General features: G+C 37.3%; 44 protein-coding genes and 1 tRNA gene (2 of these 45 running past the window's edge). 19 read left to right on the top strand and 26 right to left on the bottom strand.

The genetic code is table 11. The features are described from left to right. Positions 1-78, bottom strand: partial view of an Lrp/AsnC family transcriptional regulator gene (locus BUA76_RS02950; protein ID WP_072883313.1) — the 5' end (the start) only. Its footprint begins 384 nt before the window's first position; only the first 78 of its 462 coding nucleotides appear in the window; the start codon lies at positions 76-78; its stop codon lies off the left edge, out of view. Between the two features lie 246 nt (positions 79-324). On the opposite strand from BUA76_RS02950, the gene BUA76_RS02945 reads away from it, so the two are divergent. The 4 genes from BUA76_RS02945 (at position 325) to carB (ending at position 6,460) form a co-directional block, all read left to right on the top strand. Beyond that, positions 325-1,215 (top strand): aspartate carbamoyltransferase catalytic subunit, encoded by an 891-nt coding sequence (locus BUA76_RS02945; RefSeq protein ID WP_072883312.1) that lies wholly within the window; start codon positions 325-327, stop codon positions 1,213-1,215. 355 nt (positions 1,216-1,570) lie between these two features. Further along, on the top strand, positions 1,571-2,647 hold the full coding sequence (locus BUA76_RS02940) for a carbamoyl phosphate synthase small subunit (RefSeq protein ID WP_072883311.1): 1,077 nt from the start codon (positions 1,571-1,573) through the stop codon (positions 2,645-2,647). Between the two features lie 4 nt (positions 2,648-2,651). Then, positions 2,652-3,098, top strand: a complete 447-nt coding sequence (gene tnpA / locus BUA76_RS02935; protein WP_072883310.1) for an IS200/IS605 family transposase — start codon at positions 2,652-2,654, stop codon at positions 3,096-3,098. A gap of 182 nt (positions 3,099-3,280) precedes the next feature. Next, the gene (gene carB / locus BUA76_RS02930; protein WP_072883309.1) at positions 3,281-6,460 is read left to right on the top strand and encodes a carbamoyl-phosphate synthase large subunit; all 3,180 of its coding nucleotides are present in this window, start codon (positions 3,281-3,283) and stop codon (positions 6,458-6,460) included. A gap of 344 nt (positions 6,461-6,804) precedes the next feature. On the opposite strand, the gene BUA76_RS02920 is transcribed toward carB, so the two are convergent. Then, entirely contained in the window at positions 6,805-7,035 is a 231-nt protein-coding gene (locus tag BUA76_RS02920; RefSeq protein ID WP_072883308.1) for a hypothetical protein, read from the bottom strand. A 157-nt stretch (positions 7,036-7,192) separates the two neighbouring features. Between BUA76_RS02920 and BUA76_RS02915 the strand changes: the two genes are divergently transcribed. From BUA76_RS02915 to BUA76_RS02900, 4 genes are all read left to right on the top strand, one after another. Beyond that, positions 7,193-7,798 carry a DUF2911 domain-containing protein gene (locus BUA76_RS02915; RefSeq protein WP_072883307.1) on the top strand — a complete coding sequence of 202 codons (606 nt, stop codon included), beginning with the start codon at positions 7,193-7,195 and terminating at the stop codon, positions 7,796-7,798. A 31-nt stretch (positions 7,799-7,829) separates the two neighbouring features. Further along, positions 7,830-8,363, top strand: a complete 534-nt coding sequence (locus tag BUA76_RS02910) for a GNAT family N-acetyltransferase (RefSeq protein WP_072883306.1) — start codon at positions 7,830-7,832, stop codon at positions 8,361-8,363. Next, complete coding sequence (locus BUA76_RS02905) at positions 8,350-8,721, top strand: cupin domain-containing protein (protein WP_072883305.1); 372 nt, start codon at positions 8,350-8,352, stop codon at positions 8,719-8,721. The genes BUA76_RS02910 and BUA76_RS02905 overlap by 14 nt, the downstream gene beginning before the upstream one ends. A 157-nt stretch (positions 8,722-8,878) precedes the next feature. Beyond that, positions 8,879-9,259: a PEGA domain-containing protein gene (locus tag BUA76_RS02900; RefSeq protein ID WP_072883304.1), complete on the top strand. Its 381-nt coding sequence runs from the start codon at positions 8,879-8,881 to the stop codon at positions 9,257-9,259. A 59-nt stretch (positions 9,260-9,318) separates the two neighbouring features. Here the strand turns inward: BUA76_RS02900 and BUA76_RS02895 are convergent, their stop codons facing one another. Continuing rightward, a complete protein-coding gene (locus BUA76_RS02895) occupies positions 9,319-10,062 on the bottom strand; it encodes a dienelactone hydrolase family protein (RefSeq protein ID WP_072883385.1) in 744 nt (247 codons plus the stop codon). 319 nt (positions 10,063-10,381) lie between these two features. Continuing rightward, positions 10,382-10,813 carry a type I restriction enzyme HsdR N-terminal domain-containing protein gene (locus tag BUA76_RS02890; RefSeq protein ID WP_072883303.1) on the bottom strand — a complete coding sequence of 144 codons (432 nt, stop codon included), beginning with the start codon at positions 10,811-10,813 and terminating at the stop codon, positions 10,382-10,384. Between the two features lie 7 nt (positions 10,814-10,820). On the opposite strand from BUA76_RS02890, the gene holA reads away from it, so the two are divergent. The 3 genes from holA (at position 10,821) to BUA76_RS02875 (ending at position 13,301) form a co-directional block, all read left to right on the top strand. Beyond that, positions 10,821-11,858: a DNA polymerase III subunit delta gene (gene holA / locus BUA76_RS02885; RefSeq protein ID WP_072883302.1), complete on the top strand. Its 1,038-nt coding sequence runs from the start codon at positions 10,821-10,823 to the stop codon at positions 11,856-11,858. A gap of 189 nt (positions 11,859-12,047) precedes the next feature. After that, complete coding sequence (trxB, locus tag BUA76_RS02880; RefSeq protein ID WP_072883301.1) at positions 12,048-12,989, top strand: thioredoxin-disulfide reductase; 942 nt, start codon at positions 12,048-12,050, stop codon at positions 12,987-12,989. A gap of 224 nt (positions 12,990-13,213) precedes the next feature. Continuing rightward, positions 13,214-13,301, top strand: a tRNA-Ser gene (locus tag BUA76_RS02875). A 275-nt stretch (positions 13,302-13,576) separates the two neighbouring features. On the opposite strand, the gene BUA76_RS02870 is transcribed toward BUA76_RS02875, so the two are convergent. The 12 genes from BUA76_RS02870 to BUA76_RS02815 all read right to left on the bottom strand — a co-directional run bounded on the left by BUA76_RS02870 (position 13,577) and on the right by BUA76_RS02815 (position 34,032). Then, positions 13,577-18,412 carry a RecQ family ATP-dependent DNA helicase gene (locus tag BUA76_RS02870; protein WP_228408449.1) on the bottom strand — a complete coding sequence of 1,612 codons (4,836 nt, stop codon included), beginning with the start codon at positions 18,410-18,412 and terminating at the stop codon, positions 13,577-13,579. A 450-nt stretch (positions 18,413-18,862) separates the two neighbouring features. After that, positions 18,863-19,624, bottom strand: a complete 762-nt coding sequence (locus tag BUA76_RS02865; RefSeq protein ID WP_072883300.1) for a hypothetical protein — start codon at positions 19,622-19,624, stop codon at positions 18,863-18,865. Positions 19,625-19,678: 54 nt separating this feature from the next. Further along, entirely contained in the window at positions 19,679-22,249 is a 2,571-nt protein-coding gene (locus BUA76_RS02860) for a methyl-accepting chemotaxis protein (RefSeq protein WP_072883299.1), read from the bottom strand. Positions 22,250-22,266: 17 nt separating this feature from the next. Continuing rightward, positions 22,267-23,304, bottom strand: coding sequence for a hypothetical protein (locus BUA76_RS02855; RefSeq protein WP_072883298.1), 1,038 nt, complete (start codon positions 23,302-23,304; stop codon positions 22,267-22,269). 85 nt (positions 23,305-23,389) lie between these two features. Beyond that, positions 23,390-25,045, bottom strand: coding sequence for a hypothetical protein (locus tag BUA76_RS02850; RefSeq protein ID WP_072883297.1), 1,656 nt, complete (start codon positions 25,043-25,045; stop codon positions 23,390-23,392). A gap of 670 nt (positions 25,046-25,715) precedes the next feature. Beyond that, entirely contained in the window at positions 25,716-26,363 is a 648-nt protein-coding gene (locus tag BUA76_RS02845) for a response regulator (RefSeq protein ID WP_072883296.1), read from the bottom strand. Positions 26,364-26,653: 290 nt separating this feature from the next. Beyond that, positions 26,654-28,087: a hypothetical protein gene (locus BUA76_RS02840; protein ID WP_072883295.1), complete on the bottom strand. Its 1,434-nt coding sequence runs from the start codon at positions 28,085-28,087 to the stop codon at positions 26,654-26,656. A gap of 10 nt (positions 28,088-28,097) precedes the next feature. After that, complete coding sequence (locus BUA76_RS02835) at positions 28,098-30,878, bottom strand: COG1361 family protein (protein WP_228408448.1); 2,781 nt, start codon at positions 30,876-30,878, stop codon at positions 28,098-28,100. A gap of 32 nt (positions 30,879-30,910) precedes the next feature. Further along, positions 30,911-31,711, bottom strand: coding sequence for a fimbrial biogenesis chaperone (locus BUA76_RS02830; RefSeq protein WP_228408447.1), 801 nt, complete (start codon positions 31,709-31,711; stop codon positions 30,911-30,913). Between the two features lie 76 nt (positions 31,712-31,787). After that, on the bottom strand, positions 31,788-32,333 hold the full coding sequence (locus BUA76_RS02825; RefSeq protein WP_072883294.1) for a peptidoglycan-binding protein LysM: 546 nt from the start codon (positions 32,331-32,333) through the stop codon (positions 31,788-31,790). A 405-nt stretch (positions 32,334-32,738) separates the two neighbouring features. Next, positions 32,739-33,272 (bottom strand): peptidoglycan-binding protein LysM, encoded by a 534-nt coding sequence (locus BUA76_RS02820; RefSeq protein WP_072883293.1) that lies wholly within the window; start codon positions 33,270-33,272, stop codon positions 32,739-32,741. Positions 33,273-33,489: 217 nt separating this feature from the next. Beyond that, a complete protein-coding gene (locus BUA76_RS02815; protein ID WP_072883292.1) occupies positions 33,490-34,032 on the bottom strand; it encodes a peptidoglycan-binding protein LysM in 543 nt (180 codons plus the stop codon). Positions 34,033-34,672: 640 nt separating this feature from the next. Here BUA76_RS02815 and BUA76_RS02810 point away from each other — a divergent pair. Next, entirely contained in the window at positions 34,673-36,880 is a 2,208-nt protein-coding gene (locus tag BUA76_RS02810) for an ATP-binding protein (RefSeq protein WP_072883291.1), read from the top strand. A gap of 389 nt (positions 36,881-37,269) precedes the next feature. On the opposite strand, the gene BUA76_RS02805 is transcribed toward BUA76_RS02810, so the two are convergent. Beyond that, positions 37,270-37,857, bottom strand: a complete 588-nt coding sequence (locus tag BUA76_RS02805; protein WP_072883290.1) for a dual specificity protein phosphatase family protein — start codon at positions 37,855-37,857, stop codon at positions 37,270-37,272. Positions 37,858-38,150: 293 nt separating this feature from the next. On the opposite strand from BUA76_RS02805, the gene BUA76_RS02800 reads away from it, so the two are divergent. The 4 genes from BUA76_RS02800 to BUA76_RS02785 all read left to right on the top strand — a co-directional run bounded on the left by BUA76_RS02800 (position 38,151) and on the right by BUA76_RS02785 (position 44,653). Beyond that, positions 38,151-40,649 (top strand): PAS domain S-box protein, encoded by a 2,499-nt coding sequence (locus tag BUA76_RS02800; protein ID WP_072883289.1) that lies wholly within the window; start codon positions 38,151-38,153, stop codon positions 40,647-40,649. A 252-nt stretch (positions 40,650-40,901) separates the two neighbouring features. Beyond that, complete coding sequence (locus BUA76_RS02795; RefSeq protein WP_072883288.1) at positions 40,902-42,662, top strand: T9SS type A sorting domain-containing protein; 1,761 nt, start codon at positions 40,902-40,904, stop codon at positions 42,660-42,662. Between the two features lie 233 nt (positions 42,663-42,895). Continuing rightward, positions 42,896-43,672 (top strand): SDR family NAD(P)-dependent oxidoreductase, encoded by a 777-nt coding sequence (locus BUA76_RS02790; RefSeq protein ID WP_072883287.1) that lies wholly within the window; start codon positions 42,896-42,898, stop codon positions 43,670-43,672. Between the two features lie 60 nt (positions 43,673-43,732). After that, positions 43,733-44,653, top strand: coding sequence for a helix-turn-helix domain-containing protein (locus tag BUA76_RS02785; RefSeq protein WP_072883286.1), 921 nt, complete (start codon positions 43,733-43,735; stop codon positions 44,651-44,653). A 2-nt stretch (positions 44,654-44,655) separates the two neighbouring features. Here the strand turns inward: BUA76_RS02785 and BUA76_RS02780 are convergent, their stop codons facing one another. From BUA76_RS02780 to BUA76_RS02740, 9 genes are all read right to left on the bottom strand, one after another. Further along, positions 44,656-45,462 (bottom strand): lipopolysaccharide kinase InaA family protein, encoded by an 807-nt coding sequence (locus BUA76_RS02780; RefSeq protein ID WP_072883285.1) that lies wholly within the window; start codon positions 45,460-45,462, stop codon positions 44,656-44,658. A 26-nt stretch (positions 45,463-45,488) separates the two neighbouring features. Next, positions 45,489-46,487, bottom strand: coding sequence for a glycosyltransferase family 9 protein (locus BUA76_RS02775; protein WP_228408446.1), 999 nt, complete (start codon positions 46,485-46,487; stop codon positions 45,489-45,491). A 216-nt stretch (positions 46,488-46,703) separates the two neighbouring features. Next, the gene (locus BUA76_RS02770; protein WP_072883283.1) at positions 46,704-47,069 is read right to left on the bottom strand and encodes a rhodanese-like domain-containing protein; all 366 of its coding nucleotides are present in this window, start codon (positions 47,067-47,069) and stop codon (positions 46,704-46,706) included. Further along, entirely contained in the window at positions 47,066-47,368 is a 303-nt protein-coding gene (locus BUA76_RS02765) for a DUF3817 domain-containing protein (protein ID WP_072883282.1), read from the bottom strand. The genes BUA76_RS02770 and BUA76_RS02765 overlap by 4 nt, the downstream gene beginning before the upstream one ends. 1 nt (position 47,369) lies before the next feature. After that, positions 47,370-47,828, bottom strand: coding sequence for a hypothetical protein (locus BUA76_RS02760; protein ID WP_072883281.1), 459 nt, complete (start codon positions 47,826-47,828; stop codon positions 47,370-47,372). A 65-nt stretch (positions 47,829-47,893) separates the two neighbouring features. Next, positions 47,894-48,484, bottom strand: coding sequence for a TetR/AcrR family transcriptional regulator (locus BUA76_RS02755; protein WP_072883280.1), 591 nt, complete (start codon positions 48,482-48,484; stop codon positions 47,894-47,896). Between the two features lie 145 nt (positions 48,485-48,629). Continuing rightward, positions 48,630-49,826 (bottom strand): amine oxidase, encoded by a 1,197-nt coding sequence (locus tag BUA76_RS02750; RefSeq protein WP_072883279.1) that lies wholly within the window; start codon positions 49,824-49,826, stop codon positions 48,630-48,632. Continuing rightward, positions 49,813-50,919, bottom strand: a complete 1,107-nt coding sequence (glf, locus tag BUA76_RS02745; protein ID WP_072883278.1) for a UDP-galactopyranose mutase — start codon at positions 50,917-50,919, stop codon at positions 49,813-49,815. Before glf ends, BUA76_RS02750 begins: the two co-directional genes overlap by 14 nt. Further along, the gene (locus BUA76_RS02740; RefSeq protein WP_072883277.1) at positions 50,912-52,009 is read right to left on the bottom strand and encodes a glycosyltransferase family 1 protein; all 1,098 of its coding nucleotides are present in this window, start codon (positions 52,007-52,009) and stop codon (positions 50,912-50,914) included. Before BUA76_RS02740 ends, glf begins: the two co-directional genes overlap by 8 nt. A gap of 359 nt (positions 52,010-52,368) precedes the next feature. Between BUA76_RS02740 and BUA76_RS02735 the strand changes: the two genes are divergently transcribed. The 3 genes in view from BUA76_RS02735 to BUA76_RS02725 are tightly spaced (each overlapping or abutting the next) and all read left to right on the top strand, a layout consistent with a single transcriptional unit that may run on beyond the window. Beyond that, entirely contained in the window at positions 52,369-53,745 is a 1,377-nt protein-coding gene (locus tag BUA76_RS02735; RefSeq protein ID WP_072883381.1) for a rhamnogalacturonidase, read from the top strand. Beyond that, a complete protein-coding gene (locus tag BUA76_RS02730) occupies positions 53,742-56,597 on the top strand; it encodes a glycoside hydrolase family 2 protein (protein ID WP_072883276.1) in 2,856 nt (951 codons plus the stop codon). The genes BUA76_RS02735 and BUA76_RS02730 overlap by 4 nt, the downstream gene beginning before the upstream one ends. Beyond that, positions 56,597-57,671: the 5' portion of a rhamnogalacturonan acetylesterase gene (locus BUA76_RS02725; RefSeq protein ID WP_228408445.1), read on the top strand. The gene runs 251 nt beyond the window's last position; 1,075 of the gene's 1,326 nt are visible here — the first part of the coding sequence; the start codon lies at positions 56,597-56,599; its stop codon lies off the right edge, out of view. Before BUA76_RS02730 ends, BUA76_RS02725 begins: the two co-directional genes overlap by 1 nt.

Genomic DNA, 57,671 nt, shown 5'->3' with positions numbered 1-57,671 from the left:
TTTTTCCGAAATTTCTTTTACGGAATAGGTTGAGTCTTCCTGAATAATACTGAGAATCATTTTATCTTTTAAGTCCATATCTTATAAACGTTGTAGGGTAACAAAAATAGTAATTTATAAATGAAAAATATTTTACAAATCGTGGTATTTTAAGATTTTCAAATTTTATTTTGCCAATTTATAAAAATATTGTACCTTTGCACCTAATGAATAACACAGTATTTATATCATTGGAATTACCGGGCGATAGCGCCCTTTACAATATTTATTTATTTTGAGCGAAGATATTTTCTTCGCTTTTTTTTTGTAAAAAATTGAAATATTATGTTTACGATTACAGAACTAAGCACCGAGAGAATCAACAGTATAGTAACAGAAGCCTTAGCTTTTGCCAATGGAAAAACCGCTAAAATTGAAGGGGAAGTTTTCTGCTCGAATCTTTTTTTTGAAGACAGTACCAGAACAAAAACAAGTTTTGATATTGCAGAAAGAAAATTAGGCTTGCAGGTAGTACCTTTTGATGCTTCAAACAGTTCGGTAAACAAAGGAGAAAGTTTGTATGATACAGTGAAAACAATTGAAAGTTTGGGCGTAAATCTCGTGGTTATCAGAGATAAAAAAGACAGATATTTTGATGAATTAAAAAATATAAAAATTCCTGTAATCAACGGAGGAGACGGAACAGGAAACCATCCTTCTCAATGTATGCTTGATTTAATGACGATCTATCAGGAATTCGGAAAATTTGAAGGCTTGAAAGTGGGAATTGTAGGAGACGTAAAACACAGCAGAGTGGCTAACTCAAACGCTGAAGCATTGAGAAAACTTGGCGCAAAGGTCTACTTCTCGGGACCTGAACAATGGTTTGATGAAGGGGCCTTAATCAACGGAACTTACTTAAATGTTGATGAATTAATTAAAGAGGTGGATGTTTTAATGTTATTAAGAATCCAACACGAAAGACATGATGCCAAAATGAGCTTCTCCGCATCTGAATACCATAGAAAATACGGTTTGACGAAGGAAAGGGAAAGAGCCATGAAAAAAGAAGCCATTATCATGCATCCGGCTCCGATCAACAGAGGTGTTGAAATTGATACCGACCTTGTAGAATGTGAACGTTCAAGGGTTTTCAAGCAAATGCAGAATGGTGTCTTCGCCAGAATGGCCATTTTAAAAGAAGCTCTGGAAAAACAAGGGTATACCTTTAAATAAGAGCTAGGTAACAGTAAGAAGTAAGAAGTAAGAAGTTTAGTAGGCCCCGAAAGGGCTACATGTTAGTAACCACGGGTAAAGCCCGTGGAATAAAAAAAGGAATAATAATCCGAGCTCCGAAGGGGCGACCTATAATAGCCATGGGTGAAACCCATGTAAATATAAAAACAGGATAACCAGGGCCGCGTGCAACCCGTGGAATAAAAAAAGGAATAACAATCCGAGCCCTGAAAGGGCGACCTATTAATAGCCATGTTAAATTCCCCTCCTCTGGAGGGGTGGCAAAAATTCAAAGAATTTTTGACGGGGTGGCCAAATAGAGTAGAAATAAAATAATAAGAGATAAAAGTTTAAAATGAAGAAAAAATTAATACTGGAGTCCGGTGAAGTGTTTCATGGAGAAGGTTTCGGAGCAGAATTGGAAACGGCAGGAGAAGTGGTTTTCAATACCGGAATGACAGGGTATCAGGAACTGATCTCTGACCCGTCTTATTGCGGTCAGATTGTGTGTATGACCTATCCATTAATCGGAAACTATGGGATTAATAGAGATGATTATGAGAGTATAGAACCGGCGATCAAAGGGCTTATTGTAAAGGAACTTTGTGATCTGCCATCTAACTTTCGTACTCAGATTACTTTAGATGAATTATTTAAAAAGAAAAATCTTTCCGGGATCTCAGGAATCGACACCAGAAGACTGACAAGAATTCTTCGTAATCATGGTGTGGTGAAAGGAAAAATCGTAAGCGCTGATGCCGATGAAAGCACAGTGGTTTCAGAATTAAAATCAACCAGCTTTCCAACCAATCAGGTAGAGCAGGTTTCTACAAAAACACCGTATGCAAATCCCGGAAGAGGTTTCAAAGTGGTGTTGGTAGATTTTGGTTCTAAATTAGGAATTATCAGAGAATTATCTCAAAGAAACTGTGACATCACGGTAGTTTCACAAGATGTAACGGCAGAAGAAATTTTACTGATGAATCCGGATGGCGTTATGTTATCCAACGGTCCCGGAGATCCTGAGGATAACCAACAGGCTTTAGAAATGATCAGAGGAATATTAGGAAAAGTTCCGATTTTCGGAATCTGCTTAGGACACCAGTTGATCGGTCTGGCTTGCGGTGCAAAAACATTCAAACTAAAATTCGGACACAGAGGAGGAAACCATCCGGTGCTGGATTTGGAGAAAAACAAAGTGGCCATTACTTCCCAAAATCACGGTTACGCGGTAGATCAGGAAAGTTTGAAAAATACAGATTTAATTGAAACACACATCGCATTGAACGACAGAACCAACGAAGGCCTGAAACACAAAATTCACCCTTGTTTTTCTGTACAATATCACCCGGAAGCTAGTCCGGGTCCTGAAGACGCGAATTATTTATTCGATGATTTTATCCAGTTAATGGAAGATTTTAAGAATAAATAAAACAATGTCAACATTTCGCCAGATATATTATCAGATTGTATTTAGCACAAAACACAGAAAACCTGTGTTAAATATTGAGCATGAGGATGAATTATATAAATACATTTGGGGAATTGTTAAAAATAAGAACTGTAAACTTTATAGAATTAATGGAATGCCGGATCATATTCATTTATTTACAGATCTGCATCCATCAGTTTCATTAAGCAGTTTTGTAAAAGATATAAAGGTTTCAAGCAATTTATGGATAAAGCAAAGCGGATTATTTCCCGACTTTGAAGAATGGCAAAGTGGTTACGGAGCTTTCACTTACTCTGAAATAGAAAAAGATATGATTATCAATTATATTAAAAATCAAAAAGAGCATCATAAAACTGAATCTTTTGAGGATGAATATAAAAACTTGCTAAAATTTCATGGAGTTGAATTTGATGAAAAATATCTTTGGTGAATTATGTTCAACCCATTTCATGGGTTGTCCGAATGGAATAAAAAATTTTCAATCCATAGGTTTCACCTACGGCTATTAAGATTCAGCCACTTCGTGGCTGCCCCAAAACAATAAAGAACCATGAAATGGTTCAACAACAATAGCCACGGATGAAATCCGTGGAATAATATAAAAGAATAAAAATGAAAAGAAACGACATAAAAACAATTTTAGTAATCGGTTCAGGTCCCATTATTATCGGTCAGGCGGCAGAATTTGATTACGCAGGAACGCAGGCTTGTCTCTCTTTAAAAGAAGAAGGCTACAAGGTAATTTTGATTAACTCGAACCCTGCAACGATTATGACGGATGTTGAAATCGCAGATAAAGTATACATCGAGCCGATTTCACTTCAGTTTGTAAGCCACATTATCAGAAAAGAACGTCCGGATGCACTTTTACCGACACTGGGCGGACAAACCGGACTGAATATGGCGGTAGAATTGGAAAAATCAGGAATTCTTGAAGAATGTAAAGTGGAAGTGTTGGGAACAAAACTTTCAGCTATCAACAGAGCAGAAGATAGAGATTTGTTTCGTGAATTGATGAGAGAACTGAACGAACCCGTTCCGGAATCTGATATCGTAAACACGGTAGAAGGAGCTTTAAAATTTGCTGATGAAATCGGGTATCCTGTAATTGTTCGTCCCGCTTTCACAATGGGTGGAACAGGAGGTGGTATCGCTTCCAACGAAACTGAATTGAAGGAAATTGCAGAATTAGGATTAAAACACAGTCCGGTTACACAATGTCTGATTGAAAGATCAATCGCAGGTTTCAAAGAAATTGAATATGAAGTAATGCGTGATGCCAACGACAATGCAATTGTTGTTTGTAACATGGAAAATATAGATCCGGTGGGAGTTCACACAGGAGATTCAATCGTTGTGGCACCTTCTCAGACGCTTTCCGACAGAGAGTACCAGATGCTGAGAAACGCTTCATTAAAAATTATCAGAGCATTAGGAATTGAAGGGGGATGTAACGTACAGTTAGCTTTAGACCCGCATTCATTCAATTATTATATTATCGAAGTAAACCCGAGAGTTTCCCGTTCATCAGCTTTAGCATCAAAAGCAACAGGATATCCGATTGCAAAAATTGCAGCGAAAATCGCGGTAGGATTAACGCTTGATGAAATCATGAATCCGGTAACAGGAAAAACATATGCTTGTTTTGAGCCGGCGTTGGATTATGTGGTAACGAAATTCCCAAGATTCCCGTTCGATAAATTTGAAACAGCTGACAGAAGATTATCAACGCAGATGAAAGCAACGGGTGAAGTAATGGCGATCGGAAGAAATTTCGAAGAATCTTTACAGAAAGCTATTCGCTCTCTTGAAACGGGAATCAGACATATCGGCTTAAAAACCAAACAGGCAGAAGCTTTAACAGCAGAGGATATCGAAAGAAGAATCAGAGTTTGTGACGATGAGAGATTATTCATCATTGGAGATGCATTAAGAAAAGGGTACGACTGGCAACAAATTGTAGAATGGAGCAAAATAGATAAATTCTTCATCTGGAAAATCAAAAAATTAATTGATTTCGAAAAAACGATTGCTGAAAATAAATTCAACAAAGAAATTCTGCTGGAAGCTAAAAGACTGGGCTTTGCAGATTTAAATATCGCTCATCTTTGGGAAGTTTCTCAGAGAGAAGTATTCAATTTCAGAAAAGAGAACGGAGTGATGCCGGTTTACAAAATGGTAGACACCTGCGCTGCAGAATTCGAATCTGAAACACCCTATTTCTACGGAACTTATGAAGAGGAAAATGAAAGTGTTGTTTCAGATAAAGAAAAAATCATTGTTCTGGGTTCAGGACCTATCAGAATCGGGCAGGGTGTGGAGTTTGACTATGCGACAGTTCACTCGGTTTGGGCGATCAAAGAAATGGGCTACGAAGCAATCATCATCAACAATAACCCGGAAACGGTTTCCACAGACTTTTCCATTTCAGATAAATTATATTTTGAGCCTTTAACGGAGGAAGATGTAATGAATATCATTGAGCTTGAAAAGCCAAAAGGGGTTGTGGTACAGTTCGGAGGTCAAACAGCCATCAACTTAGCAGATAAACTGGCCGCTCACGGCGTTCAGATTTTAGGAACTTCCCTGGAAGATCTAGACAGAGCCGAAAACAGAGATAAGTTTGAAAAAGCGCTTCAGGAAATGCAGATTCCGCAGCCTTTAGGAAAAACTTCGACTTCTAAGGAAGAAGCGATTAAAATTGCCAACGAAATCGGTTATCCGGTTTTGGTCCGTCCGAGCTACGTTTTGGGAGGTAGAGCCATGGAGATTGTATACACCGAAACAGAACTGGCGCACTACATGGAAAATGCAGTGGAAGCAAGCCCTGAACACCCGGTTTTGGTGGACAAATACATGGTGGGAAAAGAGGTGGAAATCGATGCCATCTGCGACGGTGAAACGGTAATCATTCCGGGAATTATGGAGCACATCGAAAGAGCGGGAGTTCACTCCGGAGACTCCATTGCAGTGTATCCCCCACAGAATATTTCACAAAGCGAGATAGAAACTTTAGTTGATTACACAAAAAGATTAGCGAAAGGATTAAACGTGATCGGATTAATGAATATCCAGTACGTTCTTTTTGAAGGAAATGTTTATGTAATCGAGGTGAATCCAAGATCATCGAGAACAGTTCCTTTCTTGTCGAAAATCACAGAAGTTCCGATGGCGAATTTGGCTACAAAAGCTATTTTAGGTCAAAAACTGAAAGATTTAGGTTATGAAAGCGGACTGGTTCCGAACAAGGAAGGAGTTTTCGTAAAAGTTCCGGTATTCTCTTTCTCAAAATTAACGAAAGTGGATATTTCTTTAGGCCCTGAAATGAAGTCTACCGGAGAAGTGATGGGAAAAGATACCACACTCGAAAAAGCACTTTATAAAGGATTAGTTGCTGCAGGAAGAAAAGTTCCGATGCACGGTTCCATTTTGTTCACGGTAGCAGATAAGCACAAGCAGGAAGCGGCTGATCTGGCAGCGAGATTTCACGAAGTTGGTTTCAGAATCTGGGCTACGGAAGGAACGGCAAAATTCTTTGAAGAAAAAGGAATTCCATGCAAAATAGGATATAAAATCGGGGAGGAGAGTGTTAACCTTATTGATCTTATTCAGAAAGGAAAAGTTCAGTATGTGGTGAACACTATGACGAAAGGAAAACAGTCGGAAAGAGACGGTTTCCAGATCAGAAGAATGAGTGTGGAAAACGGGGTGCCTTGTTTAACGTCGATGGATACGGTGGAAGCGATCTTGAAAGTAATCGAAAGCATGAGCTTCAAAATGGAGACGATGTAGTTTAATATTATTAATGATTATATAATCAACCTCACGGGTTTTAAAAACCTGTGAGGTTTTTTATGGATATTTTTCCGGATTCTGAGAAGTGTGAAAAACTCTGGCTATAATAATTGTACGCAGATCTTTATCAATCATGTAAAAGATTAGAAAAGGATATTTTTTCATTGGTTTACAATGAAAACCTTCATACCAAATTTTAAAAAATGGGTTCTTAGAAATAATATTTAATGAAGATTTAAAATCTTTGAAAAAATGATCCGCAACTTTTTTACTTACTTTTCTTTGGTAATAAAAGATAAGAATGTTCTATATCAATTTTTGCTTCATCGGAAATAATGATCTTAAATATCATACTTCGATTTCATTTCATTAAGAAAAGTATCAATTTCCGTATGCTGTTCGTATGCTCTTTTTTTTATTTTTTGAAGGCTTACTTTTTGTTCTTCAGAAAGTGTAAAAGTATTGCTTTCATCTTTAAGAATTGCTTCAATATAGCCTAAAACTTTTTCCAGAACGCTTTCCGGAGCATCTTTTAGTAACTGCTGAATATTTTTTAATGTAACAGATTCCATCTCTTTGTTTTTAACAAATATATAAAATTTTTATTGCACGAATCATATACTAATTTCCAAAAGACAAGTGAGAAACGACAATCTTTAACAAAATTTTAGCATCCCGAACAAATACTTTTCTGATCCTGATTTTGTATTTTTAAACAAAATTTTAAAAGTGAAAAAATTACTATTTGCCATTTGTATATCAGCTTCGGCTTTCAGTTTTGCACAGGATTATTCGGTACCGGCGGCAAGTCCGCGTCAGAAAGTAGAGCAGCAGTTCTCAATGTCTAAAATTACGGTTGACTACGGAAGACCGGGCGTGAAAGGGCGTAAGATCTTTGGAGAATTAGTTCCTTACGGACAGGTTTGGAGAGCGGGAGCCAATTCATCAACAAAAATTACTTTCGGACAATCGGTAAACTTCGGAGGTAAGATTGTTCAGGCGGGAACCTACGGTTTATTCATTGTACCTACAGAAAAAGAATGGAAAGTAATACTCAATAAAGATTTCCAGCAGTGGGGCGCATATACTTATGATCCGAAACAGGATGTAGTAGATGTTACCGTTCCGGTGAACAAGCTGGCTGATAAGCAGGAGTGGTTTGAAATTACCCTGAATCCTACCGATGAAAATGCTGCTAATCTTGTGCTAAAATGGGATGATCTGCAGGCTGAAGTTCCGGTAAAACCTTCCAAACCCGATGCTGTAAATAAAATTGCCGATAAGCTTAGAGAAATCAAGAAGATCGAGGCAGACGCTGCCAAAACAAAAAGCTAATTGCAGCTTGGCATCAATAAAAAAATAAGCAATGAAATTTTCTATTCAACCCATTTTAGAAAATGAAAAATATCAGTTAATCCCCTTACAGCAAGGGGATTTTGAATCTTTATACGAAGTGGCTTCAGATCCGGAAGTCTGGAAGCAGCATCCGAATAAAGACCGGTATCGTAAAGAGGTTTTCAGTATCTTCTTTGAAGGCGCTATGAAAAGCGGCGGAGCCTTTAAAATCACCGAAAAATCTTCCGGCGAAATATTGGGAAGCACCCGTTTTTATGATTATAACCAAAGTGATAACAGTATTTTCATAGGTTATACTTTTTATGGAACAAAATCTTGGGGAAAGGGAATCAATCCACAGGTAAAAAAGATGATGCTTCAGTACATCTTCCAGTTTGTAGATACGGTTTATTTCCATGTCGGAAAAGATAATATCCGTTCCAGGACAGCTATGGAAAGATTGGGTGCAGAAAAAATTGGAGAAGAAGAAATTGCTTATTTCGGAGAACCTTCAAGAATCAACATTATATACCAAATCAAAAAGGAAAAATATGAAAAAATTTAAAATCCAACAGACACCATTCGTGGTTCCGACGACCGATGGAAAACTGATTGAAGAGCATTGGGGAAATTCAACCGGAAATTCAGGTATTTCCATTGCCCACATGGTCGCACCGCCGGGATGGAGCGAGCCGCACCAGACACCCGAGTTTGATGAATTTACTTTAATTGTTTCAGGTAAAAAACAGTTTGAGATTGACGGCGAAACAGTCATCCTTGAAAAAGGACAAAGCATTATGATCGAAAAAGGCGCCAGAATCCGCTACAGCAATCCTTTTGAACAGGAATGCGAATATATTTCAATTTGTCTCCCTGCATTTTCTATGGAATCGGTACATAGGGAAGAAGAAGGTGTAGATTAAAATTGCATAATGTACCAATTTAATAATGTAACAGTGTAACAATCAAAAAAATAACTTATAATGATACCAAACTGACCCGATATATAGTTTATTTCTTTTGACCGGTGACAGATTATTCGTAAGTTCGCGCAAATTTTTTACAAAAGATAAACTAACTATGAAAAACAAACTGTCAGTAGTCCTTTTAGCGGGAATCGCCCTTTCTGTAACTTCATGCGCAAGTATTCTTACAGGAACAAAAGATAAGATCACTTTTAATTCGACGCCGGAAGGCGCCAAAGTATTCCATAAAGGAATTGAAAAATGTACCACTCCATGTACTGCTGAAATTCCGAGATCTTTAAGCAAACAAATGGTAACATTTGAAAAAGAAGGATTCACTACTAAGGAAGTTAAGCTTACCAAAACCTTTAATCCGGTGACATTGGTCAATATTCTTTTAGGTGGTGCTATCGGTGTCGGAATTGATGCGGCTACAGGCTCTCTTACCAAATATTCTCCAAAAGAATACAAAGTAGAGCTCGATCAAAAAAATTAATTGAAATGTAACAGTGTAGATCCGGAATTGATACACTGTTACATTATTTCATTCTTGCATTATTTTAAAATTTCTTTCAAAAACATTAGAGTATGATTCCAAGCTCTTTTTGCCATTACAGGATTGTAATCCGGTGACTTTGGATCGGTGAAGGTGTGTTTGGAATGCGCATAAGTGATGATCTGCCAGTCGGCATTTCCTTCATTCATTTCCTTGATAAGATTGTTATAATCTTCCGGAGTAACGCTTTTATCATCCGCAGGGTTTTCAACAAGGATTTTTGTAGAAATAGGTCCGTTTGTTCTTGACTGGTCCTTTCCGATGCTTCCATGAATCGAAACAACGCCCACCACAGGAAGGCTTCCCCTTGCAGACTCCAGAGCACCCGTTCCGCCGAAACAATACCCGATCACTGCAATCTTTTCAGGAACCGCCCCGTTTTTCTTTAGCTCTTCCAGGGCTAATGAAATCCTTTTCTGGTACGCCTCATAATTTTTCTTGTAATATCCTGACGTTTTTGCTGCCGATTCATTATCCTTCGGAATATTTCCCTCACCGTAAATGTCTGCTACAAAAGCAATATACCCCTGTTTTTCAAGTTCCGTAGCGGCTGTCCTTGCTTCATCATCAATTCCCTTCCAGGCGGGCAGAATCAAGACTCCCGGAAGTTTTTTTCCGGCGTTGGATGTTATCAAACCGTTTAGTTTTTGTGAACCATCCTTATAGGATACAGGTTTTAAATTCTGGCTGAAAAAAGTCCCCGAACTCATCAGGAATGCCGATAATAAAAGTGTGCGTATCATATTTTGTAATTTAATTTGTTTATAATTTAACAACTTCAAAAAGTGATAATTTTTAAAGTTTTTTGGTTCCGGCGAATTGCTTACATGATTTTTAGGAGCTTTTCCGGCTTTCGCTACTCGCTTTTTCCTGATTTGGGTTGCGGCGGCGAAGCCGCCGCAACCCAAATCAGGAAAAGAGCTCAGACATGCCGCTCAATCCGGGCTAGGAAAGCCTACATCATACTTCTGTTTCCACTCCATACCATCACAGACATCCATCTAAATTACTAAAAATACTTAAAAATACTCTTAAATTCAATCTTAGCCTTAACCTAAGACCTCAATCCGGCTTGTAAAACTGATACTCGCCATTCTCAAAAAATGCATGAATATGCTGCAGGCCGTTTGTTAAAACAATTTCTTTTGCCCCGATAATCGAATTGTATCTCGCTGTCTGCTCAAAAGTTTTCTCCGTTAATTTTATATGCGGAGCCTTGCATTCCACCAGGATTTTAGGCTGTGTTTTTTCAGTAACCAGTAAGTCGACCCTTTTCGTTAAACCGTTTAATACAATTTTTTTCTCAGTGATCAAAGCAGAAACAGAGTAAGACTTTACCGAGAGATAATAATGGATCCAGTGTTGGCGCACCCATTCTTCAGGAGTAAGCAAAAGGTAAGTTTTACGAACCAGATCATAAATAAAAAACTTATCTTTGTCTTTCTTGAATTTAAAATCAAAAGTTTCCTGAAAATTCAGTTTTGGAAGTTCCATTTATAAGATGAAAGAATTAGATTTAATCCTCAAAAATATTAAAAATAAAGAAGTTCTGCCGATTTATTTTTTCCATGGAGATGAGCCGTACTTTATAGATCTTGCCGTAAAAGCATTTGAGCACGACTTTCTGGAGGAAGATGAAAAAGCATTCAACCAGACCGTTGTCTACGGAAAAGATACCTCTTACCAGGAAATTCTTTCCCTTGCCAGGCAGTTCCCTATGATGGGTGATAAGCAGGTAATCATAGTAAAAGAAGCACAGGACTTAAAATTCAATGAAGAAGAAAACAGAATACTGGAAGCTTATGTTGCCAATCCGGTTCCTTCCACAGTATTAGTTTTTGCGCATAAACATAAAAAACTGGACAGCCGTAAAAAAGCGACCAAAGCCCTTGACAAAGCCAATGCATTAATCTTGAGCGAATCGGTAAAGGAAAACAACCTTCCGAAATGGATCTCCGACGAGTGCATCAGGCTGAACATCAAAACCGCCCCCAATATCTCTCATCTTCTAGCCGAATATCTGGGTAATGACCTCTCCAGAATCGCCAATGAGCTGAATAAATTGAAGATTATCCTTAAGCCTGGTGAAATTCTTGATGGTAAAATTGTGGAAGACCATATCGGGATCAGTAAAGAATATAATGTTTTTGAACTGCAGAAGGCCTTAGGAACCAAAAATGCCAATGCAGCATTTAAAATTGCTCATTTCATGGGAAAAAATCCTAAAAACAATCCTTTCGTAATAATGTTGGCAAGCTTGTACAATTATTTTTCGAATGTCATTATCTACAATACAATGGCCGGACAGCCGCCGCAGACAATCGCTGCACAGATGGGTGTGAATCCTTATTTTATTAAAGATTATGCCGAATCGGCAAGATTATATCCTTTAAAACATGCAACCCGCGTCATCTCTATTTTAAGGGAATTCGATATGAAAGGAAAAGGTCTTGGAGCGGTCAATATGAGTGAGGCAGAACTCATTAAAGAGCTGGTTTACAAGATCATTAATGTTGATAAGATTAAGATGAAATTGTGACTGGTCGATTGTTAGTTGTTGTTGGTTGATTGACCTAATTTTACCATCAACTGACAACCAATATCGAATAACTAATATCGAAATTCAACATATTAGATATTGACAAGTATCATTAAAATAACTTTAAATAAATATTAAAAATTACGAACTTAGCGGACGTAAATTTTAAAATCTTTTGAAAAGCAAATTATGGAGCAAAACATTTTAGATTGTGTGATCGTTGGATCCGGACCTTCAGGCTTTACAGCGGCAATTTATGCCGCAAGAGCAGATTTGAAACCAGAATTGTACACAGGTCTGGAACCGGGCGGACAATTAACCACAACTACGGAGGTTGATAACTTTCCGGGGTATCCGGCGGGAATTACAGGTCCTGAAATGATGATGGATTTGCAAAAACAGGCAGAAAGATTCGACACAAAAGTGCATTATGAAATGATCACCAAGGTTGAGTTTTCCAAAGAAGTTGGCGGAGTTCATAAATTATATGCTGGCAATAAAGAAATTTTTGCCAAAACTGTAATTATTTCAACCGGAGCAACAGCAAAATATCTCGGACTGGAAGATGAAAAAAAATATGCCGGTGGAGGTGTTTCAGCATGTGCAACCTGTGACGGATTTTTTTATAAAGGAAAAGATGTAGTGGTGGTAGGAGCAGGAGATACCGCCGCAGAAGAAGCTACTTATCTGGCCAAACTTTGTAAAAAAGTGACCATGCTTGTGAGAAAAGATGTTTTCAGAGCATCCAAAGCAATGATTCACAGAGTACACAACACACCCAATATTGAAGTGAAATTTCATCATGAATTAATCGCTATTGAAGGTGAAAATAACCTGGTGGAAAGGGCAGTGGTTATCAATAACCAGACTCAGGAAACTTCTACTATTGACGTAGAGGGTATTTTTATCGCAATCGGGCATAAACCGAATACGGATATCTTCGTAGGACAGGTTGACCTGGATGAAAACGGATATATTCTTACTGAAAAAGGCTCGGCAAGAACCAATCTGCCGGGAGTTTTTGCAGCAGGTGATGTTCAGGATCATATCTACAGACAGGCAATTACAGCAGCCGGAAGCGGATGTATGGCAGCTATGGATGCAGAAAAATATCTTGCAGAATTACATTAATTTCAATTTTTAATAAATCTAAACGCATTTCTTGAAGTGCGTTTTTTTATTTCTATGTACCGAAAGCGTATCGCATTATTCCAATCGTTTGAATTTAAAAATAATTTATCTGATTTCTAGCAGATTATTAATTTTTGTTAAAATTTCTTTCTGAAATATTTTGGCAGTACACAAAAACATTCTATATTTGCACCACTGAAAACGACGATACAATCGGAGTTCAGGGAGAGTTGGCAGAGTGGTCGATTGCGGCAGTCTTGAAAACTGTTGACTGTAACAGGTCCGGGGGTTCGAATCCCTCACTCTCCGCCAGGTTAGAAGCCAAAATAAGCTAAAACGCTGTAAACATTAATGTTTACAGCGTTTTTTGTTTTAGCGCAGTATCAAAAAAAATCAAAATAGGTCACGATTTATATGTCCTATTTCGTGTCCCATTCAAAAAATCATAAAATGGGTCACTAAAAATCAAGGAAAGCCCGACCAATAGGCTTTCTAACGATTGTACATCTTGTAAAAAAAAATGTGTACAGGTCTGTTTAAGCCTGCTCAAAAATTGAGCAGCTCTGATTTTAGTTTCTTCTCTGAATCTAAAGGGCTTTTTCGAAATAAACTTCAGGTAAAATAATTTTAATTTCTTGTAAAGTATCTTCTTTTAACCAATATACTATGAAGTTCACTTTTAAGCTTTTTAATTCATATTTTTTTGTTTTCATCTGCTCTATTCTCTGTCGGAATTGTTTAGAAAATCTTAAAATAGGCTGGTGACGAGAATTAACACATTCATTTCCGTTGAAGGTTAATATATCTCCGCAGTGAAGTTCTGAAACCAGATGCTGTTTGTTTATAAAAAAATCCAGCCAGACATCCTTATAGCTTAGATGCATAGCTAATTCATTTGGCTGGAAATATGATTTGTTGTCCTCAATATGCGTTAAATTATCTACAAAAAAATTATCAAGAAATTTAGAATTTGTATGGATTGTTAAGTTTCGTTTCGCTCTGGTAATACCAACATATAACTGTCGTTTAGCTTCATCCGTTGAAAGATTAAAGTTCTCGAGTAGTAAAAAAACATTATCAAACTCTTTACCCTTGGCCTTATGGATAGTTGATACAAAAATGGTCTCTCCATTTTCATTAAAAAAATCTTCCAGTTTGGATTCTCTTATAAATACTTCCAAATCAGATTTGTATTTTCTTTTGGTGTTTGTAGCTTCAAATTCTTTGATAATATTGCTGCAAATTTCCAGCTTATCACTGCTTTGAAATTTATTCTTCAGTTCTTTTTTTGCTGTTTCCCATACCTCATCACTAATAATAAATGTATCATTGTCTAAGTTTAATCGACTTAGGAAGAACCTAACTTCTACAAGGTTATACAAACTGAAGCCGTCATTAGTTTGGATTAGTCTTGCGGGTATTTTATTTTTTAAAAGCAGACCCGTGATCTGCAAAGCCTCTTCATTTGTCTTTGTCAATACACATGTAGTGCCTGAAAGATTAGTATAGATTATATCTGAAACAGTAGGCGTAGTCAGATTTTCACTTTTGTATTTTACAATTTTTATTACTCCATTGTCATTTTGCGTAGATAAAATTGGTGAAGTTTTTAATCGGTGTGAAATCTGTTTGACAAATTCATTGGCAAATACAACAAGATTGCTTTTACTTCTGTAATTTTCTATCAACTCATATTTAACAGCATTATTGGACAAAATAAACTGTTCTAGATACTTTGAGCTCGCGCCTCTGAATTCATAGATATTCTGATCATCATCTCCTACAGCAATAACCCTCATTTCCTCATTTTGTTCCATCAATGTATTGATAAGCCTATGTTCATCCTCATCCATGTCTTGAGCCTCATCAATTACCAGTACGGTTTTGGTGATTCTGCTGGCTTCAACTTCACCATTTTTTATTTTCTCAATTGTTTTTTTTAAAATTGTATCAGATTTCTCTAGGTTTCCCACTTTACCTAATAAATCAAAACAATAGGAATGAAATGTTTTCATCTCAACATAATTGGCTGCATTTCCAATAAGCTTTATCAATCGTTTTTTAAATTCGGTAGCAGCTGCCCTAGAAAAAGTTATCATAAGCAGCTGTTCTTGCTTAATATCTTCCATTAGAAGAAGAGATGCAAGTTTATGCACAAGCACCCGTGTTTTTCCACTGCCTGGCCCGGCTGCTACAACAATATGCTGTGTTTCTTTGTCTTTTATGATTTTTAGCTGTGTTGGAGAAAGTTCTCCAAAAAGCTGATTGAATTTTGATGGTGTTAGATTACGTCTAATCTCATTTTGTCTGCTGCCTTTAAAATATTTATTGAGAAAGGATGTATAATTTAACTGAAAATAATCTTCTACAAACTGTAGAGCATTTTGATAATCTGTGATCATTTTCCTGGCATATTCTCCAATAATGTGTATCTGCTGAATTTTATTTTCATAAAATTGATTGAGCCTTTGATAATCATCTTTAGTATATCGCTTTTTATTGTCCTGTTCAGTACGTTCGATAGTTAATCGGTTATAAACGACTAAAAAGCCTCCCTCAATTTTTATAGCCTCAATTCTGGACAAATAAAATAAGGTGTCTTCAACATCTGCAATATCAACGTCTATTTTAAATAGATTTTGGCTACTCTCATAAGCGGATTTCAATTCATGAACTGAAAATTCTACGAGTACTTCATCTTTATCAGCTTCATCTTTCGTAGCTTCCAAATTACTTTTCATATATAGAAACTCCACAATAAAACGTGCCAATTCATGTCTTTTTTCAAGTTTGTCTTTCAATATTTCTTTAGAAAATAAGCTAACAATGGCAACATGATTTTTTGAATATTCTAGATTTTTTCTTTTGATCCAGTTCTTAATTGACCAGAAATTGATAATCGTTTTTATTTGGTTGGTATTAATATTTTCACATCCCATATTTTCTGCCTGCTCATTAAGTTCTTTGATGTGAAATACATTTTCCTGCTGATCAAAAAACGGAAGTAAGAAATTTTCAATTTTACCGAATGACTCAACAATATTAAGTGAACGATTTTTATTCTCTCCTCTTTTGATAAATGCCGTTAGGTCTTTTGTATCTGCTAAAATTTTTTCTTCGCGGAGAAGAGTTAAAATATTAATTACTTCCTCTTTCACTATACCCAAATGATCGCTAATATAATCAACTCTGGATTCCGCAGTTTCTTCATTGGATTGCTTACGGCTTTTGCTTGAAAAAAGCTTCTTGATAATTCTAATACTTTTTTCTTTCTGCTTTTCCTCAAACCTTGTAGATAAATTGATTTTGTCAATAGCTTCCTGAGCATTTTTGGTTAAAATACTGTTGGCAAAAACTCTAGGCATGTTTTGCCCTCTTTTCAAATATCCAGCATCTTCAAGTGCCGCAATGGCGGTAGTTACCCTTGTTTCTATCTGTACTACGTTATCATCCCAACCTGCTTTTCTTGCTATTTCTAAAGCAGAATTAGAAACAGTCGATCGAAATCGGGTGATATCTTTAATGGCTTTCCAGACTTGTTGTATTTCTTTTATAGAAAGTTTGGTTTGATTCTGCAATATAAAATGTTTGCCAAGATCTTCTTCATTAAAAAGAACAAAACAATCAGCAATGATATTTTCATCTCTCCCTGCTCTCCCTGCTTCCTGGACATAGTTTTCCAGTGAATCTGAGATTTCATAATGGATGACCATTCCTACATCTTTTTTATCTACTCCCATTCCGAAGGCAGATGTTGCAACCATAATTTGTGTGTCACCGTTAATAAATGAGTCTTGGTTTTCAGATTTTTCCTGCTTATCCATTTTACCATGATAGGGCTTTGCATTAAAACCATCTTTTGACAATCTCTCAGCAAGTAGATATGCTTTTCTTGTCCGTGATACATAGATAATTGTTGGACAGTTTTTCTTTTCTACCAAGTCTCTTATGGCTTGGTATTTTTCATCTTCATTCGCTTTTTCAAAGACTTTATAATGCAGATTTGATCTCGAAGCTTTCGATGTAAATAATTCAAGATCGAGATCTAATTTCTCTTTAAAGTAATCACGAATATCTTCAATCACCTTTTGTTTTGCTGTAGCTGTAAAACAAGATACTGGTATTCCTTCTTCTAAATTTTTTTTATCCTGAATTGATTTGATAAAATCACCGATATATAAATAATCTACTCTAAAATCCTGACCCCAGGAAGAAAAGCAGTGCGCTTCATCAATAACAAACCGGATAATTTTTCTACCTAATATCAATCGTTCAATGCTTTTTGAACGTAATGATTCGGGCGATATATATAAAACTGAAGCAGATCCATCTTCAATCCTTTCAAATGATTTGGCTCTTTCAATTGGATCAAGAAGACCATTTATAGTAACAGCATCGGTAATACCATTTTTTTCCAGATTATCAACCTGATCTTTCATTAAAGATTGTAAAGGCGAGATAATGATAGTTAACCCCTTTAAGTTTTCTCCACTCATAAGAGCAGGAACTTGAAACGTAATAGATTTACCACCTCCGGTAGGAAAAACGGCTAGTAATGATTTATTATTTACTGCTGCTTGTACTGCTTTTTGCTGTAGTGCTTCACCATCATATATTCGATAAGAATCAAAACCAAAAAACTTTTTTAATCCTTTGTGTATGTCTAATGCATTACTACAATAAACACATCCGCTTATACAAGGTTTGTTTCGTAATAAAAGCATTAATCTTTCTACTTCCGGATAATTCTTTAATACCCAGGGCGGTGTGATGGAATGAATTTTTTTATGAGAAATGAAAGAATTAATGAGTGATAAACAGTAGGCTAATTCAATAGAATATCCTTCAATGATTCTGGTTAAATTAATATTTTCACAAATTTCATCTTTGAATTTTAGCCGAATCAACTGTTCAATGTCAATGTTTGGATTTGTATAATTAACAAAGCGAAAAAAGCTATTAAATTCTTTTTTATCCTTTAAGAGCAAATAAAAAATTTGCTTGAGGTTTTCATCCGTTTGGTTAAAGGCTACTATTTCATCGTGAAATAAATCCCTTGCTTTGATTGAATCGTTGAGAGGATTATTAAGATCTTCTGTTTGAAGCTTATCATCTTTTAAAAGAGCATGATAAGGTTTTGTGGGGAATAATAAAGGAGAAAGGTATAGAGTATCTATGATGTTTTCAGGTTTGATACCTGCATCAGCAACAACTTTCCCAATATACTTAATATCGTGATTGATGATGTTGTGTCCACAAATGAACTGAGTTGTTCCAAGAAATTGAACAAATTCTGCTATGGATGTCTTATGAAATATACTTCCGTCATCTTTTATTCCTCCAATATCGAGGATTCTGTGACTTTCAGGGTCAATTTCAGTATCGATATATGAAATATGACTCATGCCTTGTGCTTCTGTCATCAATGTTTATCAGTAGTTATTTGTTTTTAAGCATCTGCAAAAAATGAAGATTACTATTTTAATCTTTATATTAATTACAAATTAATTAATTAAGTTAAATTAAATAAAATATAACAAACTGAAAAACAATATGTAAAAAAAATCGATAGTTCTAATCTTAATATTTATTTTTTATTTCTCAATCAGTTTTACTTTCATTTCTTTTCTGTGTTTTCTATTTCCAATAAAGTTCATTGATGATAGTTGTTAAACGTTTAGAACCGCAGATCGTTTTAACGAGTTAGAAAGACAGGAAATTTATTGTATCTCCAAAACAGCTAATGATCTGATGGAAGGATTTCAAAATGCTTTTAAAAAGTTGATGAGATTGTCTGAAAGAAGTTTTATAAACTACAATAAGAGTTTGAATAGATCTCATTAGTTTTTTCAAAACAAAGTAAATAATTCATTTTATTTCCTGTTTAGGTTATATTCATGAGTTAGTTGAACTAATTGTGTATGGTTTGTAGGAAAATAATCCGATAAAAGTATGGAGAAGTACAACGTTACTTTAGGATTTTTTTCCACGGTTGAATCAAAGCCAATATTTTTGATAGGCAGATCTTCAAATTGAAGTAATTGTTTGTAGACTTCATCTTTAAGTATTGATTGTAAACTGTCTAATATCCATTTTAATTTGGGTTTTGATGGAAACGAGAGATAAATCTCGCGGATATTTCCCTGGCTTTCTTGTATCCAGTTACCAAATAAGCGATTGTATGCTTTTCCATTTTTCAATACATTATAAAACTCTGTTAATTCGGGATGGATAAAGTTCATATTTTGTTTTATTGTATCATTTAAACCAAATCGATAAAAACAGGTGTTAAAATTTTCTTTGTCCTTCCAGCGATAGGAGTGGATAGAAGAATAACCTTCTTCATGGATATATAAGCACTTGTAATCATCATCCGATTCAGGGATTCGGAGTCCCTGGTACATTGATTGAAGGATACTTTCTTCCTGAATTTTTATCAATCTTTCTGATGTCCCGACAAATCTTAGCAGATTACTTAATTCTCTAAAAATTTCTTTTTGGCGGTCCGGATAAAGGTATATTGTTGGCTTACAACGAGAGATAAACTCATCTTTATTGAATTGTACGGACCATTCCATCAGTTGTTTTATATCTTTGCGATGTAAGGTTCCGAGCAGTTTATAAGCGTTTTTCATAATTCGGCGGATAAAAAGAGACTGTCTTTATCAGACAGCCTCTGAATGTTCATCTTATGACCAGTGATCCCAATGTGAAACGGCATGCCAGATGCTGGATGCTGCAGAAGCAAAAGCTCCTCCAATGGATTCAAACGCAGATTTTATGGCATCATCTGCATATCCTACTCCCAGCATAACATCACGCACCGCATCGGGGGCCAGTCCGAAAACCGTATTCAGCGCCTGTGCCGTGTCCTGTGCTCCAATGCCAATTTCCTGGAATGCTGCTGCTACTACCTGGCTGGTAGCACCATATCCTTCCTCCATCGCCTGAGCGACCTCTGTCGCAGAATAGGAGAACGCATTGCCTATGTCACTTGCGATAGTAGAGGCGCTATATCCTACAGAATTCATGATATTCGCTGTTTCTGCCGCTGTTTTATTGTAAGCCTGTTTTAATCCCTGTGCAACATCTGAAACACCATTTACTATAGCGTTTTTAACATATCCGGCCCATTTTTCGGCGTCATTGATGATGTCCCGGAAGATTGATGATGCATTCTGGACAATATAGGTTTCAATAGCGCTTAATAATCCTGAAATACTGGAAATATTAATGTCTGCCTCAAACGGTCCGAAATTCAGATTTAAACCTTCAAAATTAAATCCTCCTGATACCTGGAATGAAATTTCAGAAGCCGAGGTATTCAAAGCGACACTTACTGCGCAGCCTGCATCTAAATGAATGGATCCTAAAGAGAAACCTGCAATGGACGGCAATGAGACATCAAAATCCAGTCCGTATGAAAAGGCTCCTGAAAAATTATGATAATCAGCCAGTTTGCAGGCCATTTTAGTTTCAAGTATCGCGCCGTAATCCATCTCAAAACTTATTCCGTCATTAGCGATAACAGCATCTATTTTATCATTCACCAATCCGAAAAGGCTTGCTGCTGCGTCCAGCGTAAAATACGGTGAAGAAGATGTACTGACACTCATTTCCGGTCCGCCCGCAGATACAATTGTTTTATCTGTTGCATTTTTAATAGTCTGCTGGTCCAGTTTTGTTTTTGGTACCGTATTAATCGGGATCGGATTGCCGTTTTGATCTACTTTAATTGATGCTCCCTTGCCGTCTCCCGTAATGCTCAGGATATTTCCGAAATTCAACGGTGCCATCGTGATTGTGCCATGAATGCCTGTGTTCAGGTCAATCTGAAGATATCCGTAAAAATGTAACCCGAACAGATCCATCACTGCATTGAATCCGTATCCCATCGGTGCAAGCGAACCATCGGGCAGGACAACAGGTTCCATCGGATTTTCGGCCCATCTGAATGAAAGGTCTGTGAAGGAAACCGGCAGATCAATATTATAGGATGTATTGGTGAATAATGTTATGATCTCATTAAAATCCAGTTTGGGTACATAAAATGCGATATATAAAGGATTTGGGATTTCTTCTTCCATTTCGCAAACGACTGCAAAATTATCATCCGTTAAGGGTACCTGTCCCTGATTTCCGATATGAAATGTTCCTTCCACTCCGATGGCAAAGCCCGGCGGTTCAAAAATTACACCCAGACCTACCCCAAAAGAATCGAAATGTAATCCTTTGATTCCCGGAGGTGTCAGCAGGCTGGTGGTGTTGCCTCTCAAGTTCACACCGATTTCCGCCTCAATATTATCAATAGTCATCGCAATATCTGAATCAATTTCCGGACTTCCAAACAGATTAAACGGAATGGTTGCCTTAATTTCAAAAACTACAAACTTGAAAAGCGGATTTAGCGACAGCAGCATGGTAGGCTTGTCAATATCGAAAGTATTTCCTCCTCCAATCGGAATTTTCACTTCATCCATACTGAATTTCAAACAAGTCACACCGGTTGCCAATCCGTCGTTATAAACAAATTCAACTCCGAAATTAATAGTAGGATTTCCAATAAAAGACTGAATAATTCCCAATACACCGGTATCGAAGGTAACATCCGTAATGTTTAATTCGCCTCCGATAAATATTGCCGTATCTGTTTCGTTGCAGTTAAAGTGAGAAATGGTAACATCCGGAATGGACGAAGGCCAGCTGAAACCAAAATAATTTACTAATGTACTGAGACTGTATACCTGATCCTGCGGTGGTGATTTCTGGGTCTGCGGGGTTCGGGCCAGTGCCACCACAGCAAGCATATAAGTGACAAAAGTAACTGTTTTATAATCCGTTGTGGAAAGGAAAAACTGGTTTACCTGTGCTGCGGTTGCCTTCCCGTTTTTTATGAGTGCCTGAAACTGCACGACTTCCGGATTACCCGGCTGATCCTGCATCAGCTTAATAAATGCCTCCGTGGTGTTCATTGTATCCACATCGCTCTGCTGTACTTCAAAGGAAGCCGGCTGAGTGCCCAATGTAAAAAAACGGGTAACGGGATTATTCTGATCATCAAAAACAATAAATGTTGAAATGGGCCCGTGGATCGGTGTGAACTCCTGGCTGCCACCTGCCGGTACGGTAACCAGCGGTGTAAGTGTTCCAAAAAAGTTGGTTAGGCTTTTATCATCTTCGTTATTTTGGAAAGCATCAAAAATCTGGATACTTGCCGACAGATCATTTTTGATCGTCACAGATGGATATGTAGTGCTCATTGATTTATATTTTAGGATTATAATACTTCTGTTTCTTCCATACCGATTTCCGTTTCGTATTCTTCTATGGAAGTTGCTTTTTCTAGATTTTCATATTCCAGGTCAATATTTTCCCATATTGTGGCTTCGTAAACTGCGGCATCAACAGCTGTATTGGTGTTATTTAACTGAGTCTCAAGATTATTGTAATACGATGTCTCAAGGGTTTCTGATTCGTTCATTAACTGATTTTTGGCAGCCTGAAATTCTTCCATCGCCGCTTTTACAGCTGTACCGTTTTTTACAGCATCATTGGCAACCTTGTATTTTTCGATAAAATTTGAATAACTTTTGCTGAACTCTTCCGTGGGCACCATTCCTTCATTAGTAATCTGCTCTTTAATTGAATCAATAAGCACGTCGGCTTCTTCTAGGCTTGAGTTTATATTTTCTTTTGAAGGAACTATTTCATTTTGTTTAATCTGAGCAACCTGTCTTTGTAAAGTTTCCAAAAGATCCTCATTGGTAATCTCATTGAAGGGTTTTCCCACTGCTCTGGCAACCTGACCTTTAAGTACGGCAGACAATTGTTCGCCGGAAGCAGCAGATGATGTAAGAGTAATTCCTCTTTCTTCCAAAATGGCTTCATTAGCAAGTACTCCCAGATGTTTATTTTGAATTCCTTCCGGCAGATGTGTGTCAGCTGAGGTTGAAACACTGTTTCCGAAATGGGGTACGGTGTCACCTGGAGACATATCTACAACATTATATCCCGGTTGCGGAATTTGAGAGAGCGGCACCCCTCGTAAGAGCACTTCTCCTGTAGCTGCATCAATAGAAAAATCTGAATCCGGGTATTCCAGTTCTTCTTTAATAAAATCAATATCCGAAAAACCTACAGCCCGGTTGTTATCGTAAATTACCATTGTTTCACCGTTAATTTCGGTTCTGCCAAGCTCTAATCGAATCCTTACCAGTTTATGTGATACCGTATCGTATTGATAGTAAGAAGAGTATTTTGTACTTCCGGGTGCAAAGGTACCCTTAGAAGGATCTGTATTCCATGATATAATCATTTTTCCTATTTTTTAAATTACTATTATTGTATTTGGACCTGTCTGAAGTTGTATATTCGTATATTCTTCCTACAGTTTCCTGATTTTATAGCTCAGCCATCTCTTCTGCTTCAGGCCATTCTGAATCTTCATCTGCATCATACCCCGAATCATTTTCTTCATCATTCATATCATTTTCATAGTCTTCCTGTGCGGTGTCAAGTGCATCTGAAGCTTCAGCCGCATCATTTACGGCATCAGCGGAATCCTGTAAAGATTGTGTTTCCCACTCCTGCATGCTGCCTTCACTTTGAGAAATCGTTTCTTCCATATTGCTGGCTGCTGATGAGAGTTCCTTGCTGGCATCGGAAAAATTTCCCTCCTCAATCTGGGCGCTGGCATCTTTAAAAGAGTTTTGTAAATCCGAAACTGCGGATTCATATTCCTCTGTAGGGGTAAATCCGTTTTCTACCTGCTCGGTTATTTCATTATTGATATCGGACATCGTATCTTCCATGGTCTGGGTCATCACGTCTTTCTGCATGGATTCTGAAATATCAGAATAAGAATCTGCTACGGAAGAGGCATCAGAATTAAATGTTTCTTCCTGTTGGGTAACTTCATTAACAATGTTCTCATCCGGAGTATTTTCAATTTCATTTTCTTCATTTTCGTATTCACTTTCTGAAGTTGCTTTTTCTTTTGCCGATGTTAATTTTTCCTTAGCTCCATCAAACAATTTTTTACCAAATTCTCCCAGCATCAGCAGTCCTACCAAAAGTCCTACACCTTGACAGATTTTTCCGAAAGTAGAATCGAATGAACTTTGTTTATTTTTATCTGCGGGTTTACCAGGAATCTGTCGGGCTGTCTGTGAAGAAACAACTGTTTTACTGGCGATGGTTCCTGTTAATGTAGGACCTGCCAGGTAAGTGGAAACAGGCTGGCCGTTTTGCATGGAGGTCTGTATGACATTCATCCAGACGGGCGTCAGATTTACCGAAACATCATTTCCGGGATTACTGTCGCCTATGGTACCGTCCCCGTTCATAATGAGGGAAGTAGGTTGTGAATTATCTGCATACACCGGATTTCCGCTGGCATCCTGGGTACATAATTTCAAAGTAGCTGAATTTTCAGTGGCTGTTGAAAGAATGTTAATTGTTCCCACTAAAACCGGTATGTATCCGCTAGGCGCGGGATTAGGAGCCTGTTCGTACATATAGAAAGGTCCCTGCCAGCCTGAGGTGAACATCTGCAACCAGCTCATTACTGCATTCCATGAGCTTAAAGTACATGATTTAAAGTTTTGGGTGGAAGCAAAAAAATTATTTACCGAAGCTGTACTTCCGCCCTTCAAAGCGGCATATAAATTCTTTGTCAGCGCCGAATTCGGGTTGGCCATCGCATAGCGGTGAAAAAGGAAAGACTGGATCATGGCATTCTGATCGTCAGCCGTAATGGTAAAAACCAAAGGCGGCGGATTATCGAATGAAAACTGAACGGCTGCCATTACTTTAACCGGAAACTGGTAAAAATAAAGACTGCTCAGCTGATCAATAGTTCCTGTGTACATTGCCTGTAACTGTGATGCTGCACGGATCGTCTGGATCGTACTGGTGCTTCCCGCAGCAATTGTACCCAATTTCGTGTAGGTATAAGGAACTGTTTGTCCGGTTGTGCCCGGATTGAAAACATCGTAAATATCAACCGGAACGGTTGAATTGTTTGTAATTTGAACGGTGGGGTTATTAGTGTTCATGATTAAATTGATTTGGATTAAAAATTATTATAGATTAAAATTAGGAGAACAGGATATTTTATTTCTCAGTAGTATTACCTCATTTATAAAGTAGTATTTATACTGATTTACAATCCAGGAAGTGTTTGCTAATTATCAATAAGTTATAAACTGCTATATCCATTGATTAATTATTCGTATCACCTTAATAATATGATCGGATCAGACAAAAATTTCTCAGAGAGGTATCACAATTTAAATTGGTCTAACAGTTGAGAATAAAAGATGATATCGACCGGGATTTCTGTTAGTAAATTACCCGTTATCACAGTAGGAACAAGTGAAAGATTATCTGCTCAGGGGTAAAAGTCAAAGAATGCATTAATACTCCTGAGCTTTTCATAGTGTCCGGGGAATACTACTTGTTTTCAGGAGAAAAATTTAAATTTAATTTGATAACAATAAAATTGAAATCATTTCAATATCCGGATCACCTATTTTGATCGGACTATATTGAAGTAAGGTAATGAAGAATAGATAGTTATTTTATCAAATAACATCGATTATCTTCAGAAAATAGTGATGTATGAAGGGAAAAGAAAGAATACTCCGTCTTCCGGTTGACAGCTCGGTTTATCGCATTAAAAGATTCATCGATTCCTCGAAATGGCAAAGCGGAATAATACAATGTTTATTTATTATACAGCCTGAGAATTTCCACCAATTCCGGTACGGATCGTATTTTCAGCTTCTCAAACAGCCTGTTTTTGTATGTGCTGACCGTTGACGAATGAATATTCAGCTGATTGGAAATTTCTTTGAGGGGAAGGCCTTCTGCAAGCTTATTGGCAATTTGCAGTTCGCGGTCTGATAACGCTTCAAAAGGAGATTCTTTTGTGCTGCCGGTTAATGATTCTAAAAACATTGCTTCCTTTACATTATCACTGAAATATCGGCCCTTATCGAGCATAGCCGTCACAGCATCTTTAACCACATCAGGTGAGCTTTGTTTGCTAAGATAGCCGCTGGCGCCCATCTTTAGGTAGCGCATTGCATAGAGCTCTTCATCTTGAGAAGAAAATATTAAAATTTTTAATTCCGGTTTATGAATTTTTATGTACTGTATTGCTTCCTGAACGGTACCATTAGGCATATTAACGTCCATAATTGCCAGATCAAATTCTTCTTTCAGAATTATTTTGTATAGCGATTTATAGTCTTCTACTTCTGAAATCACGGCATCGGGCTTGAGGCGTTTGACCGTTTGTACCAGACCCATCCGGACAATACCATGATCATCTGCTACAACAATACGAACATTTAATTTTAAATCCTTCATGCCGTAAATTTAGATAAAAAAAGGGAAACAGTTCTATTACTTTCAGATGAAATGATACCATGTTTCTGGACACAAAGGATATGAAATTTTACAATTTTCAAACTTAATTCACTCGAAAAATCAGATTTAGTTTTACAAATTTATCTTTAAAGAAAAAAGCCTAACAATCTTTGGATATTTCAAAAGATACATCATAATTTAATAGCTGTTCTTTTGTTTACTCAAATATCTTTTTATCAGTGATTTTCGACATTAGTGATGTACTCTTTTCTGCTTTTTAGAAAGTATTGTTAAATTGCCGTGAAGCTATAATAAACATTGATAGAGTAGGTGGTATTTTCCTTGCCTACCAAACTTTGAGCACTGGAAGGTTGTATGGTGTATCTTATGTTCAGCTCACGGTCTAGTATCGGTGTTCCGTTGAAAAGTATTTTTTGGGGAGTTTTGGATAAAGGAACATTTACTGAACTTCCATCTACGCCAATTTGTAATATATTGGAATTGATGTCGGTCTGCAAGCCGCCTTTCTTGAAATAATTTTCATCCGATTTTACATACAGTTCAAAACTTTCATTATTGGACAATACAATCTGACCCGGAATGATTTGCGACTGGCCATTGGTGTATTGCGCAGCGGTATTAAAATTGAAGTTTACATTTCGTCCGGAAGAGGGGATAGTGATCTCTGAGCGGGGAAGCACCTTTACCTGAACAGCGGTATTTTGTAAACTGTTAATTGAGTTATCAGTACTTGCAGCGTTGAAGTTCAATTCAAAAGTGTACGTTCCGGCTTCGAAAAAAAAGTTCCTGAAATCTTCAGCAGATATATAGAGCTCCGGCGTGAAGCTGTTTCTGTTTCCGGCTACAACACTGAAATTAGCAGCGGAAAAATTCTGAAAAGTTGAAGATAAGGCTTTGGTGGTGAGTGAAGATCCGTTACTACCCAATTTAATGTTTGCTATACTTCTGGTTCCCGGAACACCTTTAGAGGAAGTGAACTGAATATTGGCGGCGGCTTTCGCCCATAAATTAAAATCGACCGTATGCGCGATTTCTGCATTATCCAAACTGAACACCCGCGTTCCTGTAATGCGATAGTCATTCAATGAAGATATTTCTATGTATTTTGTTAAAGATGTTGTGAGCCATCTGACGGATGCAGGAATGACTAAAATTGTTTTAAAATTACGGGGCGTGAAATCATTGTAATTCTGAAGGATGTCCATGGAGTAATTCCCGGCCCGGTAAGCATTGGCAGCAAACTGTGCGCCAGGGATTTTAAACGTGAAATTGATATTTCCTTTGTTGAATCCCCCTCCGAAAATAATTGATCCGGGTGGTTCAAACCACCTTACAGCGCTTGTACTGAACGACTGAAAACCAGGTAAGGAACCCGAAAATCCGGTAGATGGCAGCTGTCCGCCCATACTTTCCAGCTGCCACAGAAGCGTAGAGCTGGGTAAAGTAAATGAAGAAGTAGCGTGAGTAAAAGCAGGTCCGGAAACAGAGGTAAATGTGGGAGCTATTGGAGCTAATCCAAAAAAGGCGTAATCCCAGTTTGTTCTGTTGGCGTTTACCATTACCCTTGTAGGCAATGAAGTGAATTCGCTCCTGTTAAAAATATTATTCTCCGGAATCGACAGGTACACATCCTGAGCTTTCGCGACTGTTAATCCGCAGAACACGGTAAAAATTCCTATTAAAAAAGCCCTCATCGTTTTCATACCTTTAAATTTAAAACTTTTTCACCTTAATGTTGGTGTCTTTCTTTTTATATTCAAAAACCACGGTTTCCGGATATCCTTGTTTTGTCACCTGAATGGTTTGGGTGGGTTTTGTATAGTTGTATTTGTCATTTTCAATATACAGGTCGTATTTTCCATCTTTCAGGAAAAACTCAAACTCATTTTTTTGGTTAACCACAGCGGTATAAATCATACCATCTTCACTTCTTGCATACACTACTATTCCGGTTACATCCGTTTCCAAATCATCATAGGCTTGCCGGATCTCTGTTAATTTTCCGCTTACCCTGATGTTTTTTACCAAGCCCACTTTGCGGTTGATATTGTTATTTACCATAATGACAGGATCCATCATCAACCGGGCGCCTGCACTTTCGTTTACCTTCAGCGTGTAAATACCTTCAGGCACATTCTGGAAAACTACTTTTCCGTTCCTATCGGTCATTGCAACAAAATTGTCCAGTTTCACTATTTCATTGGCTAGGATCTGTTCACCCGCCTCCAGAAGGCCATTGGAATTTTTATCTTCAAATAACTGGAACGTCACTTTATGATTTCCAAGAGCCGTAGCTGCAGCAAAATATTTTTTAATCCCCACTCTGAACTGGTAGTAGCTGCCACTGCTTGAATAAGCACCCGTAGATTTATAGCCGGAAAAATTAAAATAACCTGTGGTGGATAGGGAAGGCGAAATTTTATATTCCAGATTACCGCTTATATTGCTGTTTAAGTTCTTATAAAGCTGCGAATAGGAAGTTCCGGCTGAAAAAGATCCGATCAGATTATTATTCAACATCTGAAAATTATAGGATGCATATACATTATAGTTGGCGAAATTACGGTTTGCATTGTCATAAGAAATTAAATCAAAAACATTAATTGCATTCCATTGGGCTGTTCCGTTGAGGGAAAAGGATTTATACCGATATGACAAGGTTGTTTTCAGGCTGTTGAACCAGTCCGCATTATGGTTGTCTTTTGAATAGGAATATTCCGCCATCCAGTTCAGTCCGTGGGCACCCAGGGTAGTGCTGATGTTGGCCTCCAGCCGGTAAGAAAAAAGTTCCCGGGATGTATAATAACTGGCTGTTTTCTGATTTTCAACTTTTGGTGCTAGTAGAAAATTCCATTTCTTTACAGAAAACTGATACCCTGATCCCAAAGATTCCGTACTGTTGAAATAATAACGCAAATTCGCGGTATTCCCAGGCTGGATAGGCGCATTCTGGAAACTCAGGAACTCAGGCTCTACCTGGGAATTCTGATATTGTATAAAAGCGCGCTGAGAAGCAGAAAATTGGTGGCCGATCCGCTGATTTGAGAAAAAAGATCCCCGTTTGATTCCTGCATAACTTTTGGTGGCAAATGAATTAACAGACTGTATATCCCATTTCCCTATTTTTCCTTCGTAATTGGCTCCCACTGAAGCTCCTGTATTTTCATCTTTGTTAAAAAGACCTTTTTCATGGCTCAGGCCAGCTTCGGTGCGGATGGTGTGTTGATCATTAATTACAAATGATGTTACCGCATTCGCCACCTGCGTATCAATATTAAAGCGCGGATCATGGTCGAATAAATAGGACACTTTCCCATTGAAAGATTTGGCATTGCCAAAACCATATTTTGCACCCACCATCTTAGATCCTTCTGTTTGCTGGAAATAAGTGCCATACAGATTATAATTGTTTTCCAGCGCAAGAACTTCTATCTGGTTATTTTCACCAAATTTGGCAGAAACTTTCCCACCTCTTCCGAAAACCGGATAATCGTAATCGGTACTATTAACATTTCCTACCCGTAATGCCATATTTTTTCTCTCCAGCTCCAGCCAGGTGTCATACAGGTTATAACGACTGTCTTCAAGATAGTAATCTGCTCCTATATTGAAGCGGGATTTCAGATTTTCGGTCACCCGAAACGCTGTGTTTCCCCTCAATTGAAGAAAATTAAAACCAGAACTGTTTTCGTTATAGCTGATTTCTGCAAAATTGCTTCCGCTCAACGTTTCATTTCCACGGGCAATCTGTCTGTTGTTCGATAAGATCACTAAGTGGATCGTATTGCTCCCCACTATTTCATTAGTAAGCAGGTCTGTGACAGCTGCATTAATACTAAATTCAGGAAAAAGCATATTCTGTTTTCTGACTGCAATTTTGATCTCAACCGTTTGTTTTTCCAAACCTTCCAGAGATACGGTTTGCTGTTTGGGCATCATTTCCAAACCGTCAGGAATGGATTGCAGGTCAATCTTAATGTTTCGTTTACTATAACCCTGGTTTTCTACAGTCAGCAGAATTGAAGAATCGGGCGCAGTAGGATTAATGAAATTTTCGTATGCTGCCGTATAAATTGCGATGTTTTTATTCTCGTCTTTTTTAACGAAGAACGAGGTGCTTTCAGTTCCGTTGGCCATTGGCGTAGTGTATGAAACCTGAAATGTAATCTCGTTGGATCTCAGTTTCATAAAATCCACGTTGGCGATCAGTTTCACAGGAAGATTTTTAGTCTGACCAGCACCTAAAGTAAAGTCATTTTTGGGATAGAAAAGCAATCCCGGATAATTTTCCTGTGGCATGATATTCTGAATGGTAATCCCTTCGGAACCTTTATTCTCAATGACCAGGAAATTAGTAAAAGTAGATCCCTTTTCAACAGCGATACTGTCATTTTCAAAATGAACCCGAATATCCTTTTTTTCCTGTGCAAGGGCCAGCGAAAAGTTCAGAAGAACAAATGCAAAAACTAAGATTGTTCTTTTTATGATTGACATCGATATTCCATTTTGATGGTTCAGGACTTAATTTAAAATTTAAAGTTTTTTTCGCCTACGCGCAAATCGTTGGATCCTGCCATTTTGATAATAGCCACGCCAAGGAAGTTCCCTGAAATGTTCTCCGGTAAAGAAAATTGAACGGTCTGATTGGTATCGGGAAGCATAGAGATGGATATGGCGGGTAATTTTATTTCCTTACCATTGTCTGTATTGGTCAATTCAAACTCAACAGTGGCATCATTGATGGTATTTCCATCATTATGGATACTTACTGCTACTTTCCTGTTTGCTGAATTCTCGTTACTCGCCTCTGAAATATTGGTGATATCCAAACTTTTTACATTGTTCCCCGGTGGAGTATAAAAGATGTGAAGTCCCACCTCAAATAAGGTGATGACACCAATCCCGTTTTGAGCTCGTGCCTGATCTGCCTGCTGCGGAAGCTGGGTGAAAAACAACATACTGTTTGTAACGGCAGATTTTGTTGCGTTTGCCGGAATCTTCATGGTTACGACAATCTCTTTTGTACTTCTTGCAGGAACGGTGACTGTATTCTCTAAAGTGGATACCCAAGAGGCATTGGAAGTTTTTGAACTGCCTGCATCAAGATAGACCTTATTTCCGTCTTCTTCTCTAACCCAATCTTTATAGTTGAGATTAAAAACATAATCCTTATCCGAGCTGTTTTGAAGCGTGACCGTCTGTGTCACTTTTTCTCCCGGATTACCGGTAAAAAACAAGCGGGTAGGCGACATTGAGATACTTTGTGCCAGAATGGAAGAAGATCCTGTAAGGATAAAGAAAACGAAAAGGTATATAAACTTGTGCATGGTGTGATGGTTTAAAATAAAAGATTCCCAAAACTAATGAAACTTAACTAAAGGAACCTTTCAAACAAAAAAAATATTATAAAGCAGTCGCAGTATAGGTTACTGTTTGCGTATAAGTTCCAGCCGGCTTACCTAATATTTTAGAAGATGAAGATTGGGCTGCAGGAATAGTATAGTCCAGATTCAATGTTAATGCGCTTCCAAGTGGTGCATTTGCCACTAAAGTCTGATCTGTTGCAGATAAAACAACAGCGCTTTTAGTTCCACCCATGGTTCCGGAAGCAGTAGCAGCTTTGATGGTTAAAACATCAACAGGAATCAAGTTGGTTCCATTCATGAAATTGGCACCTCCTGCTTTTACTTTTACGTTAAAATTCTTTGTTGAGGTTACTTTTAGAGAATTAGCTTTAGTAATGGTCTGATCCGAGTTATAATCTGCTGCAGTTACATAGTTAAAGTCAACGGTATTACCGATTGCAGTACTTCCTGTATCGATAGAGATGACATCGTTCAGGGTAATGTTTACCGTTGTAGTAGCGGTAGTATTCTGAGCCTGAACAGTGTTTGTTCCTAATACGAATGCTCCGATGGTTAATGCTGCGATTGCGATTTGCTTTTTCATAATGATATTATTTTATTTTTTATTCTTATTTAATTGTTCTCTTTTGAACATTACAAAGGTACAGCGGCAAAAAAAGTTTCTTTGTAGTGGAACATGTAAGTTCGTGTAGTGAAATCGCCACAGTATTTTATTAAAAAGAATAGCCCCCAACACTTATAAAATCTTTGGGCGTATATAAATGCTGTATTTATATACAAAATCAAAGGCCTCCCGCAGGAAGCCTTTGAAACACCAAACACAAAATATTAATATGAAAAAAATTCACTTTTTAGTCAGGAAATAAATTTTGCTAACATCCTGAATCCTGATCCGGCATCTGTAGATCTTTTTAGGCCAACAATTTGCTAGCAAATAAATTAATTTCCTGATATTATTCCCAGTAGAAGTTTATTTAAATTCAGCTATTTATAAAGCAGTCGCAGTATAGGTTACTGTTTGCGTATAAGTTCCAGCCGGCTTACCTAATATTTTAGAAGATGAAGATTGGGCTGCAGGAATAGTATAGTCCAGATTCAATGTTAATGCGCTTCCAAGTGGTGCATTTGCCACTAAAGTCTGATCTGTTGCAGATAAAACAACAGCGCTTTTAGTTCCACCCATGGTTCCGGAAGCAGTAGCAGCTTTGATGGTTAAAACATCAACAGGAATCAAGTTGGTTCCATTCATGAAATTGGCACCTCCTGCTTTTACTTTTACGTTAAAATTCTTTGTTGAGGTTACTTTTAGAGAATTAGCTTTAGTAATGGTCTGATCCGAGTTATAATCTGCTGCAGTTACATAGTTAAAGTCAACGGTATTACCGATTGCAGTACTTCCTGTATCAATAGAGATTACATCGTTCAGGGTAATGTTTACCGTTGTAGTGGCGGTAGTATTTTGAGCCTGAACAGTGTTTGTTCCTAATACGAATGCTCCGATAGTTAATGCTGCGATTACGATTTGTTTTTCATAATGATATTATTTTATTTTTTATTCTTATTTAATTGTTCTCTTTTGAACATTACAAATGTACATCGGCAAAAAAAGTTTCTTTGTAGTGGAACATGTAAGTTCGTGTAGTGAAATCGCCACACGTATTTTATTTTATTGTTTAAAAAGAAAAAGCCCCCAACACAGAAAAGTGTTGAGGGCTTATATAAATTATTGTTTGTTTTGATTACAATGCAGTCGCAGTATAAATTATTTTTTGCATGTATGTTCCTTTAGGTTTTCCCAGAAGTACTTTTGATGCTTTTTCTGCCGAAATAGAATAGGCAATATTTAAAGATTGTTTTGATCCTAAATTTGCGTTACTTACCAGAACCTGATCGGTTGTAGATAAGGTAACCTCATTCAGTGTGCCCGTTAAACTTCCGCCCGGTATTGCTTTTACCTGTAATACATCTACCGGAATTAGATTTGTGCCGCTTACAAAGTTTGCCCCCTCAGATTTTACTTTTACATCAAAATTTTTGGAGGAAATGATGACTAAACTATTCGGGACGGTCACATTTTTGGAAGAATTATAATCTGCTGTATTCACATAATTAAAATCTACAGCGCCTCCTGAAGCAACACTTCCTACATCCATTGAAATAACATCTGCTAACATAATGTTGACGGAGGTACTAGCCTGATCCGAATTTTGTGCAAGAACCTGGTTGTTTCCTAAAGCAATTGCTCCCAGAGATAATGCCGCAATAATAATTTGTTTTTTCATGATAGGGTAAATTAAAGGTAATAAAATGCTGTCATTCAAAATGAATTATACTGACAAATATCATTTTATCAAATCTAATACCATTATCTGACATAACCAAAATTTATTTTATTTTTTTTAAATATTTGTAAATCTGCTAGTTAATAGTATCTTATTCTGAACTGAGGTAATTCTTACGATAATATTTCACTCTTAAATGATAAGTGAGTGTTGATTTTTGACGCAATCATAGAATAATAGATAAAACTTACTGATACATTTACCTGGGATACTATTACAATATACTGCGATACAGTTACAGAATAATTATCTCAGATAAATTATGGCAATGAAAATAGTATTAACAGGTTCTCTAGGGAACATCGGAAAACCGCTTACAAATGATATTTATAAGTAAACAAATTCAATTGACATTTTAGCTGTTATTCAATAATGATAACGAATATGGAGTACTTTTATACTATTTTAGGGGATCAAAATATCAGAGAATCTTTCGTGACTAAAAAATATTTATTTGGGTTAGTTCGAAATCCCACCCCCAGACAGACGGACACTTGAAACTGTATAATAAGTTCATAGAAACATGAATAATTTTGAATTATATTTTTCATACCTTTAAAAGTTGATAATGTAAATATAAATGATTCACTTTTTCTCTGCATTAGGTACTGACGCAATTTTCGATATACTGAAGCAATCCAGTGATCCCACCGCAATTTATACGGGTGAGGATTTACGCATCCAGTTTGCGAATGATGCGATGCTTAAAATATGGAATCAAGATGAATCAATACGCGGCAGAAAACTAGAGGAGGTGTTTCCTGAGCTGAACGAAAAGTCCTACTTAGACATTTTGCGGAATACCTGGCATTCGGGAAAAGAATGTGAGATCCAAAATATACCCTTATCAACCGAATTAAATGGTAATAAGATCACGCTGTATTATGATTTTAAATATAAGCCTGTTGCGGATAAAGCCGGCAAGATCTATTGCATTCTGCACACGGCAAGTAATGTAACGGAAAGACAGCAGGTCTGGGAACTCCTTCGAAATCGGGAGACTGAGCTCAACATTGCTAATCATGACCTTTCATCCTTAAATCATGACTTTCAGACAAGTAACGAAGAATTGACAGCGGTCAATAAAGAATACATAGAAATGAACAGGAATTTGGATCATGCCAATAAGGAAATTTATTTTTTAAGTGACCAGTTGAGAAAAGATAACTCCGATCTGTTATCCGGCAAGATAGAAAATGAGAGCAATATCTCTGAGCTTACTTTGCAAAATGAAGAACTAAATAGTAAGAATAACCAGCTAAAGCATTTGAATGATACCATTTCATTGCTGAATGAAAAACTCACGACAAGTGAAATGAGTTTTCGTGACCTTATTACACAGTCGCCTGTTGCCATGATGCTTTTAAAAGGTGAAGACTATGTGGTAACGATGGTTAATGTCGCTATGCTGGAGCTGTTGGGCAAAGACGCAACCATTATTGGGAAGCCTTTATTTAAGGAATTTCCTGAGCTTAGAGGACAAAAAGCTGCGGATATGTTAGAAGATACTTACAAAAACGGTATAAAACATTCTGATGACGCGTCCCCGGTAATATTTAAGAAGGATGGTCAGCCGAAGCAAGGATTTTTCAATTTCAGCTACACCCCCTACATTGAAAACGGAATTATTACAGGTGTAATTGATATGGCTATTGATGTTACCGCACACGCTGAAGCTATAATGCATCTGGAAGAAAATATCAAAGAAAAAGTAGAACTCGAAAATAATCTCAGGGAGAGTGAGCAACGATTAAGATCCATATTGGAAACGATGGCAGAAGGTGTTGGTGTCATAGATGCATCAGGACAAATGGTGTATGCCAATCCAATGGCTCAGCAGATTCTTGGATTAAAGGAAACGGAGATCAAGACCCGTACTTATGATGATCCGCAATGGCAGAACCTGCGTATCGACGGAACACCTCTGCCCTCTGAGGAGCATCCCATGTCCATCATGATGAAGACACAGAAACCCCTCACTGACCATGAGATTGCCGTACAGCCCCCGAATGGAGATAGAATATATCTTTCGATCAATGCAGCACCCATGTTTGATCAGAACGGTGTTCTTACCGGTGGGATAGGAACCTTTATGGACGTTACCGAAAGAAGGCTCATTGCCCAGAGTAAGGATGATTTTATCAGCATCGCCAGCCATGAACTCAGGACACCGGTTACTGCACTCAAAGCATCGTTGCAGATGCTTCAAAAAAGAGGCATGAATTTAACCGAACAAACTAAAATTAAGCTCATAGATCAATCCGTAGAAAGTCTTAACAAGCTGACAACACTGATGAATGATCTTCTGGATACCAGCCGGCTCGAACACGGACAACTAAAGATAGATAAGAAACCTTTTACAATATCAGAATTATTCAAGGAATGCCTGGCTAATTTTGCCCAGCAGACAGACAGAAAGATTACTTTTGAAGGTGATCTCTACCAAAAGATCGTTGCAGACAGCCAGCAGATTGGTCAGGTGATGGTCAACCTCATCAATAATGCCATTAAATATGCACCGGATTCTGATATAGTTATTAAGGCGAATATGCTTGATGATAAAGAAATGATGATCAGTGTGAAGGATAATGGTCCCGGCATCCCGAAAGAAAAATTATCCAGACTTTTCGAAAGATACTACCGGACGGACTATCAGGGGCAGAAATTTTCAGGCCTTGGCCTGGGACTTTTTATCTGTGCCGATATCATCAAAAATCACAGTGGTTCTATCGGTGTTGAAAGCGAAGTTGGACATGGCTCAACGTTTTGGTTCACCCTTCCGGTATAGTACTTTTATCGATCTGAATGATGTTCGATTAGTTGAGATTTATACCAACATATTAATTCTTATATTAATCAGATCCTTGTCAGGATCCAATATCGAAAACTCTTTAAAATTCTGCGAGAAGGAAATGCGGATTTTGTATCCTTCGGAGAACCGTTTATTGCAAATCCGGACCTGGCTGAACGGTTCAGGCATGAAATAGCCTTATCGCAAAGCGACAGAGATACCTATTACTGCGGAGAAAAAAATGGATATATTACTTATCCTAAAGCAGCAATTACTAAATCGGAATCATAAACTAACACAAATAATGCCGGTTTTATTAAAAGGAATATATTTTACTGCAAAAGATATTATTTAATTAATAAATATTTGAATGAAGGAATCATGCATTAATGATTCCTTTTCTTATAATTCGTTAGAAATAACCCTTTTTGAGAGTTTTTTGAAAAATTATTGCTGAACTCCCAGAAGAAACGTGCATTTTTTCTTGCCTGTTCATTGGTAAAATGTTCATATTCAATTCTGTAAATTGAACTAAACAAACGGGAACGTCCCACCCCGTGATGGCAATGAATCAGGACAGGATAGTTTTTGGGATCATCCATTATTTTTAAAAACTTCTTCACGGTACTGTCTTCGGGAATCTGGTCGGTAGGAAGATTGAAATAATGAACGCCTGAAATCTTTCCCGCAGCGGAAGCTTCCGTATTGACTTGCTGTTTGGTTTCGGGATTAAGTTCTGTTTGTTCTGCGCCATCACGCAAATCGATGATGGTTTTTATATGATGGTCATTGATAACACCAGGCAGTTGATCCGCTGGAATAACGCCGGAATTATACACTTTATTTTCCGAGATTGTTACCAGATTGTGGCGAATTTTTTTCTGATAAAAAGCAAAAGCTAAACCAAGGAACAATACCGTAATCAATGAAATAATTGCGATTTTTATTTTTTTAGATTTAAAAATTTTGCTCATAGGCTGAAGTTGTGAGATTTTTGAAATTGTTGGCTAAGATACTATCTTATCATTAAATATCCGGTTTTTACTTAATTTTAAAAACTTTCATGATTTCTTAGATATAATAATCAGAAAAAATTAATCCGGAAAACGTTAACTATTACAATTTTCAAGTACTATTTCCTGTTAAAATTATGATGTGTTTTTATATTGTTTTGCATTTTTCACTATTTGTGGTATACTTTAAGCCTTATGCAGGCTGGTCTTTTTCTCTATTTTTGTATTTTCGTGATTGAAACCAATAAGGAACAATGGAGGACTCTTTATCACCTTTAAATTTTGAACAGCTAACCCACATATTTTCTTTCATCAGTACTGCTACTGCGGTACATGTTGGTGAAAATGCGAGGATTGAATTTGCAAATAAGGCTATGTTGGCCATTTGGGGCCGCGGTCCGGAAGTTATTGGAAAAGGCCTGGAAGAGGCAATGCCCGAACTCTCAGGTCAGCCTTTTATTGAAATGTTTGCAAGGGTTTGGCGCGAAGGCATAACGATTTCAGGAAAAGACACTCCTGCAGATCTGTTAGTTGATGGAGTGATAAGTACCTACTATTTTGATTTTGAATACCGTGCAGTGAAAGACGAAAATGGCCGCGTAATAGCAATTTTACATACTGCTACTGATGTTACGGAACGCTATCTCAACAGACGTGAACTGGAAGAGGCAAGCCAAAATAAACAGCTGCTCCTCCGTGAGCAATCCTTAAATGAACAGCTCGCGGCTGCAAATGAAGAGTTAAGCGCAGTTAATGAAGAGCTTGAAGCAAGCAGGGAAGAGCTTTCCCGTATGAATACGGAGCTTGAACAGATGGTAGAAGATAGAGTGAAGGATTTAGTGGAAAGTGAAGAGCGCTTTAGATCTATGGCCGACAATACAGATATTCTGATAGCTGTACGTGATGAAACAGGAAAACTCATCTATTTTAATAAAGCATGGTCCAGCCTTAGCGGGCGTAATGCAGATCAGCTGCTGGAGATGGGTTGGTATTATCTTATTCATCCTTCGGATAAACAAAAATTTCTAAATATTCATCAGCAGGCATTTACACAGAGAATTTCTTACAGTGCTGAAATGAGACTTCTGGGATCCGACGGATCTTATCACTGGCTGCTAAAAAAAGGAACACCAAGATTTCTTTCCGACGGTAAATTTGCAGGATATATAAGCTCCTGTGTAGATATTACTCAGATGAAACTCAGTGAGCAGCAGCTGCAGGATATGAATGAAGAATTGGCTGCTTCTAATGAAGAATTTACTGCGCTTAATGAAGAACTGGCAACAACCAATGAGGAACTTGCAGAATCTAATGAAGAACTGCTCCTTAGTGAGGCACGCTTTCGAAATCTTATCAGGCAGGCGCCGATTGCCATATGTGTAATCCGTGCAGAAGATCTGGTGGTCATTGAAGTGAATGACGGCTACCTGGAATTAGTGGGCAAATCCCGGGAAAGCTTAGAAATGCGGAGTATCTGGGAAGGAGTGGCGGAAGCTGCTGATGTATATGCCCCGATTATGCAACAGGCAATCAAAACCGGAACCGCATTTCATGGAATGGAGCATGAACTTATATTAAACCGAAACGGAGTAGACCAGATCATGTTTATCGACTTTGTTTATGAACCTGTTAAAGACTTAAAAGGAGTAGTTACTTCCATTATGGTCGTAGGAAATGATGTGACGGCAAAAGTGATAGCGAGAAGACAGATTGAAGATATTGAGGAACGTAACCGTCTTGCGATTGAAGCATCTGAGATTGGGACTTACGAGTTCAGATATGATGAACAGTCAGTAATCGGATCCAGGCGTTTTGATGAAATCTTTTGTGTTACAAGCCCCGTTTCAAGAGCAGAGGTACTTACCAGTTTCCATCCGTTGGATGCCCATCTTAGTGATGAAGCTCATGCTATTGCCCGAAAAACAGGAAAGCTTTTTTATGAAGCCAGAATTGTGCTTGCAAACAACGCAATAAAATGGATCCGTTTACAGGGGAACGTTCATTATGATAGCGACGGAAATGCAAAAAAACTTCTTGGTACCGTGATGGATATTACTGCTCTAAAACAAATTCAGCAACAGAAAGATGATTTCATCTCTATTGCCAGCCACGAACTTAAAACGCCTCTTACGAGCCTCAAGGCTTCCTTACAGCTTCTTGAAAGAATGAAAGCAAATCCTACGCCTCTGCTTCCAAGATTAATTGATCAGTCCAACAAAAGCATGGAAAAGATCTCTGAACTGGTGGAAGAACTGCTGAATGTAACCAGGATAAATGAAGGCAAGGTCATGTTAAACAAAAAGAAATTCAACTTTGCCCATATGGTTGATGAGTGCTGTTCTCATGTGATCCATCTGGGAACTCATGAACTGTTGGTAGAAGGTGAAAAAAACCTGGAAATCGTAGCAGATGAAAACAGAATACAGCAGGTTGTTATTAACTTTATCAATAACGCCATTAAATATGCGCCTAAAAGCAGACAAATATTCCTCACCATCGAGAAGGACAATTATTCGGTGAAAGTTTCTGTAAGAGATACCGGTCCGGGAATTCCCGCTGAAAAGCTGCCCTATCTTTTTGAACGGTATTACCGGGTAGATCCGAATGGTATTCAGGCTTCCGGACTTGGATTAGGACTGTATATCAGTGCGGATATTATTGAACGCCATGGCGGGAAAATTGGTGTTGAAAGTGAAGAGGGGATGGGAAGTACGTTCTGGTTTACATTGCCGAATGAGGTTCAGAATGATTAAAGCTAATTTTTCTTAAATTTTATCAATTACATAAAAATATTATTCTTTGGATAATTAAATCTGAGGCTGGTTTATTATTAGACTAAACTGTCAAAAAAATAAGAATTTTATCTCTGTTTGGAGATTTATTTTTAGCACAAATTGCCCCTAATGATAAGCTTTCATGAAAATTTGCAATTTTTTTCTTTTTCATGATTATAAAGTAGTTTGATTACAAATATTTAATTTATATTCGCGAAAATTTTTTTAACCATGAAATGTATTTACGCTTTAATCCTTTCCACAGGATTGTCAATTTCTATGAATGCAGCAACAATTTATGTTGATCAGAACGCCTCAGGAAATAACAACGGAAGTTCGTGGAGTAATGCTTACACAGATCTTCAAACCGCCATTAATAATGCAGCAGCGAATGATGTCCTTTTTGTAAAATCAGGTACCTATTATCCAACTTATCAGATGGTAAACAATGATGCAAGAACGAAAACTTTTTATATTAATAAAAACATCAAAATTTATGGAAGTTTCAATGGTACTGAAACCACATTGGGCCAGAGAAATCTTTTAACAAACCCTCCAACCATATTATCCGGTGATTTTAATGGAAATGATTCTGATACTAACGGTAACGGAATTAATGACTACGGGCTGGGAGAAAATGCCTACAATGTAGTTTTCACAATGAATCTTGCTAATACGGCTCTTCTTGACGGCTTTAGAATTACAGGCGGGAATGCAGATGTTAATACCAATTACACTTTAGGATCTTACACGATCTATAAATCAGTTGGCGGAGGTATGTATAATATCAATTCCAAAATACAGGTCAAGAATTCCCGGTTTGTGAATAATTCCGTATATGGTTACGGAGGAGCTATGGAATGTGTGTCTGCAAGTAATGTAACGGTTGATAATTGTACTTTCACGTATAATGCTGCTGCATACGGAGCCTGTGTAGGATTAGACAATGCATCTTCAGCTATTATTACCAACAGTACTTTTACTTCAAACAGATTTACGGGAGGATGTATTGCGTCTATCAATTATTCTGTAGCTAAGGTTTCATATTCTACATTCAATAATAATTCAGGAACGTACGGTGGTGCTATCTATGGATATAACTACGGAAATTCTGTATTGCAGAACGTTAAAATTCATAACAATTCTGCTTCCAGTGGTGGTGGAGCCATTTATAATAATGGAAATTCTACCAATTCTATCTACAATTCACTGATCTACAGTAATTCTGCGGATACGGGAGGAGCTATTAAAAATGTAGGAAGTTCTTATTCAAATATTGTGAACTGTACCATTACCAAGAACTTTGCGACGGGATACGGTGGTGCAATTTACTGTTCGGTAGCTCCAGATAACATGAACAGCAAAATTTACAATAATATTATCTGGGGAAATACCTCAAACAGCCAGTTTTCGCCATATATTTATTATGAATATTTTACGCCGACCAAAATTCACGTAAAAAATTCAATTATTCAGGGTTCCGGAGGATCTTCTAACTGGTATTCCAACTGGGGACTGAATGAAGGCGGAAATTTGGATACTGATCCGAAATTTACCAATTCGGCAGCCAATGATTTTTCTTTATTATCAGTAAGCCCGGCTATTAATTCTGCTTCTAATGATTTTCTTACGCTTCCTACAGGAAATGATTCCTGGTATGCTTATGATACGGATATCATGAATAACCCGAGACTCGTAAATGCATTGGATATGGGAAGTATTGAGAATCAGACTGTACTTTCCACTCATGAAAATCAAAAACAAAATGATTTCCAAGTATTTCCAGTTCCGGCAAAAGACTTTATTAATTTCAAATCCCAAAAGAAAATCAATACCATTACGATTCTGGATATATCGGGGAAAATCATAAAAAAAGAAACGCAGAATTTTGAGAAAGGCTTAAACATTTCTAATCTCGATGCAGGAGTATATTTTGTTAACGTAGTTTTTGAAGACCATACTGAACGTGTAGGAAAAATTATTAAAGATTAAAATTTTAAATAAATAACTATTCCTAAAATAAGTTGACAAGTTATTTTAGGACGGGACAAAATTAATAATAAAGGCTGTCTTTATCAGACAGCTTTTTCGTTGGTATGTGAGCCTTCTGATTTTTACAGATAGTCGTTTAAAAACCTCAATTTGGTTTAATATTTCCTCAATTTGGATACATCCATTATTTTTTACGGGCGCATCTTTGTGATATAAATTTAAAAGAATTGAAAATGGCCAATAGAGAAGAAAATAAAGTGGCACTGGTATCGGGTGCCAATACAGGAGTAGGCTTCCAGATAGCGAAAGCTCTTGTGGAAAACGGATACATTGTTTATATCGGCTCACGTGATTTACAAAAGGGAAAAGCAGCAGTTGCTGAATTGGGTGAAAACGCAAAACCCTTACAGCTGGACATTACAGATTCGGAATCTGTTAGAATGGCAGTGCGAACCGTAGAGAATGAATACGGCTATCTTACGCTTCTGGTAAACAATGCTGCAATTTCACATGCAGGAAAGTCCGGCCGTACGATGGAAGAAGTTTTGGGCTCACAGCGCGCGAGCATTGCACCGATTAATGAACTGAAAACTGTTTGGGACACTAATGTTTTCGGAACACTTGCATTAACACAGGCTTTTTTACCGTTATTGCATAAAGCTTCAAGTGCGCGTATTGTAACGGTTTCCAGTGCATTGGGTTCTCTTGGGATCAATGCTAATCCGGAAAATCCATACAGAGGAAATTTTGATGCTGTGTACGGTGCTTCTAAGACTGCGCTCAACGGAATTTTCCTTTCGCTGGCGATAGATCTGGAGAATACGAATATTAAAGTACATCTGGTAAGTCCGGGATTTACAGCCACGGCACTTAATAATTTTCAGGGAACGGATTCTGTGGAAGAAGGTTCAAAAGAACCAATCCGTGTGGCGTTGTCCGAAGATCTTCCGAACGGGAGTTTCACCGGACCTGTTGGTTTCAGTGGTAAGGATCATATTCTTCCCTGGTAATATTTTAATACAGCAAATCCTATGGTCACTGATCGTAGGTTTTTTTTATACATTTATGGCATGAAAAATAAAGAGGATAAACTGGTTCGTTTTATTTCGATATCGGAAAGTCATCAAGCATTTGGGCTGCCTGCGCCGCAGCATCCTCTCATCAGTCTTGTACATTTCCATAAAGACAATCCTTTTAATACGGAAATGGCGCCGATTTATGATATTCTGAGTTTTTATAAAATCACTTTTATTACCAGGAATAAAGGCAGACTGAAGTACGGCCGTAATTATTATGATTATAATGAAGGAAGCATGCTGTTTCTTGCACCCAATCAGTTGGTAGGAAGCACTGATTACAACAGCGAAACGTACTGTTATATTTTATTGATTCATCCTGATTTTCTGCTGGGTTATCCTTTGGCCAGGAAAATTAAGCAGTACGCTTATTTTTTGTATTCATGGAATGAAGCGCTGCATTTGTCGGATTCGGAAAAAGAAATTATTCTTTCTATTTACAAGATTATGGAACAGGAGCTGAACAGCCGCGTAGATGAATTCAGCCAAGAGGTAGTCATTGCACAGCTGGAACTGCTTTTAAGCTATGTCAACAGGTTTTACAAACGCCAGTTCATTACCAGAAAAGTAATGAATAATGATATTATTCAGAAACTGGAAATCATTCTTGATAATTATATCAATGATCAGGATACGTTACAACGGGGAATTCCCACCGTACAATATCTTTCGGAGCAGCTCAGCATCTCACCGGGATATCTGAGTGATGTTTTACGTTCGGTGATGGGGAAAAGCACACAACAGTATATCCGGGAAAAACTCACTGAAAAAGCTAAGGAAAGATTAACTTCCACTGATTTGACAGTAGGAGAAATTGCCTATGAACTGGGTTTCGAGCATCCGCAGTCTTTCAGTAAAATGTTCAGGGTACAGACAGGCCTTTCGCCTTTAGAATTCCGTAAAAATATTTCTTAATTTTAAATATTCAAAAATAAGACAGGATCATTTAGATAACATACAATTACGTTAGGAATAAGGTATTTGTATAATTTAAGCACCTTTTTTATTTTGCGTCTGGTAACCTGTTGTTGAGAGGCCTGCATAATTGTTTTCAGACAAATATCTTTTGAAGTTCCGTATAAACCGGCATATTCTTCGGCAATAATTTCTATAATTTCAGGATTGTTAGTAAGCCTCGCGAAATTCTTCAACCTTTTATTCAAATCGATAGAATCATAAAAATTCATTCTGTTAAGATCTACCAGATAAATTGCATAGCTGTTGTCTTCCTTACGGATCAGGAAATTATTCGGCGAATTATCAAGGAACTGAATTCCGTCATTATGCAGACGAAACATCAGTCGTGTATATTCTTTTATAATCTTTTCACGGTCGGTAAAAGAATGATCGTTAAGAACACGGTCGAGTGTCCATACATCCTCCAGTTGCTCACTGATATAGTAGCTGGATGTAAGTCCGATAAAATCATGATTTTCTATATAAGCAACGGGCCGGGGCGTGTGGTAATTTTTGCTGATAAGCATGTGTGCATATTCAAATGAACGGTGCGCTTTAGACTTACGGTAAAATTTGTAAACGTGCCTGTTAATAATATTATGTTGTTTGAAGGATTTAAAATTGAGGCGCATTCCGTTGATGTCGAAAATTTTAATCACATTCCGGGACCCATTACCAATTAATGTTCCTTCGCTTTTAAACTTCTTTAAAGTTGATAGAATATCATCTTTATATTGAGATAAGCCTTCAGCAAAAATCAATTTCATATCATATATTTTTAATTTGTGTAATTCTATCCTATAGTTGTGCGTAATAAACTCATGATTTCTTCATTCGTTGTATGCTGCGTATTCACAGAGAAGCTCTTTGGATTATAAGGTTTGTAAAGCTTTTCATCAGTTACCATAAATAAACCCACCGTTGGTGTCCCGCTTGCACTGGCAAGGTGCATTACCCCGTTATCGGCTGCAATAAATACTGCCGTATTGGCTATAAAGCCTCCCATTTCCCTGATATCTTTGCTGTAAAAATTTGGTATGGTAAAGTTGAGTTTAGAAATATTTTCAACCGGTAAAAGTTCTACAATGTTATAATCGGGGAATGTTTCCTTCAGGGTATTATAAAAATCAGACCACCATTGTTCAGAGTAACATTTATCGCCTGTAGCATTGGTAAACAGGCAGATCGTAGGGTTGTCATTTTGCGTGATGGAAAAAAGTTTCTTTTTCCCGGCTTCTATTTCCGCGGCATCCAGTTTAATATCAAGAAACGGAACGGCATTCTTGTTTTCTGAAATTCCCAGTTCCGATAAAAATTTCCTAAAATCATAAATGCTCTGCTTTGCAGAATGCTGATAATCCTCGATCTGTTCTGTATATTTTTCATCAAATTCTCCAAACATCTTGTATCTTGAATTAGCCGCCAGAGTAGATATTCTTCCTGATGATGAGCCAAAATTGGCATTAATAACCAAATCATACTTTTTTGTACGCAGTGACATCCAGCCTTTCAGATATTTAAAAATATTGCTGAAAGGTTTTTTTGGAAGCTGGATGATTTTGTCAATATTTGTATAATTTTTATAGATGATAGGGGTGATTTGTCCCTTGACAAAAAGATCAATTTTACTTTCGGGGAACGTATTGATCACTTCCTGTACCAGTGGGCTTAGAAGCAGCAGATTTCCAAGACGGTGATTGGGTCTGGAAATAAGGATCCTTTTTATTTTAATATCGTTTTTTTCAGATTTTTTTAAACCGGACTTCCCAATATTTTTTGTCAGATTTCTCATTAATGATCTTCTAACCTTGTTAATTCCCTTCGGTATTTTCATGAAAAAAATAGTATTTAAAAGCGTGCACAATTTACTGATAAATACTAAAGGATTTTATATCCTTTCCAGAATTCTGATAGTAATTGTCTATAAATATAATAGGTAATGGTTGTGCTCTTCAGCACAAACTTATATGACTGATTATTAGAAACCTAATTTCCGATTAAATATTATTCATTCTTTATTGTTGCTCATATTGTTCATCAAATCGCTCCAGGCTCCGCCATTATATACATTTTTAAAGCCTCTTTCTTTTAAAATACTTTCAGCTTTTACACTTCTTAAGCCATGCGAACATACGGTAATGTAAGTCTGGTTCTTATCAAGCTCAATATACCGTTCTATTATCGTACCTAAAGAAATATTCTTTGAACCGGGTATATGGCCGGTACCATATTCCTTTTCTGTTCTCACATCAAGGATAACGGCTCCGTTTTTGATCAGTTGGTTTAGTCCGTTGTCCAAAGTTTGAAATATATAAACCCTGTAAAATATATAAATAGTGAGTATGATTCCTAAAAATATAACCGTGTTTTTCATATTTTGCTTAAAATTTTTCTATCAATATAAAATGTTCCGAAAGGGATCATGCAGGCCAAAAGAACTTTCCATGTGATTTCTTTAAATTTCCATTGCTGTTCGACACCCACACTTAACGTATTAAACAAAAACAGAAGAAATAATGAACCGTGAACAGGTCCCATTACTTTTACCATTGCCGGAGTGTTGAATGCATACTTTAACGGTACAGCGACGAAGACGAGTACCAACAGCGAAATACCTTCGAGGATCGCGATTATTCTCAATCTGCCGATTCTGGTTTTAAATAAATTGATCATATTATCGTATATAAGGTCTTTGAGCAAGCGGAGAAAACGGCCACGGAATAGCCATAAGTATAATAATCAATGCAATACTGAAGTAAAGAAGCATCGTGGCAAACTTTTCCTGATCCGTAGCTTTTCTTTTTGAAAGGGCAGAACCAATGGTAATAAGCACAATCGAGATAAGCATGAGTGCAATATGGATCAGCCCAAAAAAAAGGATGTCAAATGATGTTTTGGCTTCATTGAAATTTTTCCAGAAGTATTTCACTATCGGACTTTTAGAATATATTATAATTCCCAATACAAGCTGAACATGAGCAATGGTAGCAGTCCAGTGTCTTAGGGAATCCAGTGTTTTTGAGAATTCAAGGTTTAAAAAATATCCTTTACAGGCTCTGAGAACTGAGTATACAAGGCTGAAAAGAACCAGCCAGCGAAATAATGAATGTAAAAAAGTCAACGTCTGATACATGTTACATTTTTAAGATGCAACAAAGATATAATAAAAACATACTAATTGGTATGTTTTTAAATAAATTATTTTAAACTGTTAAAATAGGTTTTAAGCCCATTGAGAAAAACCAGATACACTTCTTTGGAATTTTCCAGTTTCCCTAAGTTTCTCACTCCCCAATATCCGGACATTACCAGCACAGCAATTTCCCGGGGATCAACTTCAGGTTTTAGAAGGCCATTTTTTTTGCTTCTCTCCACAGCCTCTGTAATGGCTTGTTCCCATTGTTTGGAAAGCTCATTCAAGGTTTTGGTAAATTCCATATTCCAGGGTGCCATCTCCTGGGTGAAATTTGAGGCGGGACATCCGCTTTCAACGGTCATAAAAGAATCCTCCATCAGGATATGGTAAACAAGATCATAGATTTTTTCCAGTGCATTTTCAGAACTTTTCAGAGGTTCTATAAAGTTTGCTGAAAAATTAGGCCGCAATAATTCATTCAGAATAGCCAGACCCATTTCATCCTTAGTTTTAAAGTGATAATAGAAAGCGCCTTTCGTTACTTTTGTTTTTGCAATGATCTCATCCACACTTGTTGTCTGGTAGCCTTTGGTATAGATAAGATTAAATGCGGTTTGAAGAATATGAAGCCGGGTCTCCTGTGATTTTTTCATAAAGTGTACTAACGGTATGTTTGCAAAGTAACAAATTTATTATATTATTATAAATTGCACAGGACCGTAAAGTATATGCAATAATTGCATGGCTGGCCGTATCCGGATAATGTATATTTAATGGCTGTTATTTTAGAATTGTAAGTTAAATCTCATCAGTAATAGCAATTTCTTCTGGTAAAAGTATTGTTGAAAGATTAAATCTGAATTCATTTAACGCAATCAGGCTCTCCTGATGAATTTGACGATGAAGATTTTCCGGTTCAGGAATGTCCCATAATCCACTGTGATGCCATATTTCAGGGAAATCCCAGTCGGGGCGGTCAATAATCGGGTAAATGCAGCATCCATATAGAGGAATTCCTTTTTTGATGATTTTGATACATTCTTTATCAATCATTTTCAGCCACGGATATCTTTTATGTTCAGGAATGCTGGTTTCTGAGATAACGATTGGTCTTTCATATTGCAGATACATTTCCTCCACAAGAGAGCTTAGGCTTCTCCACATCGGATCTGGCGGATCACAGTCCCAGGAAATGAACTGGTGCTCATTGATTGTCCATTGATTATTAAAATAAAAGTTGACCCCGATAATATCAAGGTACTCTTCTTTTCCCCGAAGCTCAGGACATATCTTTCCAGTCAGTATATCCAGAACCTGAAACTGTTCCTTATGTTTTTCCTGTGCTGCGAAACATAAATCTGCATCATACGGATCCGTTGATGAAATATGTACAAGCGGTTCGGTCACCATAATTCTTACCGAAGGATCCATTTCTTTCATCATTTCTATACCTTCTATATAAGCTTTCATCAGCATATATTTTACTTCCCATCCCTGGTTGATGCAATACGGACTGGTTCCTTTTACTTCCCCGCCCAGCCAGGATAAAAAACTGACTTCATTAATTGGGGTGATGATAAGTGCTCCATCCGGAACAAGGCTCCTGTATTTTTTAACAAAAGCCCTGCAAAGGTGGGCAAAACGACGTGCAAACATAGGATGCAAAGGCGTCAGATCATCCGGAAATCCAAAATGACAGATATCCCATATTACCTGAATATCATGTTTATGGGCATGAATAATAATTTCCTCCACCTGGCTCCAGTCGTATGCAAAAGGTTCTTTTTCCACATAACTCCAGCGGATGCCTTCTCTTACCGTGGTAATATTGATTTCCCGAAGCTGTTTATAGTCTTCATTAATCATCCGGTCGTGGCCCGTTAATACAATAAGATCGATCCTTTCTCCAAAAGCATTTTGATGATCTGCACATTCAAATCCTCCCATGATGAAGGAGTGAAAAGGATTTCCCAAAATTGATTTATTGTCTATCATTTTCACTTTCTTTTATGATCTTGCGAAACAATGCCAGTGACTGGGCAACTACCTGATCCATATTATAATATTTGTAGGTACCCAGGCGTCCCGTAAAGTAAACATCCGGCGTTTCATCAGCCAGTTTTTTATATTGATTGTAAATTTCCTGATTTTCTTTTCTTGGAATAGGATAATAAGGATCTCCTTCACCGGTTGGATATTCATATACAATAGTTGTTTTAGAATGTTTCTGGCCGGTAAGGTGCTTAAATTCGGTGATTCTTGTATAAAGATTGGAAATAGGATAATTGATCGTGCCTGTAAGCTGGTATTGATGCTGATCGAGAGTTTCAAACTCGAAGTTGATGGACCGATAAGGCAGTTTACCGAAACGAAAATCAAAATAACGGTCTATAGGTCCCGTAAAGATCAGTTTTTTATGCGGAATCAGATTTACAATATCTTTGTAATTAGTATTTAGCATAATATGAACATTGGGATGTGACAGCATTTTCTTAAACATTTCTGTATAGCCGTTTTTAGGCATTGCCTGATAAGTGTCGGTAAAATAACGGTCGTCGCTGTTAGTTCTGGTGGGCACTCTTGCCGTAACGGATGCGTCCAGTTCTGAAGGATCAAGATCCCATTGTTTTTTGGTATATCCACGAAAAAACTTTTCATATAATTCTTTTCCAACGGCGTTGATCACAACATCTTCCGAAGTTAAAACCGGTTTTCTGGCTTCAGCTTTTGAAGCCAGGAATTCTTTCACTTCAGCAGAAGAAAGTTTGCTTCCGTAAAGTGTATTAATGGTGGTAAGATTGATAGGAATAGGAACAAGCTGCCCGTCCACACTTGCTAAAACCCTGTGTTCATAAGGTCTCCATTCGGTAAATTGTGAAAGATATTTGAAAACTTCTTCAGAATTTGTATGGAAAATATGAGGCCCGTATTTATGAATCATGATCCCGTCTTCATTGTAATAGTCGTATGCGTTTCCGGCAATATGGTCTCTTTTGTCTACAATAAGAATCTTTTTTCCCTGTTTTGCAAGGCGTTCGGCAAGTACAGCTCCCGCAAACCCGCAGCCGATAATCAGAAAATCATACATGGATTCCGTTTTTTTCTTTAATTGTATTGATTAACAAACACATTTTTTCAAAGGTATTATCCCAGGAATCATCAGCAAGGAATTCATCAACCTTTAATAACCATTCCGTGCGGGATTTTTTTTGAAGCTCTTCTTCACCGGAAGCAATAAAGGATTCTGCATTTTTTGTGATGTATACAAGATTTTCTTCACCATAAGTTCTTACAATATCCTTTATCGGGGTAGAGATTACGGGAAGACCGGCAGCAAGATATTCCGGAGTCTTGGTAGGGCTGATAAATTCTGTGGATTCATTAATGGCAAATAAAACCAGCGCAATATCCCAATGACTGATATAATTCGGAAGCTCTTCATAGCTTTTAGGACCTAAGTAATGAATGTTCGGGGCTTGCGGAAGTTCTGCCGGATCTATTTTTACAACAGGTCCAATTATCACAAAATGCCAGTCGGGTTTTTTCTGTGAAACCAGATTTAACAAATCCGTATCAAACCTTTCATCAATCACCCCGAAGAAACCGAACCTTGGATGAGGGATTTTTTCCTGATCCGCCTGATCCGTCATATTGAGCCGTGCTTTTTGGAAATGTTCTTTATCAATGCTGCTCGGAAAAGGATGGATGTTATGATGTCTTTCTTTTTTGGCTTCATAAAGGCTGTAACCGCCGGTAAAAACAACATCGGCTTTATTAAAAAGTTCTTCTTCGTATTCCAGTAATCGGGGAGGAGCAAAACGGAATGCAGAAAGCTCATCCATAGAATCATAGACCGTAATTTTAGGAGTAAGATGCGAAGTATATTCCAATGCCATCGGGGTGTAGTACCAGCAAAGGTATTCCATGATATTATGATCCTTAAGAAAATTATCAATTTGTCTGGCCATACGCTTTTTAAAATCAGAATGATGGTCTTCTAAATAAATAACCACCACTGAAACTCCGTTTTGTTGTGTTATTTCATAAGAATCGGGGCCTGTTTTAGGTTCTTCAAAATAGAAAACGTTATACTGTTTGGCGAAACGGGTAAGTAAATGTTGAGGACGCTGAAATACGAAATTCCACCGGAGGTGGCTGAAGCATAGAATATTTTGCATTAGGTGTTATATTAAGTATTTGATAAAACTAGTCTTTAAAAAACAGGTAATTCATGACCGTAATCATATTGAAGAAGTTATTTGGTAATTCAACTTTTTAAAACATAAAAATTTAATACGAGTGTTTTTGTTATATCTGATGGTATGAATAATATGCCGGCTCAGAATAAGCGGGCTGAAATGACGAATGCGTCTGTATGATATTTATGAAACAATTGTAATGGGATAAAGATAAAGAAATTTTCCAGCGGTTATAATTATTATAGATGTAAAAAATTGACTGACAGGTAAGGGCAGGATGCTCCCGATGCTCAAAAACTATATTTTTATTTTCGTTTATTAGCGCAATCAAAATGATTATGAAACTTCAGAATTTCTCAAAATACTGCTTTGCTTTAGCCCTTTTCTTTTCCTTTTCAGGATTAAAAAGCCAGGATAAATTTCCGGACGGAACTGCCATCCCGAAATGGTTTAAAGAAAATAAACCTACCGACATCAATAAATTAGGCAAAAAATACATCATTACCGAAAACGGAATGAAGAACGACAGTACCATTCTTCAGACCAAAAAACTTCAGGAAATTATTGATTTAGCCGCGAAAAACGGAGGAGGAGTTATCATGGTTCCAAAAGGAACTTTTCTCATCAGTTCTGTGTTCTTTAAACAGGGAACGCACTTATATTTAGAATCCGGAGCAAAATTAAAAGGAAGCGATGACATCAATGATTTTCCGGTGGTGATAACAAGAATGGAAGGACAAACCTTGAAATATTTTCCGGCATTGATTAACGCAGACGGTTTGGACGGCTTTACGATTTCAGGAAAAGGAACACTTGACGGAAACGGGCTGAGATTCTGGAAATCCTTCTGGAAAAGACGCGAATGGAATCCTAAATGCACCAATATGGATGAAATGAGACCAAGAATTATCTATGTTTCCAATTCTAAAAACATTCAGATTGAAGGAATTACCGTGAAAAATTCGCCGTTCTGGAGCACGCATTATTACAAATCTCATTTCGTTAAATTGTTAAACCTGACTATTACTGCGCCAAAAGAACCTGTAAAAGCACCAAGTACAGACGCTGTAGACATCGATGCTTGCACAAATTTCTTAATTAAAAACTGCTATATGTCAGTGAATGACGATGCTATCGCATTAAAAGGCGGAAAAGGTCCGAAAGCAGATTTAGATCCAAACAATGGAGAAAATAGAAATATTTTGATCGAAGACAATACTTTCGGGTTCTGTCATTCGGTTCTTACCTGCGGAAGCGAATCAATCCACAATTATAATGTACTATTACGCAATGCTGTGGTAAAAGATCCTTCTAGATTGCTGCATTTGAAAATGCGTCCCGATACGCCTCAGCACTATGAATATGTGACTGTTGAAAACATCAGGGGAAATGTGAAAACGTTTCTGTACATAAAAGGCTGGAACCAGTTTTTTGATTTGAAAGGTGAAGAAAGACCGAGAAAGGGATTAGCCAATAATATTACTTTAAAAAATATTGATATCTCTTGTGAAACGGCATTTTCTATTGAAAAATCAGACTTGTATGAATTGAAAGATTTCACTTTTGAAAATTTAAATATTAAAGCTTTAAAACCTGAAATGCAAAACTTAGATAACATTCAAAAGATAAAGCAAACTAAAGTCAACGTAACGAAAGCGTATTCTCTCAGCCAGGCTTACGATAAAAAAGATGATTCCGATACTGCTGCAAAATGAAGTATTTCACCAAAATATTCGTTCTTTTATGTGCCTGTTCACAGCTTCTGTTTTCTCAGTCGAAGGAAATTCTGTTTTTGACTGGGAAAGATGCAGAGCATACCAAAGAATGGGATTTTTGGATAAACGGTGGTAGAAAATCAGGAAGCTGGAGCAAAATTCAGGTGCCTTCACATTGGGAACAGCAGGGTTTCGGATCTTATAATTATGGTCGTGATTATGTAACGTATGGTAAAAACTTCAAGTTTCACGACGAAACAGGTTTATATAAACACAAATTCACCATTCCGAATTCCTGGAAAGGAAAAACCGTCAACATCGTTTTTGAAGGCTCGATGACCGATACCGAAGTGAAAATTAACGGAAAATTGGCTGGAGAAATTCATCAGGGCGCTTTTTATGAATTTAAATATGAGATTTCGGATAAAATTCAGTTCGGAAAAGAAAATATTCTCGAGGTAAAAGTTTCCAAAATGTCTTCAGATAAATCCGTCAACAACGCAGAACGTCTCGCAGATTACTGGATTTTAGGTGGGATTTTCCGACCGGTTTATTTGGAAGCAACTCCAAAAGAACATATTTCGTGGACAGCAATTGACGCCAAAGCAGACGGAACTTTCCGTTCCGATATTCATTTAAAAGGAATCAATTCCGCAAATAATATTAAAGTGGAATTATTTGATGCTGAAAATAATTTAGTGGCGGAATCTCGGCTTCAGATTCTGAAAGGAGACACTGTAAAACAAATCCGGCTTTTGGTTAAAAATCCAAAGCTCTGGACGGCGGAAACACCCAATTTGTACAAAGTAAAATTCACATTAAATAAAAACAGGAAAAAAATCTTTCAAACCGAAGAAAAGTTCGGTTTCAGAACTATTGAAATCCGAAAAAGTGATGGTATCTTCATCAACGGGACAAAGGTGAAAATGAAAGGCATCAACCGCCATGTCTGGTGGCCGGAAACGGGTAGAACGGTCACGGAAAATATTGATGTAATGGATGTTCAGCTCATCAAAGAAATGAATATGAATGCCGTTCGTTGTTCGCATTATCCACCGAATAAATCATTTTTAAGAATTTGCGATTCTCTGGGTTTATATGTGTTGGATGAACTCGCAGGCTGGCAAAAAAAATACAGTACCGAACTTGGCAAAAAGCTCGTGAAAGAAATGGTGGTGAGAGATGCAAATCATCCGTCCGTCATTTTTTGGAGCAACGGAAATGAAGGCGGGCATAATTTTGATCTGGATGCAGAATTTGCAAAATATGACCTGTCAAACCGTCCGGTTATTCACGCGCATCACAAGCCTGGAAATGCTTTCAACGGTATCGACTGCAATCATTACGAAGATTATTACAGCACCCAAAAAATCCTTGAAGGTGAAGATATCTATATGCCGACCGAGTTTCTGCACGCTCAGGATGACGGCGGTGGCGGAACTTCTTTAGCGGATTATTGGGAATTGCATTGGAATTCCAAAAAAGGCGCAGGCGGTTTTCTCTGGTCTTTTGTGGACGAAGGCTTGGTGAGAACTGATTTCAACAATCAGATTGATGTGAACGCCATCAACGCGCCCGACGGAATTTTAGGGCCGCATCGGGAAAAGGAAGGAAGTTTTTACGCCATCCGCGAAATTTATAGTCCGGTAAAAATTGATTTGAAAACCTTGCCTGATGATTTCAATGGAACAATTCCCGTGGAAAACCGCTACCATTTTACAAATTTAAAGGATTGCCGGTTTGAGTGGAAGTTAGTCAACTTCAAAAAACCATTCTCTTATGAATTTGGTTTTGATATTGTTACAACAGGAAAAGCAGAATCTCCAGATGTTCAACCGGCACAAAAAGGAAAAATCAATCTGAATCTTCCTGAAAACTGGAAAGAAAATGAAGGTTTGTTATTAACGGCAACTGATTCTTTCGGAAAAGAAATCTACACCTGGACATGGAAATTGAAATCTAATGATGAAATTTCAAAACAGTTTTCAAAATCATTAATTAAAAAATTTCCGGTTTCTGTCGTAGAAAATGATTCCTTATTTATCTTAAAATCAGACGAAAAAGAATATGCCATCGGAAAGAAAGATGGATTATTGAAATCTGTTTTTCTTGATAAAAAAGGAAAGAAAATGTCTTTCAGGAACGGGCCGGTTTTCGTGAGCGGCACAATGGAATTAGCATCCATCAAATCTTTTGCAGAAGGACAGAACCAACTCATCAAAGCAATTTATAAAAACGGAAATAAAATCATCTGGAAACTCAATCCGAACGGAGTTTTAGAATTACATTATGAATATTCTTTATCAGGAGATTATCAGTTCGCAGGCGTTAGTTTCAATTACCCGGAAAATTATGTAATCAATGCAAAATGGCTCGGAAAAGGACCTTATCACGTCTGGAAAAACCGTTTGCAGGGACAGACCTATAATGTTTGGCAGAATTTAAAAAATTCAACAAGAACCGGGCAATCGCCATGGATTTATCCTGAATTTAAAGGCTATTTTGATGATGTTTCCTGGCTGCAATTGGATACGGCAGAGGGAAAAATAACAGTCGGAACCAAAGAAGAAAAAATGTTCGTAAGACTTTTCGATTTTTATGGAATTTATGGTGCAGAAGGATATCCTAAATTGCCAAGCGGAAATATTTCTTTCCTCGATGCGATTCCACCGTTGGGAACGGTTCTGGCGTTTAACATTAACGATAAAACCGAAACTTTAGGACCGGAAAGTGAAACAAATCATTTGAACGGAACATTTAAAAGAACTTTGTATTTCTATTTTGGATTGCCGGATTTAGGTGACGAAAACAAGCAGTTTACTATGCCCAAAGAAAATATTTTAACGGATTAATGATGAAAAAAGAATTGTCATTTTTTATACTATTTTTCTGTTCATTGTATTTTGGACAGCAGTCCGGTTTCAAATTTGATTTTGGAGGAGGCAGAGTCGAAAACGGATTCATTCCCATCATTTCAACTTCAAAATTTGATAAAAATATCGGTTACGGATTTATGGATATATCCGCTTTGCAATCGGTTGACAATGGTGGAAATGCATTAACGGGAGATTTCATCACAAGTAATAAACCGTTCTATTTTTCGGTGATCATTCCTGAAGGAAATTATAACATTCAACTGAATTTAGGTGATAAAAAAGGGACTTCCGAAACAACTGTTCGTGTAGAAAACCGCCGTCTGATGCTGAATGATGTTAAAACAAAACAGGGCGAAATTGTAGAAAAAACAATTACGGTTCATGTTAAGGACAGTATTATCCGAAATCAAAAAGGTGAAAAAATCGGAATGGTAAAACTGAAACCGAGAGAAAGAAAATATTTACATTGGGATAATTTATTAACCATTGAATTCAATGATAAAGCACCGAAAGTTTGTTCCCTTATTATTCAGCCCAACAAAAAAGCAAAAACGATTTATTTAACAGGAGATTCCACCGTTGTGGATGCACAATACGAACCGTGGGCTTCTTGGGGACAAATATTGCCGTACTTTTTTATTCCGAATGAAGTGGTGATTGCCAATTACGCCGAAAGTGGAGAGACTTTAAAAGCCTTCGAAGACCGCCACCGAATTGATAAAATCTGGACTCAGTTGAAACCCGGAGATTATTTATTCATTCAATTCGGACATAATGACCAAAAAGCGGGAAACAGTATAAAATCAGGCTACAGAAAAAGATTAAAAGAATGGATTCAAAAAACCAAACAATTGGGAGCAATTCCGGTTTTGGTAACTTCGATGAACCGCAGGGTTTTTGATGAAAACGATAAAATTGTCAATACGTTGGATGATTTTCCGGATGCGATGAGAAAAATCGCAAAAGAAGAAAAAGTGGATATAATTGATTTGAACGCATTAAGCAAAACATTATTCGAAGCAATGGGACCTGAAGCGGCGAAAAAAGCAT

Origin of the sequence: Chryseobacterium takakiae (genome assembly GCF_900129385.1) — a bacterium.
Classification (GTDB): Bacteria; Bacteroidota; Bacteroidia; order Flavobacteriales; family Weeksellaceae; genus Chryseobacterium; species Chryseobacterium takakiae.
The sequence above is the reverse complement of the archived record's forward strand: the minus strand, read 5'-3'. Positions and strand labels throughout refer to the sequence as shown.

Excerpts from the sequence above, each read along its gene's own strand:
- BUA76_RS02945 (WP_072883312.1), top strand. The coding sequence starts at position 325 with ATGTTTACGATTACAGAACTAAGCACCGAGAGAATCAACAGTATAGTA.
- BUA76_RS02940 (WP_072883311.1), top strand. The coding sequence starts at position 1,571 with ATGAAGAAAAAATTAATACTGGAGTCCGGTGAAGTGTTTCATGGAGAA.
- tnpA (WP_072883310.1), top strand. The coding sequence starts at position 2,652 with ATGTCAACATTTCGCCAGATATATTATCAGATTGTATTTAGCACAAAA.
- carB (WP_072883309.1), top strand. The coding sequence starts at position 3,281 with ATGAAAAGAAACGACATAAAAACAATTTTAGTAATCGGTTCAGGTCCC.
- BUA76_RS02920 (WP_072883308.1), bottom strand. The coding sequence starts at position 7,035 with ATGGAATCTGTTACATTAAAAAATATTCAGCAGTTACTAAAAGATGCT.
- BUA76_RS02910 (WP_072883306.1), top strand. The coding sequence starts at position 7,830 with ATGAAATTTTCTATTCAACCCATTTTAGAAAATGAAAAATATCAGTTA.
- BUA76_RS02905 (WP_072883305.1), top strand. The coding sequence starts at position 8,350 with ATGAAAAAATTTAAAATCCAACAGACACCATTCGTGGTTCCGACGACC.
- BUA76_RS02900 (WP_072883304.1), top strand. The coding sequence starts at position 8,879 with ATGAAAAACAAACTGTCAGTAGTCCTTTTAGCGGGAATCGCCCTTTCT.
- BUA76_RS02895 (WP_072883385.1), bottom strand. The coding sequence starts at position 10,062 with ATGATACGCACACTTTTATTATCGGCATTCCTGATGAGTTCGGGGACT.
- BUA76_RS02890 (WP_072883303.1), bottom strand. The coding sequence starts at position 10,813 with ATGGAACTTCCAAAACTGAATTTTCAGGAAACTTTTGATTTTAAATTC.
- holA (WP_072883302.1), top strand. The coding sequence starts at position 10,821 with ATGAAAGAATTAGATTTAATCCTCAAAAATATTAAAAATAAAGAAGTT.
- trxB (WP_072883301.1), top strand. The coding sequence starts at position 12,048 with ATGGAGCAAAACATTTTAGATTGTGTGATCGTTGGATCCGGACCTTCA.
- BUA76_RS02870 (WP_228408449.1), bottom strand. The coding sequence starts at position 18,412 with ATGACAGAAGCACAAGGCATGAGTCATATTTCATATATCGATACTGAA.
- BUA76_RS02865 (WP_072883300.1), bottom strand. The coding sequence starts at position 19,624 with ATGAAAAACGCTTATAAACTGCTCGGAACCTTACATCGCAAAGATATA.
- BUA76_RS02860 (WP_072883299.1), bottom strand. The coding sequence starts at position 22,249 with ATGAGCACTACATATCCATCTGTGACGATCAAAAATGATCTGTCGGCA.
- BUA76_RS02855 (WP_072883298.1), bottom strand. The coding sequence starts at position 23,304 with ATGATTATATCATGGAATACAGATCCTTCTAAGGGTACCTTTGCACCC.
- BUA76_RS02850 (WP_072883297.1), bottom strand. The coding sequence starts at position 25,045 with ATGAACACTAATAACCCCACCGTTCAAATTACAAACAATTCAACCGTT.
- BUA76_RS02845 (WP_072883296.1), bottom strand. The coding sequence starts at position 26,363 with ATGAAGGATTTAAAATTAAATGTTCGTATTGTTGTAGCAGATGATCAT.
- BUA76_RS02840 (WP_072883295.1), bottom strand. The coding sequence starts at position 28,087 with ATGAAAACGATGAGGGCTTTTTTAATAGGAATTTTTACCGTGTTCTGC.
- BUA76_RS02835 (WP_228408448.1), bottom strand. The coding sequence starts at position 30,878 with ATGTCAATCATAAAAAGAACAATCTTAGTTTTTGCATTTGTTCTTCTG.
- BUA76_RS02830 (WP_228408447.1), bottom strand. The coding sequence starts at position 31,711 with ATGCACAAGTTTATATACCTTTTCGTTTTCTTTATCCTTACAGGATCT.
- BUA76_RS02825 (WP_072883294.1), bottom strand. The coding sequence starts at position 32,333 with ATGAAAAAGCAAATCGCAATCGCAGCATTAACCATCGGAGCATTCGTA.
- BUA76_RS02815 (WP_072883292.1), bottom strand. The coding sequence starts at position 34,032 with ATGAAAAAACAAATTATTATTGCGGCATTATCTCTGGGAGCAATTGCT.
- BUA76_RS02810 (WP_072883291.1), top strand. The coding sequence starts at position 34,673 with ATGATTCACTTTTTCTCTGCATTAGGTACTGACGCAATTTTCGATATA.
- BUA76_RS02805 (WP_072883290.1), bottom strand. The coding sequence starts at position 37,857 with ATGAGCAAAATTTTTAAATCTAAAAAAATAAAAATCGCAATTATTTCA.
- BUA76_RS02800 (WP_072883289.1), top strand. The coding sequence starts at position 38,151 with ATGGAGGACTCTTTATCACCTTTAAATTTTGAACAGCTAACCCACATA.
- BUA76_RS02795 (WP_072883288.1), top strand. The coding sequence starts at position 40,902 with ATGAAATGTATTTACGCTTTAATCCTTTCCACAGGATTGTCAATTTCT.
- BUA76_RS02790 (WP_072883287.1), top strand. The coding sequence starts at position 42,896 with ATGGCCAATAGAGAAGAAAATAAAGTGGCACTGGTATCGGGTGCCAAT.
- BUA76_RS02785 (WP_072883286.1), top strand. The coding sequence starts at position 43,733 with ATGAAAAATAAAGAGGATAAACTGGTTCGTTTTATTTCGATATCGGAA.
- BUA76_RS02780 (WP_072883285.1), bottom strand. The coding sequence starts at position 45,462 with ATGAAATTGATTTTTGCTGAAGGCTTATCTCAATATAAAGATGATATT.
- BUA76_RS02775 (WP_228408446.1), bottom strand. The coding sequence starts at position 46,487 with ATGAGAAATCTGACAAAAAATATTGGGAAGTCCGGTTTAAAAAAATCT.
- BUA76_RS02770 (WP_072883283.1), bottom strand. The coding sequence starts at position 47,069 with ATGAAAAACACGGTTATATTTTTAGGAATCATACTCACTATTTATATA.
- BUA76_RS02765 (WP_072883282.1), bottom strand. The coding sequence starts at position 47,368 with ATGATCAATTTATTTAAAACCAGAATCGGCAGATTGAGAATAATCGCG.
- BUA76_RS02760 (WP_072883281.1), bottom strand. The coding sequence starts at position 47,828 with ATGTATCAGACGTTGACTTTTTTACATTCATTATTTCGCTGGCTGGTT.
- BUA76_RS02755 (WP_072883280.1), bottom strand. The coding sequence starts at position 48,484 with ATGAAAAAATCACAGGAGACCCGGCTTCATATTCTTCAAACCGCATTT.
- BUA76_RS02750 (WP_072883279.1), bottom strand. The coding sequence starts at position 49,826 with ATGATAGACAATAAATCAATTTTGGGAAATCCTTTTCACTCCTTCATC.
- glf (WP_072883278.1), bottom strand. The coding sequence starts at position 50,919 with ATGTATGATTTTCTGATTATCGGCTGCGGGTTTGCGGGAGCTGTACTT.
- BUA76_RS02740 (WP_072883277.1), bottom strand. The coding sequence starts at position 52,009 with ATGCAAAATATTCTATGCTTCAGCCACCTCCGGTGGAATTTCGTATTT.
- BUA76_RS02735 (WP_072883381.1), top strand. The coding sequence starts at position 52,369 with ATGAAACTTCAGAATTTCTCAAAATACTGCTTTGCTTTAGCCCTTTTC.
- BUA76_RS02730 (WP_072883276.1), top strand. The coding sequence starts at position 53,742 with ATGAAGTATTTCACCAAAATATTCGTTCTTTTATGTGCCTGTTCACAG.